We start from the raw sequence: 56,232 nt of genomic DNA on the forward strand, positions 1-56,232 counted from the left end.
CGCCCCCCCGGCGCGCCCCGGCCCGCCCCCACCCCGCCCGGCCGGCCCCGGCCGCCCCCCCCCCCCCCTCCGGCGCACCCCCGCCGTCGGTACCGTGGCCCCATGACCATCCGGGCGGTCCTCTGGGACATCGACGACACGATCTTCGACTACGCCACCGCCGACACGGCCGGGATGCGCGGCCACCTCGCGGCCGAGGGGCTCCTCGACGGGTTCGGCACGGTGGAGGCGGCCCTCGACCGGTGGCGGGAGCTCACCGTCCTCCACTGGCGCCGCTTCGAGAGGGAGGGCGGCGACTTCCTGGACCAGCGGCGCGACCGGGTCCGCGACTTCCTCGGCCGGCCGGAGCTCACCTCCGCCGAGGCCGACGCCTGGTTCGACCGGTACGTCGTCCACTACGAGGCGGCCTGGGCGCTCTTCCCCGACACCGTGCCCGTGCTCGACCTGCTCGCCCGTGACTACCGTCACGCGGTCCTGTCGAACTCCAGCATCCGCAACCAGGAGCGCAAGCTCCGCGTCCTGGGCATCCGGGACCGCTTCGAGGCCGTCCTGTGCGCCGCCGAGCTCGGCGTGGCCAAGCCCGCCCCGGAGGCCTTCCACGCCGCCTGCACCGCCCTCGGCCTGCCCCCGCACCAGGTGGCGTACGTCGGGGACCAGCCGGACATCGACGCCCGGGGCGCGGTGGAGGCGGGGCTCATGGGCGTCTGGCTGGACCGCGCGGACACCGGCGGCCGGCCCGAGCTGGAGCGGATCACGGAGCTGAGCCAGCTCCCCGACCTGCTGCGCTCGGATACCCGTTTTGGAGCGCGGTCCACCTTCGGGTAATGTTCTTCCTGCGCCGAGGAGAAAAGCCGAAAGGCAAGAGCCCGAAAGCGCAAGCCGAGCAAGATCCCCCTGGCGGGGAAGTTGCCCCGGTGGCCTATGGTGTAATTGGCAGCACGACGGTTTCTGGTTCCGTTAGTCTTGGTTCGAGTCCAGGTAGGCCAGCTCGCAGAGCTCATCTGTAACGTACGCGGATCTCATCCGCAAGGCCCCCGTTGTGTAGCGGCCTAGCACGCCGCCCTCTCAAGGCGGTAGCGCCGGTTCGAATCCGGTCGGGGGTACGGTGTAACCACCATGGCCTATGGTGTAATTGGCAACACTACGGTTTCTGGTACCGTCATTCTTGGTTCGAGTCCAGGTAGGCCAGCTCGCAGAGCTCATCTGCATCGTACGCGGATCTCATCCGCAAGGCCCCCGTTGTGTAGCGGCCTAGCACGCCGCCCTCTCAAGGCGGTAGCGCCGGTTCGAATCCGGTCGGGGGTACGGTGTAACCACCATGGCCTATGGTGTAATTGGCAACACTACGGTTTCTGGTACCGTCATTCTTGGTTCGAGTCCAGGTAGGCCAGCTCGCAGAGCTCATCTGCATCGTACGCGGATCTCATCCGCAAGGCCCCCGTTGTGTAGCGGCCTAGCACGCCGCCCTCTCAAGGCGGTAGCGCCGGTTCGAATCCGGTCGGGGGTACGCACAGAAGAAGCCCTTCCCTTCGGGGAAGGGCTTCTTCGCTGTTCCCCGCCGTACGGCTCCGGACACAACTCCGGCCCACCGCTGCGGCGTTGGAGCGGTGGGCCGGGACGAACGAGGAAAAGGAAAACGTCAGCCGTTGCGGCGGAGCGCCTCGGAGAGGCGGGCGGCGGCGTCGATGACCGCCTGGGCGTGCATGCGGCCCGGGTGGCGCGTCAGGCGCTCGATGGGGCCCGAGACCGACACGGCGGCCACCACGCGGTTCGAGGGGCCGCGCACGGGCGCGGAGACGGACGCGACGCCCGGCTCCCGCTCGCCGATCGACTGGGCCCAGCCGCGGCGCCGCACGCCCGACAGGGCCGTCGCCGTGAAGCGGGCGCCCTGGAGGCCGCGGTGCAGCCGCTCGGGCTCCTCCCAGGCCATCAGGATCTGCGCCGACGAGCCGGCCTTCATGGTCAGCGTCGAGCCGACCGGGACCGTGTCCCGCAGGCCCGAGAGCCGCTCGGCCGCCGCCACGCAGATGCGCATGTCGCCCTGGCGCCGGTAGAGCTGGGCGCTCTCGCCGGTGACGTCGCGCAGATGCGTGAGCACCGGGCCCGCGGTCGCGAGGAGGCGGTCCTCGCCGGCCGCGGCGGCGAGCTCCGCCAGGCGCGGGCCGAGGATGAAACGGCCCTGCATGTCGCGCGCCACCATCCGGTGGTGTTCCAGTGCCACGGCGAGACGATGTGCCGTGGGTCGTGCGAGTCCCGTCGCCGCGACCAGTCCTGCGAGGGTGGCCGGACCGGACTCCAGGGCGCTCAGGACAAGGGCTGCCTTGTCGAGAACGCCTACGCCGCTAGAGTTGTCCATGCAACGATATTCGCGTCTCACTCTGTGAAACGCAAGTTCAATTTCCCGGGGAACTTGTCACTCTGGTGAGGCGGCCGCACAACGGCCCGCGAAACGGGTCTCTAGTTGTGCCGGCGTAGACGTCGGCCGGAGGGAAAGCGATGGGTAGGACACTCGCGGAGAAGGTCTGGGACGACCACGTCGTCCGGCGCGCCGAGGGCGAGCCCGACCTCCTCTTCATCGATCTGCACCTGCTGCACGAGGTGACCAGCCCGCAGGCCTTCGACGGCCTCCGCCAGAACGGCCGGCAGGTGCGGCGCCTCGACCTCACCATCGCCACCGAGGACCACAACACCCCGACCCTCGACATCGACAAGCCGATCGCCGACCCTGTCTCCCGCGCGCAGCTGGAGACCCTCCGCAAGAACTGTGCCGAGTTCGGCGTCCGCCTGCACCCGCTGGGCGACGTCGAGCAGGGCGTCGTCCACGTCGTGGGTCCCCAGCTGGGCCTGACCCAGCCCGGCACCACGGTCGTCTGCGGCGACTCCCACACCTCCACGCACGGCGCCTTCGGCGCGCTGGCGTTCGGCATCGGCACCAGCCAGGTCGAGCACGTCCTCGCCACCCAGACCCTGCCGCTCGCCCGCCCGAAGACCATGGCCATCACGGTCGACGGCGAGCTGCCCGAGGACGTCACCGCCAAGGACCTGATCCTGGCGATCATCGCCAAGATCGGCACCGGCGGCGGCCAGGGCTACATCCTGGAGTACCGCGGCTCCGCCGTCGAGAAGCTCTCGATGGAGGCCCGGATGACCGTCTGCAACATGTCGATCGAGGCCGGCGCCCGCGCGGGCATGATCGCCCCCGACGAGACGACCTTCGCCTATCTGAAGGGCCGCGCCCACGCCCCCGAGGGCGCGGACTGGGACGCCGCCGTCGCGTACTGGAAGACGCTGAAGTCCGACGAGGACGCCGTCTTCGACGCCGAGGTCGTCATCGACGCCGCCTCCCTGGCGCCGTTCGTCACCTGGGGCACCAACCCCGGCCAGGGCGCACCGCTTTCGGCGAACGTCCCCGACCCGGCTTCGTACGAAGACGCTTCGGAGCGCCTCGCCGCCGAAAAGGCCCTGGAGTACATGGGGTTGACCGCCGGGCAGCCGCTGCGCGACATCAAGGTCGACACCGTCTTCGTAGGCTCCTGCACCAACGGCCGCATCGAGGACCTGCGCAACGCCGCCGACCTCCTCCAGGGCCGCAGGGTCGCCGACGGCGTCCGGATGCTGGTCGTCCCCGGCTCCGTCCGGGTCGCCCTCCAGGCCGTCGAGGAGGGACTGGACAAGGTCTTCAAGGAGGCCGGCGCCGAATGGCGGCACGCGGGCTGCTCGATGTGCCTGGGCATGAACCCCGACCAACTGGCCCCCGGCGAGCGCTCCGCCTCCACCTCCAACCGCAACTTCGAGGGCCGGCAGGGCAAGGGCGGCCGGACCCACCTGGTCTCGCCCCAGGTCGCCGCCGCCACCGCCGTACTGGGCCATCTGGCCTCCCCGGCCGACCTGTCCGACGCCGTCACCACCGCGGGGGTCTGAGGAACCATGGAAGCTTTCACCACGCACACCGGCCGGGCCGTCCCGCTGCGCCGCAGCAACGTCGACACCGACCAGATCATCCCCGCGCACTGGCTGAAGAAGGTCACCCGCGACGGCTTCGAGGACGGCCTCTTCGAGGCCTGGCGCAAGGACTCCGAGTTCGTCCTCAACCGCCCCGAGCGGCAGGGCGCCACGGTCCTGGTCGCCGGCCCCGACTTCGGCACCGGCTCCTCCCGCGAGCACGCCGTCTGGGCGCTCCAGAACTACGGCTTCCAGACCGTGATCTCCTCCCGCTTCGCCGACATCTTCCGCGGCAACTCGCTGAAGAACGGCCTGCTGACCGTCGTCCTCCCGCAGGAGACGGTGGACGCGCTCTGGGAGCTGACCGAGGCCGACCCGACTGCCGAGGTCACCGTCGACCTGGAGCGCCGCAAGGTCCTGGCCGCCGGGATCGACGCCGACTTCGAACTCGACGAGAACGCCCGCTGGCGTCTCCTGAACGGACTCGACGACATCAGCCTCACCCTTCAGAACGAAGCCGACATCGCGGCCTACGAGGCAGCCAGGCCCTCCTTCAAACCCCGTACAATTACGGTCTGAGCAGCGCTTTTCCAAGACTGCGCCCCCCACCTTCCGGTGGGGGGCGCAGTCGCTTGTTGGGCCCCTGTCGGGCGACAACTCGCCCTAGATGGCACAATCGGTGCATGGAACGCGACAGCCAACTCGAGCTCTACGAGGCAGTCGCCGCCCGATTGAAGGAAGCGCACACAAGGGTGCGCTCACTGCAAGTCCCGGAGGGCGTAAGGATGGCGCTGTCCCGGAAGCTGCTGGTCGTGACGGCCGCGGCGAAGCACGATCTCAAGGACGCGGCGATGCGTCTGGACCGGTTGATGAAGGACCTCGACGAGGGCCGATTCCCAGAGGACGACTGACACCAGGAACTCCGCAACGGCTCTTCCGCGTTGCGGCACTAGGGTGATTAGCCCGTTTCGTGTTTGATTTGCGGTATATACATGCCTAACGTGCGAAAAAGCTTGAACACTTTCGTTCTGGCAATGTCTCCGAAGGGGAAGACGTGAACAAGGCGCAGCTCGTAGAAGCGATTGCCGACAAGATGGGCGGTCGCCAGCAGGCCGCCGAAGCCGTCGACCACGTGCTCGACGCCATCGTGCGTGCCGTGGTCGGCGGCGACCGGGTCTCCGTCACGGGTTTCGGCTCGTTCGAGAAGGTCGACCGGCCGGCCCGCTACGCCCGCAACCCGCAGACGGGTGAGCGGGTGCGCGTGAAGAAGACCTCCGTCCCCCGCTTCCGCGCCGGTCAGGGCTTCAAGGACCTGGTCAGCGGCTCGAAGAAGCTCCCCAAGGGCGGCGAGGTCTCCGTCAAGAAGGCCCCCAAGGGCAGCCTCACCGGCGGTGCCTCCGCGACGGTGAAGAAGGCCGCCGCCAAGAAGGCCACCACCGCGAAGAAGGCCGCCGCGAAGAAGGCGACCCCGGTGAAGAAGACCACCACGGCCGCCGTCAAGAAGACGACCCCCGCGAAGAAGACCACCACGGCGGCCGCCAAGAAGGCGACCCCCGCCAAGAAGACCGCGACCACCGCCGCCGCGAAGAAGACCTCGGCGGCCGCGAAGAAGACCACCACGGCCGCCGCCAAGAAGACGACGGTCAAGAAGACCGCGCCGGCCGCGAAGAAGGCCACGGCGACGAAGGCGCCCGCCAAGAAGACGACGGCGCGCAAGACCACCGCCAAGAAGACCGCCGCCAAGAAGTAGGACGTGCGGGAACGATCCGCCGGGCCGGGCTCCCTCCGAGGAGCCCGGCCCGCGGCGCGTCCGAAGGCCCGGGCGGGACCGGGAGATCCCGTGCGGCCCGTGCGGCCCGGAGGCCCGGAGACCTGAGGACCCGAAGACCTAAGGACCCGGAGACCTAAGGACCCGGAGACCTAAGGACCCGAAGACCTGAAGACCCGGAGACCTAGGGACCCGGAGACCCGGAGGACCTAGAAGGTCTGGAGCGTCACCAGCGTGATCCGCGGGCCGCCCCCCGGGCCGCCCGGCTCCGTCTCGATCCGCACCCGCTGGCCCGGCCGCAGCAACAGCAGCCCGCCCGCCGCGAAGGCCTCCGCCCCGAACTCCACCGGGGTGCCGTCGTCGAGCAGCACGCTGCCGCTGCGGGTCTCGGGGTCGTACGTGTACGCGGTCGCCTGCATGGACCGCAGCCTATCCGGCCGCCGGCAGCCACTGGGCGGCCGTCCGCGGGCCGAGCCCCAGCTCCCCGGCCGCCGCCAGGTCCTCCCCGGTGTCCACGTCCCGGCGTACGGAATCCACCCCCGCGAGCCGGATTTCCACCGCCCCCGACGACAAATGCCGCAGCCTCGACGCACCCCCGAATGCCGGTGCCAATTCCACTCCCGGAGCAGCCGAGAGGAATGTCGTACCGATTTCGGCGGCGTCCGCGAGAAATGCCCTCGGAAATGCCCGGGCCGCGTCCAGGACCCGGGACAGCTCCGCCGGGCGCAGCGCCGGGAGGTCCGCGTTGAGCGCCGCCACGCGCGCGTGCGGACGCCGGGCCCGCACGGCCCGCGCCCCGTGCGCGAGCGCCGCGTTGAGCCCCGCCGCCGGCGCGTCCGGCACGATCCGCGCCCCCAGCGCCGCGAGGACCCCGCCGGCCGCGGGGTCGTCGGTGACCACCACCGCCTCCCGCACCCGCGCGCAGTCCAGCACCGCTCCCACGGTGTCCTCGGCGAACGCGAGCGCGAGCCGGGGGCGCAGCCGCGCGCCCGCCGCCGCGGCCAGCCTGCTCTTCGCCAGGGCAAGGGGCTTCAGGGGTACGACGAGGGACCAGCCGTCGTCCGCATCGGTGTTCATCGCGGACCATTCTGTCCCGCCCGTGCGGCCCGCCGGAGGGGCCGGGGCGTACGGTGTCACTCGACAGCGCAGGAGCATGGGGCGACACTGACCCCCTGCCAGCCCGTCCCGGAGAAAGGTGTCCGCGTGCCCCGCCGCAGAATCGGCTTCTGGTACCGCCTCGCGGCGGTCATCGCCAAACCCCCCCTGGTGGTTCTGTTCAAGCGGGACTGGCGCGGCATGGAGCACATTCCGGCCGACGGCGGATTCATCACCGCGGTGAACCACAACTCCTACCTGGACCCGCTCTCCTACGCGCACTACCAGTACAACACCGGCCGCGTCCCGCGCTTCCTCGCCAAGGCCGCCCTCTTCAAGGGCTCCTTCGTCGGCACGATGCTGCGCGGCACCGGGCAGATCCCCGTCTACCGCGAGACGACCGACGCGCTCGACGCCTTCCGCGCCGCCGTCGACGCCATCGAGCGCGGCGAGTGCGTCGCCTTCTACCCCGAGGGCACCCTGACCCGCGACCCCGAGATGTGGCCCATGGCCGGCAAGACCGGCGCCGCCCGCGTCGCGCTGCTCACCAAGGCCCCCGTCATCCCGGTGGCCCAGTGGGGCGCGAACCTCGCGGTGCCGCCGTACGCCAAGCAGGACAAGGTCCGGCTCTTCCCCCGCAAGACGCTGATCGTGCAGGCCGGACCGCCGGTCGACCTCTCCCGCTTCCACGGGCTCGAACCCACGCCCGAGGTGCTGCGCGAGGCCACCGAGACCATCATGGCCGCCATCACCGCCCTCCTGGAGGAGGTCCGCGGCGAGCGGGCGCCCGCCGAACCGTACGACCACCGCAGGGCCCGCCTGGAACAACGGCGCAAGGCCGCCGAAGGGGGCACCAAGTGACCAAGGCAGCCGTCTTCGGCAACGGATCCTGGGGCACCGCCTTCGCCATGGTGCTCGCCGACGCGGGCTGCGAGGTGAGCCTCTGGGGCCGCCGCGCCGAGATCGCGAAGGAGATCAACACCACCCGCACCAACCCGGACTACCTGCCGGGAGTCGAACTCCCCGAAGCGGTCACGGCCACCGCCGACCCGGCCGAGGCCGCCGCGGACGCCGACTTCACCGTCCTGGTCGTCCCCTCCCAGACCCTCCGCGGCAACCTCGCCGCCTGGACGCCGCTCCTCGCCTCCGACACCGTCCTCGTCTCCCTCATGAAGGGCGTCGAACTCGGCACCGCCAAGCGGATGAGCGAGGTGATCACCGAGGTCGCGGACGTCCCCGCCGAGCGCGTCGCCGTCCTCACCGGACCCAACCTGGCCAAGGAGATCGCCGCCCGGCAGCCCGCCGCCGCCGTCGCCGCCTGCGTCGACGAGACGGTCGCCCAGCGGCTCCAGACCGCCTGCCTGACCCCGTACTTCCGCCCGTACACCAACACCGACGTGGTGGGCTGCGAGCTCGGCGGCGCCGTCAAGAACGTCATCGGCCTCGCCGTCGGCATCACGGACGGCATGGGTCTCGGCGACAACTCCAAGGCCACGCTCATCACCCGCGGCCTCGCCGAGACCACCCGCCTCGGCCTCGCCATGGGCGCCGACCCGCTCACCTTCTCCGGCCTCGCGGGCCTCGGCGACCTCGTCGCCACCTGCTCCTCGCCGCTCTCCCGGAACCACACCTTCGGCACCAACCTCGGCCGCGGGATGACCCTCCAGGAGACCATCGCGGCCACCAAGCAGACCGCCGAGGGCGTCAAGTCCTGCGAGTCGGTGCTCGATCTGGGCCGCCGCCACGGCGTCGACATGCCCATCACCGAGACCGTCGTCTCCATCGTCCACGAGGGCAAGCCGCCGGTCGTCGCCCTCAAGGAGCTCATGTCGCGCTCGGCGAAGCCCGAACGCCGCTGAGCCGGGGCCCGGGCGGGTCCGGGTGAGCACGGACGACTCGGACGCGCGCGCGGCGGGGCGCTCAGGAGTTCGGGAACCGCAAGGTACCCTCATCGCGATATGAGCGAGAACACCCAGAGCCCCCGCAAGCCGCGCGTGGCCGTCGTCTTCGGCGGACGCAGCTCCGAGCACGCCATCTCCGTCGTCACGGCCGGCGCCGTCCTGAGCGCCATCGACCGGGACAAGTACGACGTGCTGCCCATCGGCATCACGACGGACGGGCGCTGGGCGCTCACCGCCGACGCCCCGGAGCGGATGGCCATCACCGACCGCGCGCTGCCGAACGTCGCCGACCTGGCCGAGTCCGAGCAGGGCGGCGTCGTCCTCTCCGTCGACCCCGCCAACCGCGAGGTCGTCCTCGCCGAGCCCGGCGCCGTGCCGCGCGCCCTCGGCGAGGTCGACGTGGTCTTCCCCGTCCTCCACGGCCCGTACGGCGAGGACGGCACCCTCCAGGGCCTCCTGGAACTCTCCGGCGTCCCCTACGTCGGCGCGGGCGTCCTCGCCTCCGCCGTCGGCCAGGACAAGGAGTACATGAAGCGGGTCTTCGTCTCCTTCGGCCTCCCGGTCGGCCCCTACGAGGTCGTCCGGCCGCGCGAGTGGGAGCAGAACCCGGCCGCCGCCCGCAAGAAGATCGTCGAGTTCGCCGCCGACCACGGCTGGCCGCTCTTCGTGAAGCCCGCCCGCGGCGGCTCGTCCGTCGGCATCACCAAGGTCGACGACCTCTCCGGCCTCGACGAGGCGATCGAGGAGGCCCGCCGCCACGACCCCAAGATCATCGTGGAGGCGCTGGTCCGCGGCCGCGAGATCGAGTGTGGCGTCCTGGAGTTCGAGGACGGCCCGCGCGCCAGCGTGCCGGCCGAGATCCCGCCCGTCACCGACCACGACTTCTACGACTTCGAGGCGAAGTACATCGACTCCGCCTCCGGCATCGTGCCCGCCCCCATCGGGGACGGGGCGACCGCCGAGATCCAGCGCCTGGCCGTCGCCGCCTACGAGGCCGTCTCCTGCGAGGGCCTGGTCCGCGCCGACTTCTTCCTCACCGAGGACGGCGACTTCGTCATCAACGAGATCAACACCATGCCGGGCTTCACGCCCATCTCCATGTACCCGCGCATGTGGCAGGAGAGCGGCGTGAACTACCCCGAGCTGGTCGACCGCCTCCTCCAGGCCGCGCTGACCCGCTCCACGGGCCTGCGCTAGCGGACCGCGACCGGGAGCCGGCCGCGCACGCGCGGCCGGCTCCCCGGGCACGTCCGGACGGCGTCAGGAGCACTCCGGTTCGAGCGCGCACGGGACCGACTCCGCCACGGGGGCGGCGAGATCGGCGAGCGGCCCGGCGTCGTGCTCGTACCGCGCGTCGAGGCTCACCTCGACGTACGTCTCCCGGTACACCGAGGTGAACCGGGGGCCGGAGCCCTCCGGCCGCTCCAGCATCCAGCGCACGCCGTTCGCGGAGACGCCCTGCGCCTTCGCGTCGCTCATCTTTTCGGGCCGGGGGACCCCGCAGCGCAGTACGATCGCACCGTCACCCCACCCGGCGGTCAACTCGGAGCCGGGCTCCGGGTCACTCCGCTCCAGCCCCGCCACGGTGTCGGGCAGCTCCTTCGCCAGCGCCTGGCAGAGAGCGGCCTCCTCCGCCGGAGGGCTGGGGACCGCGACGGACGCCGAGGCGCCCGACGGGGAGCAGCCCGCGGACGCCAGCAGCAGCACGGCGGCCGCGACGGCGGCGGGCAGGCCGAAGGGCCGGTGGGAAGACATCACCGGCCAAGCGTAGACGGGGGCTACAGATGAACGACCGGGCAGGTGAGGGTGCGCGTGATGCCGTCCACTTGCTGGACCTTGGCGACCACCATGCGGCCCAGCTCGTCGACCGTGTCCGCCTGCGCGCGCACGATCACGTCGTACGGACCGGTCACGTCCTCGGCCTGGATCACCCCCGGGATCTTGGAGATGGTGTCGGCGACGGTCGACGCCTTGCCCACCTCGGTCTGAATAAGGATGTACGCCTGTACCACGGAACCTCCAGGGCGGCCACGAGGATCTTGTGGGAGAAAGGGACGCCACGGTACCGCGTCGCCGCGGGCCGCGGGGAGACCCGCGTGTCCCGGGGCATCCGGGGCGTGGCGTACGCAGGACAGAAGTTGACGGCCTACTTGACGGTACCCAGCACGGTGACGGCCCGCGACCCGCGGCGCGCCCAGACGCGCCCCCGCCCGCCGGCCGGCACGAAGACACGAGGTGAGACGCGGTGAAGGGCACAGTCGGAGAGCTGGGCGAGTTCGGGCTCATCAGAGAGCTCACGTCCCGGCTCACCTCCACCCCGGCGGTACGGATCGGGCCCGGCGACGACGCCGCGGTCGTCTCCGCCCCCGACCGGCGCGTGGTGGCCAGCACGGACATCCTGCTCGAAGGACGTCACTTCCGCCGCGACTGGTCGACGGCGTACGACGTCGGCCGCAAGGCCGCCGCGCAGAACCTCGCCGACATCGCCGCCATGGGCGCGGTCCCCACCGCGCTCCTCCTCGGCCTCGTCGTCCCCGCCGAACTCCCCGTTACCTGGCCCACCGAACTCATGGACGGCCTGCGCGACGAATGTCAGGTCGCGGGCGCCGCCGTGGTCGGCGGCGACGTCGTGCGCGGCGACACGATCATGGTCTCCATCACCGCCCTCGGCGACCTGCGCAACCACGACCCGGTCACCCGGGGCGGCGCCCAGCCCGGCGACGTCGTCGCCTACACCGGCTGGCTCGGCTGGTCCGCCGCCGGATACGCGGTCCTCTCGCGCGGCTTCCGCTCCCCGCGCGCCTTCGTCGAGGCCCACCGCAGGCCCGAACCGCCGTACCACGCGGGCCCGGCCGCCGCCGGCCTCGGCGCCACCGCCATGTGCGACGTCAGCGACGGCCTCATCGCGGACCTCGGCCACATCGCGGAGGCCAGCAAGGTCCGCATCGACCTGCGCTCCGGGCTCATCGACATCCCCACCCAGATGCACGACATCGGCCAGGCCGTCGGCGTCGACCCCATGCAGTGGGTGCTCACCGGGGGAGAGGACCACGCCATCGTCGCCACCTTCCCGCCGGACGTGAAGCTCCCCGCCCGCTGGAAGGTCATCGGCGAGGTCCTCAACCCCTCGGCGCTGCCCCAGGTCACCGTGGACGGCGCGCCCTGGCACGCGGCCGGCGGCTGGGACCACTTCGGGGAGACGGAGTGAAGCCCCCGCTGGTCCTGACCGTCGCCGGGTCCGACTCCGGCGGCGGCGCGGGCGTCCAGGCCGACCTGAAGACGATGCTGGCGCTCGGCGTCCACGGCATGAGCGTCCTCACCGCCGTCACCGCGCAGAACTCCCGGGGCGTCCAGGGCGTCTGGGAACTGCCCGTGGAGGCCGTGCGCGCCCAGTACCGGTCCGTCGTCGACGACATCGGCGTCCAGGCCGTGAAGACCGGCATGCTGGCCACCGCCCCGCTCGTGGAGACCGTCGCGGAACTCCTCGCGGACACCGCCGCGCCCGTCGTCGTCGACCCGGTCGGGGTCTCCAAGCACGGCGACCCGCTCCTCGCCGCGTCCGCGCTCGACGCCGTCCGCACGAAGCTGCTGCCCCTCGCGACCGTCGCCACGCCCAACCTGGACGAGGTGACGCAGCTCGTCGACGTGCACGTCGTGTACGAGAGCGACATGAGGAACGCCGCCGAGGGCATCCTGTCGTACGGACCGGAGTGGGTCCTGATCAAGGGCGGGCACCTGCCCACGGGCCGGGAGGCGGTGGACCTGCTCACGGACGGCGAGGAGGAGCACTGGTTCCGCGCCCCGCGCCTCGACAACCGGCACACCCACGGGACGGGCTGCACGCTCGCCTCGGCGATCGCCTCCGGGCTCGCCAAGGGGCGCACGGTGCCGGAGGCGGTACGGGAGGCCAAGGAGTACGTGACCGGGGCCATCGGCGCGGGATTCGCCCTGGGCACGGGCATAGGCCCGGTCGACCACGGCTGGCGGTTCAGGGACTGAGCCGGTTCGGGGGCCGAGTCGGTCCGGGAGTGTCACACGCCCCCGGACCCGATCCCGCTTCCGGGCATGGCAAGAGGCCGGTCCACCGAGGTGGACCGGCCTCTCAAGGCAACCGCAGGGGCTGCGCTACGACGGAACGTCGCGGTTAGCGCGAGACCTTGCCGGCCTTGATGCACGAGGTGCAGACGTTGAGCCGCTTCGGCGTCCGACCGACCACGGCACGCACGCGCTGGATGTTCGGGTTCCAGCGACGGGACGTACGGCGGTGCGAGTGCGAAATGTTGTTGCCGAAGCCCGGCCCCTTGCCGCAGACGTCGCAGTTGGCAGCCACGGGTCACTCCAAAGACTTCAGAATTACAGTGAAATCCGGCGCACCGGAATCAGGAGTCTGAAGTGGCTTGCCGGGGAACGGCCCGGATTGAACCGGGCAACCGAAGCAGCATACAACGACTGCCTCGGTGGAACGAAACTACCATGTTCCCCGCCGGCCCCGCCCCGGGCCCCGGTCACGCCCGGGACACCTCCGGTCTACCCTGCGGTGAGCTCACCGCCGAAGGAGGACCCCCCGTTGTCGCGAGCCCTTCAGCCTGACGAGGAGCTCGTCGAGCTCGACGCCGAAGCGGTCCGGACCTGGTGCGCGAGGGCCCTCGACGCCCTCGGGCGGGAGCGCGAGGAGATCGACGCGATCAACGTCTACCCGGTCGCGGACGGGGACACCGGCACCAACCTCTACCTGACGGCGGAAGCCGCCCACCGGGCCGTCGAAGCGGTCTCCGCCGCCTCCGGCCCGGACACGGCCGAGACCGTACGGGCCATGGCCCGCGGCGCCCTCCTCGGCGCCCGCGGCAACTCCGGGACCATCCTCTCCCAGCTCCTGCGCGGCATGGCGACCGTCCTCGCCGGCGGATGTGACGGTGATCACCTCGCCCGCGCCCTCGCCGAGGCCGCGCGCGAGGCCCGGCAGGCCGTCGCCCGCCCCGTGGAGGGCACCATCCTCACCGTGGCGAGCGCCGCCGCCGAGGCCTGCGCGGCGGGCGGCACGCTCGCGGAGGTGGCCCGCGCCGCCCACGAGGGGGCCGCGACCGCCCTGGCGGCCACCTCCGGCCAGCTCGACGTGCTCGCACGCGCCGGGGTCGTGGACGCGGGCGGCCGGGGCCTGGTGGCCGTCCTCGGCGCCCTCCTGGAGACCGTCACCGGCCGGACCCCGGACCGCCCCCGGACCGCGCCGCTCCCGCCGGCCGCCCCCCGCGAGGACTGCGCCGGCGAGGACGGCCCCGCCTACGAGGTGATCTACCTCCTGGAGGCCGACGGGCCGGCCGTCGAACTGCTGCGCTCCCGCCTCGACGCGCTGGGGGAGTCCCTGGTCGTCGTCGGCGGCGACGGGCTCTGGAACGTCCACGTGCACGTGGACGACGCGGGCGCCGCCGTCGAGGCCGGCGTCGAGGCCGGCCGGCCCCACCGGATCCGCATCACCCACTTCGCGTCCGCCGCGCCGCCCGCGCCGGGGCGCGGCGCCGCGCAGGGGGCCGGGAGCGGGGCCGACGACCGGTACGGGACCGACGGCGCCCACGGGGACCGGTACGGGACCGGCGACGGGTACGCGCACGCGTGCGGGACCGGGGGCGACGGGTACGCGCACGCGTGCGGCACCGAGGACGACGCCGCACGCGGGGAACGCGTCCCGCGCGCGATCGTCGCCGTCGTCCCCGGCGAGGGCCTCGCCGGGCTCTGCGCCGAGGCCGGCGCGACCACCGTGCGGACCCGCCCCGGCGAACCCCCCGCCGAGGACGAGCTCGTCGAGGCCGTCCGGCGGGCGCACGCGCGCGAGGTCGTCCTCCTGCCCAACGACACCGACCTGCGCGAGACCGCCGCCGCGGCCGCCGAACGCGTCAGGGCCGAGGGCGTCCGCGTCGCCCTCGTCCCCACCCGGTCCGCCGTCCAGGGCATCGCCGCCCTCGCCGTCCACGAACCCGGCCGGCGCTTCGACGAGGACGTCGTCGCCATGACGGCCGCCGCCGGAGCCACCCGCTACGCCGAACTCGCCGTCGCCGAACACCGGTCCTTCACCTCGGCCGGCGTCTGCCAGGCCGGCGACGTCCTCGGCCTCATCGAGGGCGACGTCGCCGTCATCGGCAAGGACCTCACCGAGACCGCCCGCACCGTCCTGGACCGGATGCTCTCGGCGGGCGGCGAACTCGTCACCCTCGTCGTCGCCGACGACACCCCGCCCGGCCTCGCCGCCGACCTCGAACGCCACGTCCGCCGCGGCTACCTGGCCGTCGACACCACCACGTACCACGCGGGCGCGGAGGCCCCGCCGCTGCTCATCGGGGTGGAATAGGCGCCGATCCCCGGGGTCGTCCACAGCCCTCGCCCCGACTGTCGGTCCCGTGGTGTGCAATGGAACGCGTGCCCGCGCTCGACGAACCACTCAAGAAGTCCCTCGGCCCCGCCACCGCCAAGGTCATGGCCGAGGCGCTCGACCTGCACACGGTCGGGGACCTGCTGCACCACTACCCCCGCCGGTACGCCGAGCGCGGGGAGCTGACCACCCTCTCCGACCTGCCGCTCGACGAGCACGTCACGGTGGTCGCGCAGGTCGCCGACGCCCGCGTGCTGACCTTCAACGGCTCCAAGGGGCGCGGCCAGCGCCTCGAAGTGACCATCACCGACGGCAGCGGCCGCCTCCAGCTGGTCTTCTTCGGCAAGGGCGTGCACAAGCCGCACAAGGACCTGCTGCCCGGCACCCGCGCGATGTTCGCCGGCAAGGTCTCGCTCTTCAACCGGCGCCTCCAGCTCGCCCACCCGTCGTACGAACTCCTGCGCGGCGACCGCGAGGAGGCCGTGGACGTCTGGGCCGGGGCCCTCATCCCGATCTACCCGGCCACCACCAAGCTGGAGTCCTGGAAGATCGCCAAGGCCGTCGACGCGGTCCTGCCGGGCACCGTCGACGCAGTCGACCCGCTCCCGGACGCCCTGCGCGAGGGCCGCGGCCTCGCCGAACTGCCCGACGCCCTGCGGATGATCCACCGGCCCCGCACCAAGGCCGACATCGCCGCCGCCCGGGAGCGGCTCAAGTGGGACGAGGCCTTCGTCCTCCAGGTCGCCCTCGCCCGCCGCCGGCACGCCGACACCCAACTGCCCGCCGTCCCCCGGCGACCCGCCCCCGACGGCATCCTCGACGCCTTCGACGCCAAGCTCCCCTTCACCCTCACCGACGGCCAGCGGAAGGTCTCGAAGGAGATCTTCGACGACCTCGCCACCGACCACCCCATGCACCGCCTCCTCCAGGGCGAGGTCGGCAGCGGGAAGACGATGGTGGCCCTGCGCGCCATGCTCGCCGTCGTCGACTCCGGGGGACAGGCCGCGATGCTCGCGCCCACCGAGGTCCTCGCCCAGCAGCACCACCGCTCCGTCACCGAGATGATGGGCGAGCTCGCCGAGGGAGGGATGCTCGGCGGCGCGGACCGCGCCACCAAGGTCGTCCTGCTCACCGGCTCCATGGGCGCCGCCGCCCGCCGCCACGCCCTCCTGGACCTGGTCACCGGCGAGGCCGGGATCGTCATCGGCACGCACGCCCTGATCGAGGACAAGGTTCAGTTCCACGACCTGGGTCTGGTCGTCGTCGACGAGCAGCACCGCTTCGGCGTCGAACAGCGCGACGCCCTGCGCGGCAAGGGCAAGCAGCCCCCGCACCTCCTCGTCATGACCGCGACGCCCATCCCGCGCACGGTCGCCATGACCGTCTTCGGCGACCTGGAGACCTCCGTCCTCGACCAGCTGCCCGCCGGCCGCTCCCCGATCGCCAGCCACGTCGTCCCCGCCGCCGACAAGCCGCACTTCCTCGCGCGCGCCTGGGAACGGGTCCGCGAGGAGGTCGAGAACGGGCACCAGGCGTACGTGGTCTGCCCTCGCATCGGCGACGAGGAGGACCAGAAGAAGAAGCCCAAGGCGTCCGAGGGGGACGACGCCGAGAAGCGGCCCCCGCTCGCCGTCCTCGACGTCGCCGAGAAGCTCCGCACCGGCCCCCTCGCCGGCCTGCGGATCGCCGTCCTGCACGGCCGCATGCACCCCGACGACAAGGACGACGTCATGCGCCGCTTCGCCGCCGGCGACCTCGACGTCCTCGTCGCCACCACCGTCATCGAGGTCGGCGTCAACGTCCCCAACGCCACCGCCATGGTGATCATGGACGCGGACCGCTTCGGCGTCTCCCAGCTCCACCAGCTCCGCGGCCGCGTCGGCCGCGGCTCCGCCCCCGGCCTCTGCCTCCTCGTCACCGAGATGCCCGAGGCGAGCCCCGCCCGCCAGCGCCTCGGCGCCGTCGCCTCCACCCTCGACGGCTTCGAGCTCTCCCGCATCGACCTCGAACAGCGGCGCGAGGGCGACGTCCTCGGCCAGGCCCAGTCCGGCGTCCGCTCCTCCCTGCGGGTCCTCACCGTCATCGACGACGAGGAGGTCATCGCCGCCGCCCGCGAGGAGGCCACCGCCCTCGTCCTCGCCGACCCGGACCTCACCACCCAGCCGGGCCTGCGCACCGCCCTCGACGCCCTCCTCGACAAGGACCGGGAGGAGTACCTGGAGAAGGGCTGACCGCCCACCGGTCCCCCCGCGGCCATATCCTGAGACGTACGCACTGGACGTACGCACTGGACGACGCAGGACGAGGACACCGATGACCCGCGTGATCGCCGGTACGGCCGGCGGCCGGCGCCTGGCCGTGCCGCCCGGCAACGGCACCCGCCCCACCTCCGACCGGGCGCGCGAGGGCCTCTTCTCCACCTGGGAGGCGCTCCACGGCACCCTCGACGGGACCAGGGTCGCCGACCTGTACGCGGGCTCCGGCGCCGTCGGCCTGGAGGCGCTCTCCCGGGGCGCCGCCCACGCCCTCCTCGTCGAGGCCGACCCCCGCGCGGCCAGGACCATCCGGGACAACGTCCGGGCGATCGGCCTGCCGGGCGCGGAGCTCCGCACCGGCAAGGCCGAGCAGGTCGTCACCGGACCGGCCCCCGCCGACCCGTACGACCTGGTCTTCCTCGACCCGCCGTACGCCGTCGGGGACGCGGACCTCCGGGAGATTCTCCTCACACTGCGCGCGGAGGGCTGGCTGAGCGAGGATGCCCTCGTCACCGTGGAGCGCAGCACCCGAGGCGGGGAGTTCGGCTGGCCGGCCGGTTTCGAGCCACTGCGGGCCCGTCGTTACGGCGAGGGAACGTTTTGGTACGGTCGCGCCGCCTCTACGTGCGAAGACGCACGATGACCGGACCGGAGAGCGAGGGACCCAAGTTGCGCCGCGCCGTCTGTCCGGGGTCATTCGACCCCATCACCAACGGACACCTCGACATCATCGCCCGCGCCTCCAAGCTGTACGACGTCGTACACGTGGCCGTGATGATCAACCAGTCGAAGAAAGGTCTCTTCACGGTCGACGAGCGGATCGAACTGATCCGCGAGGTCACCGCCGACTTCGGCAACGTCGAGGTGGAGTCCTTCCACGGCCTGCTCGTCGACTTCTGCAAGCAGCGCGACATCCCCGCCATCGTCAAGGGCCTGCGCGCGGTCAGCGACTTCGACTACGAGCTGCAGATGGCCCAGATGAACAACGGCCTCTCGGGCGTGGAGACCCTCTTCGTCCCCACCAACCCGACGTACAGCTTCCTCTCCTCCTCCCTGGTCAAGGAGGTGGCGGCCTGGGGCGGCGACGTCTCCCACCTGGTCCCGCCGCTGGTCCTCGGGCAGCTGACCGAGCGGCTCGCACAGAAGTGACGCGCGGCCACCGCCGCTGACGCTCCGTCACCTGGTGTCGGACGGGCACCGACTGCCCTTACAGTCGTCCCGTCCTTCTCCAACCGGCTGTAGAGAGTGGCGAGCACCAGGTGGACGTGCAGAAGAAGCTCGACGAGATCGTGGCGACCGTGCAGGGCGCCCGCTCCATGCCCATGTCGGCATCCTGCGTGGTCAACCGCGCCGAGCTGCTCGCCCTGCTGGAAGAGGTGCGGGAGGCCCTGCCCGGCTCCCTCGCCCAGGCCCGGGAGCTGATCGGCGGCCGCGAGCAGATGGTCGAGCAGGCCCGCCAGGAGGCCGATCGGATCATCGAGGCCGCCCACGCCGAGCGCGGCTCGATCGTCTCCGACTCCCAGGTCGCCCGGGAGTCGCAGGAGGAGGCCGACCGGATCCTCTCCGAGGCCCGCCGCGAGGCCGAGGAGGTCCGCGCCGAGGCCGACGACTACGTCGACTCCAAGCTCGCCAACTTCGAGGTCGTCCTCAACAAGACCATCGGCTCCGTCGACCGGGGCCGCGAGAAGCTCCTCGGCCGCGGCCCGGGGCTCGGGCCGGACGGTTACGCCGACGAGGACGCCCCCGAGTACAGCGCCGACCCGCAGACGCTGATCCACCGGGCGGACGATTACGTGGACGCCAAGCTGGGCGCCTTCGAGGCGGTCCTCAGCAAGACCCTGGAGGCCGTCGGGCGGGGCCGGCAGAAGCTGCACGGCCGGATCGCCAGCGACGCCCTCGGCGAGCACATGGCCGCCCAGGAGGGGCTCGGCGGCACGGTCCACACCAGCGACGCCGACTACCTGGCCGGCCTCGCGGAGCTCTCCGACCCCGAGCCGGCGCAGCCGCCCGCCCCCCAGATCCCTGCGCAGGCCCAGGCGCAGGTCCCGGCCCCGCCGCAGCATCAGCCCGACCCGTACGGGTACCAGCAGCAGGACCCCTACGCGTACCAGCAGGTCCAGCAGCAGCCGGACCCCTACGCCTACCAGCAGCAGGCCGACCCGTACGCCTACCAGCAGCAGGACCCCTACGCGTACCAGCAGCCCGCCCCGCCGGCCCACCAGCCCCAGCAGGCCGCCGCGCTCGACGAGACCAGCTTCTTCGACACGAGCATGATCGACCTGGACCAGCTGCGCCGGTACGAGCAGCAGTACGACCAGGGGCAGCAGCAGTAGGGGAACGGGTGAAGGGCCCGGATTGGGCCCTGGGCGAAGCGTCCAGTATCCTGGCTCTTCGGTCACGCGTATGCCCGTGACCCGTGCTGCCCACGGTCGGCAGCCCACGAACCTTCCCCGACGCAGAACGATCCGAAAGCAGGAAGAGCCCTGAGCACGCGCCTCGACCACCGCAACCCCCTCGTGTTCGACACGCACGAGCTGGGGCGGCGTCCTGGTGCCCTGCAGCGGCTCTCGCGATCGGTCGAGGCCCCCGCGGCCATGGGCGTCGAAGGAGTGATCGGAGTGCCCGAGGGCGCCCCGGTCGACATCGATCTCCGTCTTGAGTCGGTCATGGAAGGGGTGCTTGTCACAGGCACCGCCCGTGCGTCGGCCGAGGGGGAGTGCGTAAGGTGTCTGGAGCCCGTCGAGCTGGAACTCGACGTGGACTTCCAGGAGATGTTCTCGTACCCCGACTCCGACGACCGGGGCCGCTCCAGGGCGGCCGCGGACGACGAAGCCGAGGGTGAAGAGGACATGATCCCCCTCGAGGACGGCATGTTCGACCTCGAACCCGTGCTGCGCGATGCGGTGGTGCTCGCACTGCCGATGCAGCCGGTGTGCCGGGAGGATTGTGCGGGTCTGTGTTCCGAATGCGGGACCAACCTGAACGAGAACCCGGACCACCACCACGACGCCGTCGACATCCGTTGGGCGGCACTGCAGGGACTCGCCGGTTCGCTGGGAACCGATGAGAAGGACAACATGAGCGGCAAAGCCTCTGACGGGGACGTCCGAAGCGCCGCCGAGAAGCAGGAGAAGTAGCCGTGGCTGTTCCGAAGCGGAAGATGTCGCGCAGCAACACGCGCCACCGCCGGTCGCAGTGGAAGGCTGCGGTCCCCACCCTGGTTTCGTGTGAGCGTTGCCAGGAGCCGAAGCTGCAGCACATCGCGTGCCCGAGCTGCGGCACCTACAACAAGCGCCAGGTCCTCTCGGTCTGATTGGGCTGGTGAGAGGCGCAATGTCTGAGTCCCGCAAGACGGACGACAAGACGGACCATGCCTCGTCCCACACGCTTCTGGAAGGGCGGCTCGGCTACCAGCTCGAGTCCGCCCTTCTGGTGCGTGCGCTGACCCACCGTTCGTACGCGTACGAGAACGGCGGTCTGCCCACCAACGAGCGTCTGGAGTTCCTCGGGGACTCCGTGCTCGGCCTGGTGGTCACCGACACGCTGTACCGCACCCACCCCGACCTGCCCGAGGGCCAGCTGGCCAAGCTGCGGGCCGCGGTGGTCAACTCTCGTGCGCTGGCGGACGTGGGCCGCGGACTCGAACTCGGCTCCTTCATCCGGCTCGGCCGGGGCGAAGAGGGCACGGGCGGACGGGACAAGGCGTCCATCCTCGCCGACACCCTCGAAGCGGTGATCGGCGCGGTCTATCTCGACCAGGGCCTCGACGCGGCGTCCGAGCTGGTGCACCGGCTCTTCGACCCGCTGATCGAGAAGTCCTCGAACCTCGGTGCCGGCCTGGACTGGAAGACCAGCCTCCAGGAGCTCACCGCGGCCGAGGGCCTGGGCGTCCCGGAGTACCTCGTCTCCGAGGAGGGCCCGGACCACGAGAAGACCTTCACCGCTGCCGCCCGCGTCGGTGGTGTCTCGTACGGCACCGGCACCGGCCGCAGCAAGAAGGAAGCGGAACAGCAGGCGGCGGAGTCCGCGTGGCGCGCGATCCGCGCGGCCGCGGACGAGCGCGTGGCGGCGGCGAAGGCCGCAGTCGAGGCGGGAGCGGTCGCCGACCCCTCTCCTGCCAAGGACCGGGCCTCGGCCTGATCCTTCGTCCCGCTCGCCTTCCGAGCCTTCAGGGAACCCCGCCCCAGGGCGGGGTTCCCGTCTTTTCCGCACCCCGTCCGGACGGCAGTAGGGTGGATCCGGCCGCCCAAGAAGCCGTGAGACGGCGAAGAATTCCGGAGGAACACCGTGCCCGAGCTGCCCGAGGTCGAGGTCGTACGGCGCGGTCTGGAGCGCTGGGTCGCCGGCCGGACCGTGACCGGGGTCGAGGTCCTGCACCCCAGGGCCGTGCGCCGCCACCCGGCCGGCGGCGAGGACTTCGCGGCCCGGCTGAAGGGGCAGCGGGTCGAGGGCGCGCGGCGGCGCGGCAAGTACCTCTGGCTGCCGCTGGCCGACACCGGGACGGCCGTGCTCGGACACCTCGGCATGAGCGGGCAGCTCCTCGTCCAGCCGCACGACGCCCCCGACGAGAAGCACCTGCGGATCCGGGTCCGCTTCGACGACACGGCCGGCACCGAACTCCGCTTCGTCGACCAGCGCACCTTCGGCGGGCTCTCGCTCCACGACCAGAGCCCCGACGGCCTCCCGGACGTCATCGCGCACATCGCCCGCGACCCGCTGGACCCGGAGTTCGACGACGCCGCCTTCCAGAGCGCGCTGCGCCTGCGCCGTACGACGATCAAGCGGGCCCTCCTGGACCAGTCGCTGATCAGCGGCGTCGGCAACATCTACGCGGACGAGGCGCTCTGGCGCTCGCGGCTGCACTACGACCGGCCGACCGCCACCCTGACCCGGCCGCGCTCGGCCGAACTCCTCGGACACGTCCGGGACGTGATGAACGCGGCCCTCGCCGTCGGCGGCACCAGCTTCGACAGCCTGTACGTGAACGTCAACGGCGAGTCCGGCTACTTCGACCGCTCCCTCGACGCCTACGGCCGCGAGGACGAACCCTGCCGCCGCTGCGGCACCCCGATGCGCCGCCGCGCCTGGATGAACCGCTCCAGCTACTTCTGCCCGCGCTGCCAGCGCCCGCCGCGCGTCGTCGCGGTGTGAGCGGGTCGCGCGGGGCCGAAGCCGGTGGCCCGGTTCAGTAGCCGAAGTCCTGGGTCCACCAGGGGCCGCCGGCGCCGAAGTGCACGCCCACGCCCATCGTCTTGAAGTCGCAGTTCAGGATGTTGGCGCGGTGGCCGTCGCTGTTCATCCAGGACTTCATCACGGCCGCCGCGTCCGCCTGGCCGCGGGCTATGTTCTCGCCGGCCAGGGTGGAGACGCCCGCCTGCTGGGCGCGCGCCCACGGGGTGTCCCCGTCGGGGTCCGTGTGGTCGAAGAAGCCGCGGGCAGCCATGTCCGCGCTGAACGCGCCCGCCAGCGACGCGAGCCGCGCGTCGGCGCTCACCGGGGTGCAGCCCACCGTGGCGCGCTCGGCGTTGACCAGGCGCAGGACCTCCGCCTCGGCGGCGCTGTCCCGGTTCGCGGTGGGGGCGGCGGCCTTCCGGGTCGGTGCCGGGGCGGTCGGCTTCGGCTTCGGTTTCGGCTTCGACACGGGCGCCTCGGCGGTGGGCGCGGCCGAGGTCTTCGGGGCGGCGGTCTTCGGGGCGGCGGGCTTCGCGCTCGCCGCCTTCGTGGGCCGGGGGGCCGCCGTCTTCGCGGCCTTCGGCTTCGCCCCGGACGACGGGGTCGCGCTCGGCTTCGGCTTCGCGCTGGGGGAGGCGGTGGTCTTCGAGGGCTTCGGGCTCGGCTTGGCGCCCGGTTTCGTGCTCGGCTTCGGCGCCGTGGAGGACGGCTTCCCGCCACTCTCGCTCTCGTCCGAGCCCGGGCCCGAGCCCGTACCCGCGCTCGTGCCCGTGGTCGCCGGGCCCGTCGCCCCGCCCTGCGTCGTCAGCTGCGGGGCCTGCCGGGACGCCGACTGGTGCCCGGCCGTGTCGGTGCCGCCGACCGTGAGCGTGTCCCCGCCGGGCAGGAGGCCCGAGGCGACCAGGGCCGCGCCGACCGCGACCGCGGCGGAGGCACCGAGCAGACCGGTGCGCACGGACCGCCTGCGGCGGTCACCCCGGTGCCGGCGGTCCGTACCGGCCGCGTAGTCTTCTGCGGCGGGTGCGGCGCCGGAGCGACGGTGGCGTCCCATTGCTCTGCCCTCCTGCTGGTCTTTCCTGCTGACCTTTGCTGATCTTTGCGGTCGGTACCGTCGAGGTCCGACAGCCGAACGGTGCGCGCCCGAACGGGTGGGACGCGTTCGTCGGGACTGTACGCGAGTGGGAAGCGGGGGGCGATGTGCTCGTCGGACGGGATGCCCGTTAGCGTGCAGCCATGAGCGACGACGTACGGATGACCGCCTGGGTGCGCGGCCGGGTACAGGGAGTGGGCTTCCGCTGGTTCACCAGGGCAAACGCTTTGGAGATCGGCGGCCTGACGGGCTTCGCCCTCAACCTCGACGACGGCCGGGTGCAGGTCGTGGCCGAAGGAGCGCGTGAGAATTGCCACCGTCTGCTCGACTGGCTCCACTCCGACGACACACCCGGACGCGTGGACGGAGTCACTGAGATCTGGGACACCCCGCGCGGCGGCTACAACGGATTCGCCATCCGCTGACGATCACTCTCCGAGACCCCTCCCGGTGACCCGGAGGGGCCTCGCGCGAACGCGCCGTAACGGGCGTGTGAAGGGGAAACCCCCTGGTGGTTGCCAAGGATCGCCCGCCGTGGAAGGCTGCCCGATGAGATCGAGCGCGACGCCCCGAAGCGCCGGGTCGAGAGGCGCGCCCGCCCCCTGAGCGGCCGTGGACTCCCCGGTCGTCCCTTCGGACGGGGCGTGATCGTGTTGACCGTCAAACTTTTTGGTGAGACTCTGGAAGCCCCGCGCACCTTAGCTGTGGGGCAGTGGAACCGGCACAACAAGTCACTGCCGAACACCGCGGGTGCGAATCCCTCACGACCCACACCGCTTCGGTCGGTCACTCATTGTGGAGGACCATCCATCATGGCAAAGGCGCTTCTCGGTTACGTCGGCGGCTCCGACCCGCGACTCCTCGCCGAGATGCGACGGCTCCAGCAGCGCGTCCAGGACCTCGAATCCGAGCTGGTACGGATCCAGTCCGAGAACGACGCGCTCGCCGCTGCCGCCGCTCATCACCAGGGAGAGTCGCTGCTCGACAGCATCGACCTCGACGTACCCCAGGCGGAGCCTGCGCTCACCTGACAACCCAGCCCCGAGGGGCCAGGTGGGAAACACACAGGTCGGCGCGGCCGACCGCCACACAGCCGCATATGGAGCTCGACGCATGTCGGCTGAACACGCAAGGGGCGCTTCGGCGTCCCTTCTTGCTTTCACCCGTTGTTTCCCCGGAGTCCCCCATGCCTCCCCCTTCCTCATCCGAGGATCTGCCCTGCACGTTCGCGGGTGAAACGCGCGGGCCCCGGTAGAGTCCCCGACGTGCACCTCAAGGCCCTGACGCTCCGCGGATTCAAGTCGTTCGCCTCGGCCACCACACTGAGGTTCGAGCCGGGAATCACCTGCGTCGTGGGCCCCAACGGCTCGGGCAAGTCCAACGTCGTGGACGCCCTCTCCTGGGTCATGGGCGAACAGGGCGCCAAGTCGCTGCGCGGCGGCAAGATGGAGGACGTCATCTTCGCCGGCACGACCGGGCGCCCCCCGCTCGGCCGCGCCGAGGTCTCGCTGACCATCGACAACTCCGACGGCGCCCTGCCCATCGACTACGCCGAGGTCACCCTCACCCGGATCATGTTCCGCGGCGGCAGCAGCGAGTACCAGATCAACGGCGACACCTGCCGCCTGCTCGACTTCCAGGACCTGCTCTCCGACTCCGGCATCGGACGCGAGATGCACGTCATCGTCGGACAGGGGCAGCTCGACTCCGTGCTGCACGCCGACCCGATGGGCCGCCGCGCCTTCATCGAGGAGGCCGCCGGCGTCCTCAAGCACCGCAAGCGGAAAGAGAAGGCGCTGCGGAAGCTCGACGCGATGCAGGCCAACCTCGCGCGCGTGCAGGACCTCACCGACGAACTGCGCCGGCAGCTCAAGCCGCTCGGCCGGCAGGCCGCCGTCGCCCGCCGGGCCGTCGTCATCCAGGCCGACCTGCGCGACGCGCGCCTCCGCCTCCTCGCCGACGACCTCGTCCACCTCGGGGCGGCGCTCACCGCCGAGGTCGCCGACGAAGCGGCCCTCCTCGCCCGCAAGGAGGCCACCGAGGCCGAGCTCGAAGCCGCCCTCGCCCGGGAGGCCGCCCTGGAGGCGGAGGCACGCGCGCTCGTGCCCCGCCTGGAACGCGCCCAGCAGACCTGGTACGACCTCTCCCGGCTCGCCGAACGCGTCCGGGGCACCGTCTCCCTGGCCGACGCGCGCGTGAAGAGCGCCACCACCGCGCCCCCCGATGAGCGGCGCGGCCGCGACCCCGAGGACCTGGAGCGCGAGGCGGCCCGCGTCCGCGAGCAGGAGGCCGAGCTCGAAGCCGCCCTGGAGGCGGCCGAACGCGCCCTGGAGGACGCCGTCGCCCACCGCTCCGACCTGGAGCGCGCCCTGACCGACGAGGAGCGCCGCCTCAAGGACGCGGCCCGCGCCCTCGCCGACCGGCGCGAGGGCCTCGCCCGCCTCCACGGCCGGGTCGACGCGGCCCGCTCGCGCGCCTCCGCCGCCGGGGCCGAGATCGACCGGCTCGCCGCCGCCCGGGACGAGGCCGCCGAACGGGCCGCCGCCGCCCAGGAGGAGTACGAACGGCTCAAGGACGAGGTCGACGGCCTCGACGCGGAGGACACCGAGCACGCCGAACGGCACGAGGCCGCCCGCCGCGGGCTCGCCGAGGCCGAAGCCGCCCTGGGCGCCGCCCGCGAGGCCCTCGACACCGCCGAGCGCCGCCGCGCCGCGACCCGTGCCCGCCACGACACCCTCGCCCTCGGACTGCGCCGCAAGGACGGCACCGGCGCCCTGCTCGCCGCCGGACTCGCCGGCCTCCTCGGCCCGGCGGCCGACCTCCTCACGATCACCCCCGGCTACGAGGTCCCCGTCGCCGCCGCCCTCGGCGCGGCCGCCGACGCGGTCGCCGCCGGACCCTCCGCCGCCGTCGAGGCCCTCCGCCTGCTGCGCAAGCAGGACGCGGGCCGCGCCTCCCTGCTCCTCACCGGGGCCCAGGAGCCGGAGCAGGACCACGACCGGGACCCGGGCCGGGGGCCCGGCCCGGTGGGTCCCGCGCCCGGCGGGCACCCGTACGCCGCCGACCTCGTCCGGGGCCCCGCCGAACTCATGGGCGCCGTCCGCCGGCTCCTCGCCGGCGTCGTCGTGGTCGACGACCTGGACGAGGCCGCGGACCTGGTCAGGACCCGGCCCGCGCTGACCGCCGTCACCACCGAGGGGGACCTGCTCGGCGCGCACGTCGCGCACGGCGGCTCCGCCGGCGCCCCCAGCCTCCTCGAAGTCCAGGCCTCCGTCACCGAGGCCGCCGCCGAGCTCGACGAACTGGGCGCGCGGTGCGAGGAGTCGGCCGCCGCCCGGGAGGAGGCCGACGAGCGGCGCCGCACCGCCGCCGCGCTCGTCGAGGAGCTCGACGCCCGCCGCCGTACCGCCGAGCGCGAGAAGTCCGCCGTCGCCCAGCGGCTCGGCCGGCTCGCCGGGCAGGCCAGGGGAGCGGTGGGGGAGGCCGAGCGCGCCGCCGTGGCCGCCGCCCGCGCCCAGGAGGCCCTGGAGCGGGCCGCCGCCGACGCCGAGGAGCTGGCCGAACGGCTCCTGGTGGCCGAGGAGGCCGCCGCCGACGAGGGCGGGGACGAGGAGCCCGACACCTCCGCGCGCGACCGGCTCGCGGCCGACGGCTCCCGGGCGCGCCAGACCGAGATGGAGGCCCGGCTCCAGGTCCGTACCCATGAGGAGCGGGTCAGGGGGCTCGCCGGACGGGCCGACTCCCTCGACCGGGCCGCCCGCGCGGAACGGGAGGCACGCGCGCGTGCCGAGCGGCGCCGGGTCCGGCTCCGCCACGAGGCGGAGGTCGCCGGCGCGGTCGCCGCCGGGGCCCGCACACTCCTGGCCCACGTCGAGGTCTCGCTCTCCCGTGCCGAGCGGGAGCGGGCGGTCTCCGAGGCGGCCAGGGCCGACCGGGAGCGGGGGCTCACGGCGGCCAGGGCCCGGGGCCGGGACCTCAAGGCCGAGCTGGACAAGCTGACCGACTCCGTCCACCGGGGCGAGGTCCTCGGCGCCGAGAAGCGGCTGCGGATCGAGCAGCTGGAGACGAAGGCCCTGGAGGAGTTCGGCGTCGGAGCGGCCGCCCTGGTCGCCGAGTACGGCCCCGACCAGCCCGTTCCCCCGCCGCCCGCGGTCGAGGGGGAGGAGGGCGGGGAGCCCGGCGCGCCCCGGCCGTTCGTCCGTTCGGAGCAGGAGAAGCGGCTGAAGGCCGCCGAGCGGGCCCACCACCAGCTCGGCAAGGTGAACCCGCTGGCCCTGGAGGAGTTCGCCGCCCTGGAGGAGCGGCACAAGTTCCTCTCGGAGCAGCTGGAGGACCTGCGGAAGACCCGGACCGACCTGCTTCAGGTCGTGAAGGAGGTCGACCTGCGCGTCGAGCAGGTCTTCACCGAGGCGTACCGGGACACGGCCCGCGAGTTCGAGGGCGTCTTCTCGCGCCTCTTCCCGGGCGGCGAGGGCCGTCTCGTCCTCACCGACCCGGACGACATGCTCACCACCGGCGTCGAGGTGGAGGCCCGCCCGCCGGGCAAGAAGGTCAAGCGGCTCTCGCTGCTCTCCGGCGGCGAGCGCTCGCTGACGGCCGTGGCGCTGCTCGTCTCCATCTTCAAGGCCAGGCCAAGCCCGTTCTACGTGATGGACGAGGTCGAGGCGGCGCTCGACGACACCAACCTCCAGCGGCTGATCCGGATCATGCAGGAGCTCCAGGAGTCCTCGCAGCTGATCGTGATCACGCACCAGAAGCGGACCATGGAGGTCGCGGACGCGCTGTACGGCGTTTCCATGCAGGGCGACGGGGTATCCAAGGTCATCAGCCAAAGGCTGCGTTAGCGGATCCGCGCCCGACCATCGTCGAGCCGCCTTCAAGAGTTGAACTTAATGGGTATGGCCCTGCCCCCAAATTCACAGGAGGGGAACCCTTGACTTCGAAACTTGAACGCATAGTCTCTGCAACGTTGCTTTTACCTTCAAGTGGTGGGCGGCGTGAAGTTGTGCGCCACTGGAAGGGCTCGCCCCCCACGCCCCGACAACGCTGCCGGAGCATCCAGGAGTCCATGTGACCAGCACTGAGTCGGCGTCCACGCCGCCCCCCTCCGAAGGCCGCGCCGCCCACCCGGACCACCTCGGTCACGTCATCTTCATCACGGCCTCCGCCGCGATGGGCGGCTTCCTCTTCGGCTACGACAGCTCCGTCATCAACGGCGCCGTGGAAGCGATCCGCGACCGGTACGACATCGGCTCCGGCACCCTCGCCCAGGTCATCGCCATCGCCCTGATCGGCTGCGCCATCGGCGCCGCCACCGCCGGCCGGATCGCCGACCGCATCGGCCGCATCCGCTGCATGCAGATCGCCGCCGTCCTCTTCACCGTCAGCGCCGTCGGCTCGGCCCTGCCCTTCGCCCTTTGGGACCTCGCCTTCTGGCGGATCATCGGCGGCTTCGCCATCGGCATGGCCTCCGTCATCGGCCCCGCCTACATCGCCGAGGTCGCCCCCGCCGCGTACCGCGGCAGGCTCGGCTCCTTCCAGCAGGCCGCCATCGTCATCGGCATCGCCATCTCCCAGCTGGTCAACTACGGCATCCTCCAGCTCGCCGACGGCGACCAGCGCGGCAAGATCGGCGGCCTGGAGGCCTGGCAGTGGATGCTCGGCGTGATGGTCGTCCCCGCCCTCCTCTACGGCCTGCTCTCCTTCGCGATCCCCGAGTCCCCCCGCTTCCTGATCTCCGTCGGCAAGATCGACAAGGCCAAGGAGGTCCTCGCCGAGGTCGAGGGCAAGGACGTGAACCTGGACCACCGGGTGACCGAGATCCAGCAGGCCATGCGCCGCGAACACAAGTCCACCTTCTGGGACCTGTTCGTCACCGGCAGCCGCTTCAAGCTGCTGCCCATCGTCTGGGTCGGCATCGGACTCTCGGTCTTCCAGCAGCTCGTCGGCATCAACGTCGCGTTCTACTACTCCGCGACCCTCTGGCAGTCCGTCGGCATCGACCCGTCCAGCTCGTTCTTCTACTCGTTCACCACGTCGATCATCAACATCATCGGCACCGTGATCGCGATGGTCCTGGTCGACCGGGTCGGCCGCAGGCCGCTCGCCCTCGTCGGCTCCGTCGGCATGGCGATCGCCCTCGCCTTCGAGGCCTGGGCCTTCTCCGCCGACCTCGTCGACGGCAAGCTGCCCGAGACCCAGGGCGTCGTCGCCCTCGTCGCCGCCCACGTCTTCGTGCTCTTCTTCGCCCTCTCGTGGGGCGTGGTGGTCTGGGTCTTCCTCGGCGAGATGTTCCCCAACCGGATCCGCGCCGCCGCCCTCGGCGTCGCCGCCTCCGCCCAGTGGATCGCCAACTGGGCCATCACCGCCAGCTTCCCGTCCCTCGCGGACTGGAACCTCTCCGGCACCTACATCATCTACACGGTCTTCGCCGTGCTCTCGATCCCCTTCGTGCTCCGGTACGTCAAGGAGACCAAGGGCAAGGCGCTGGAGGAGATGGGCTAGGGGCCTGTGCGGCGGATCAGGGTCGGAAAGGCCCCACCCCCGCTGTCCCTCTCCCCACCCACGGAGACCGCCCCGGTCCGAGGCCCCGCGCCCCGGACCGGGGCGGTTCCCGTGCGCGGCACCGCCGAACGGCGGACCGGCCCGTACGCGGGGGCGTGCCCCACGGGGAGTACGGGGGACGGGCGCGGGGTGACGCCATACTGGACCCGTTATGGAACTCATCCTTGCTGTAGTCATCGCTCTGGTCGTCGCGGTCGCCGTGACGAGCGGGCTCGTGGTCAGCGGCCGCAAGAAGAAGCAGCTGCCCCCGGCCGAGCCGCCGTCCACCCCGCCGACCATCACCGCTCCGCCCGCCGAACCGCGCGTCGGCGAGGAGGCGGAGACACCGCGGGAGGAACCACGCCGCACGGTCGAGGAGGTCGAGCTCCCCACGGCCGAGGAGGCCACCGGGACGCCGACCGCCGTCGAGGACCCGGTCGTCGCCGAGCCCCCGGCCCCCGTGATCGAGGTCCCCGAGCCCACCGCCGGCCGTCTCGTACGGCTCCGGGCCCGCCTCGCCCGCTCCCAGAACACGCTCGGCAAGGGGCTGCTCACGCTCCTGTCCCGCGAGCACCTCGACGAGGACACCTGGGAGGAGATCGAGGAGACCCTCCTCACCGCCGACGTCGGCGTCGCCCCCACCCAGGAGCTCGTCGAGCGGCTGCGCGAGCGCGTGAAGGTGCTCGGCACCCGCACCCCCGACGAGCTGCGCGGTCTGCTCCGCGAGGAGCTGATCACCCTCCTCGGCCCCGACCTCGACCGCACGGTGAAGACCGAGAGCCCCGCGGACGTCCCCGGCGTCGTCATGGTCGTCGGCGTCAACGGCACCGGCAAGACCACCACCACCGGCAAGCTGGCCCGCGTCCTCGTCGCCGACGGCAAGTCCGTCGTCCTCGGCGCCGCCGACACCTTCCGCGCCGCCGCCGCCGACCAGCTCCAGACCTGGGGCGAGCGCGTCGGCGCCCGCACCATCCGCGGCCCGGAGGGCGGCGACCCGGCGTCGATCGCCTTCGACGCGGTCAAGGAGGGCATCGCGGAGGGCGCCGACGTCGTCCTCATCGACACCGCCGGCCGCCTCCACACCAAGACCGGCCTCATGGACGAGCTCGGCAAGGTCAAGCGCGTCGTAGAGAAGCACGGCCCGCTCGACGAGGTCCTCCTCGTCCTCGACGCCACCACCGGCCAGAACGGCCTGATCCAGGCCCGCGTCTTCGCCGAGGTCGTCGACATCACCGGCATCGTCCTGACCAAGCTCGACGGCACCGCCAAGGGCGGCATCGTCATCGCCGTCCAGCGCGAGCTGGGCGTCCCGGTCAAGCTCATCGGCCTGGGCGAGGGCCCGGACGACCTGGCCCCCTTCGAGCCGGGCGCCTTCGTCGACGCCCTGATCGGCGACTGACCGCGCGTCCACGCGCACGCGTGAAGGGGCCCCGCCGGAAGAACCGGCGGGGCCCCTTCACGCGTGCGGACGGACCGGCGGCGGTCAGAAGTGCGTGCGGTGGCAGATGTACGCCAGGGTGCCGAGCAGCAGCCGCGCCTGCGGCGGCGCGCCCGCCGTGTCCAGGGTCGGGGGCCGCAGCCAGCGCACCGGCCCGAGGCCGCCCAGGTCCGACGGGGGAGCGGTCACGTACGAGCCGGGGCCCAGACAGTGCAGGTCCAGATCGGCGTCGTCCCAGCCCATCCGGTACAGGAGCCGCGGCAGCTCGGCCGCCGCCCCCGGCGCCACGAAGAACCGCGCCCGGCCGGTCGGGGTCGCGCACACCGGGCCGAGCGGAAGGCCCATGCGCTCCAGGCGGACCAGGGCCCGCCGGCCCGCCGCCTCCGCCACCTCGATCACGTCGAAGGACCGGCCCACCGGGAGCAGCAGTGCCGCGCCCGGGTACTCCGACCACGCCTTGACGGCGTCGTCGAGCCCGGCGCCCGCCGGGACCGGCTCAGCGAAGGACAGCGGGTGCGCCCCGGGGGCCGCGCACACCGGATCACCGCAGGAGCACCGACCGGAGACGGCCCGCGCCCCGGGGACCACGTCCCAGCCCCACAGCCCCGTGTACTCCGCCACCGCTGTGCACTCCGTGGCGCGCACGCGGCGGCGTGCGCCGGACCGCATCTCACGAATGCCGCCGATCGTGAAACCCATGTCCCCTCCAACGGGTCGAGCGCGCCGGTGGTTACGACCGGGAGCACTGCCGTCACGCCCCGTCACGCTCCGTCGCCGAGGGTGGCGCACGGTCGTGCGGGGGGTGGCGCGGAACGGGACACGCGCCTCTCCGCGCACCCGTCCGCCGACTCCGGTTCGTCGCATGTCAAGTCAAGCGCGTTCCACGGGTGGTGGGTTCATTCGAAGGGGTGGCGAATGGTGGCGTTTCTTGTATCCCCCTCGTAGAGGGGTGATCGTAGGGTTACTTTCGGTACTCGAACCGTGGGACGCACTGCACGCGTGGGTATGCCGGTGGCAACCCGGTTTCCAGTTCGAAGGAGCGCGAACGCCGGACGGATGCCGCGAGAGGCGGCATTCTGATAAGGGTTCGCACGACAGGCAATCAGGTGGATGGGGGCGTTCCAGTGGGCGGCAACGGCGCAGACGGTACGACTGCCGGCAAGCGCCCGAACGAGCGGCTGGGCTCGTGGTTCGTGCGCAGCGGCTGGTCCAAGGGCGAACTGGCGCGCCAGGTGAACCGCAGGGCGCGCCAGATGGGCGCGCACCACATCTCCACCGACACCTCGCGCGTGCGCCGCTGGCTCGACGGCGAGCAGCCCCGCGAGCCCATCCCGCGGATCCTCTCCGAGCTCTTCTCCGAGCGCTTCGGATCCGTCGTCGCCGTCGAGGACCTCGGCCTGCGCGCCGCCCACCAGTCGCCCTCCGTCTCCGGGGTCGACCTCCCCTGGGCCGGTCCCCAGACCGTCGCCCTGCTCAGCGAGTTCTCCCGCAGCGACCTCATGCTCGCCCGCCGGGGCTTCCTCGGCTCCTCCCTCTCCCTCGCCGCGGGACCCGCCCTCATCGAACCGATGCAGCGCTGGCTCGTCCCCACCCCGGCCGGCGAGGCCGAGCGGCCCGTCCCCCTCGCCGACGCCCGTCGCCCCCAACGGCTCTCCGAGGTCGAGCTCAACCTCCTGGAGTCCACCACCGCCATGTTCCGCAAGTGGGACGCCCAGTGCGGCGGCGGACTGCGCCGCAAGGCCGTCGTCGGACAGCTCCACGAGGTCACCGACCTCCTCCAGGAGCCCCACCCCGCCGACGTCTCCAAGCGCCTCTTCACCTGCGCCGCCGAACTCGCCGAACTCGCCGGCTGGATGAGCTACGACGTCGGCCTCCAGCCCACCGCCCAGAAGTACTTCGTGCTCGCCCTGCACGCCGCCAAGGAAGCCGGCGACAAGCCCCTCGGCTCGTACATCCTGTCGTCCATGAGCCGCCAGATGATCCACCTCGGCCGGCCCGACGACGCCCTCGAACTGATCCACCTCGCCCAGTACGGCAGCCGGGACTGCGCCACCGCCCGCACCCAGGCCATGCTGTATGCGATGGAGGCCCGCGCCTACGCCAACATGGGCCAGCCCTCCAAGTGCAAGCGGGCCGTCCGGATGGCCGAGGACACCTTCTCCGACGTCGGCCTGGAGGGCGAGCCCGAGCCCGACTGGATCAGGTTCTTCTCCGAGGCCGAGCTCAACGGCGAGAACTCCCACTCCTACCGCGACCTCGCCTACGTCGCCGGACGCTCCCCGACCTACGCCTCCCTCGCCGAACCCCTCATGGAGCGGGCCGTCGAGCTCTTCGAGAAGGACGCCGACCACCAGCGGTCGTACGCCCTCAACCTGATCGGCCTCGCCACCGTCCACCTCCTCAAGCGCGAGCCCGAGCAGTCCGTCGTCCTCGCCGAGAAGGCCTTCGGCGTCGCCCGCAGCATCCGCTCCGAGCGGGTCAACACCCGGCTCCGCAAGACCGTCGACCACGCCGCCCGCGGCTTCGGCGACGTCGCCGAGGTCGTCCAGCTCACCGACCGGCTCGCCCAGCTCCTCCCCGAGGCCGCCGAAGCCGTCTGACCCCTCCCGCCCGGGCCCCCAGGGCCCGCCAGGACCCCGGCCGCGCCGGACGTCCCGTACTGCCCGACTCGGCTCCCCCGCCGCAAGGACACACGGACGCCGGCGCGGCCGGTTCGCGTCCCCCGCCCCGTACCGGACGCCCGCCCGGCGCCGTACGCGCGGAGGGTACGCCGTTACCTGCCCGTGACCCGCGTGTTCACGGTCACGTAACACGCCCCACCCCTTCGTCACGGCTCCGAAACATCGAGCGGCACCGCCGGAAACCGTGCTGCGCGAATCTCTGGCCCATAACCGGCCATCCCTCACGGCCGGCCGCTCTCCGGCCCCGCCCCGCACAGGCCGTACCGACGACGAGGAGACGCCGATGGCACCAGCCATCACGACCCTGGCCGCAGACGCCCCCGCGCTGTCCGCCGCCAACACCGGGTTCATGCTCATCTGCTCCGCCCTGGTCATGCTGATGACCCCGGGACTCGCCTTCTTCTACGGAGGCATGGTCCGCGTCAAGTCCACCCTCAACATGCTGATGATGAGCTTCGTCAGCCTCGGGATCGTCACGATCCTGTGGGTGCTCTACGGCTTCAGCATCGCCTTCGGCACCGACGTCGGCTCGATCGTCGGCTGGTCCTCCGACTACGTCGGCCTCAGCGGCATCGGCATCACCGAACTGTGGGACGGCTACACCATCCCCGTCTACGTCTTCGCCGTCTTCCAGCTGATGTTCGCGATCATCACCCCCGCCCTCATCAGCGGCGCCCTCGCCGACCGCGTCAAGTTCACCGCCTGGACCCTCTTCATCACCCTCTGGGTCACGGTCGTGTACTTCCCCGTCGCCCACTGGGTCTGGGGCTCCGGCGGCTGGCTCTTCGAGATGGGCGTCATCGACTTCGCCGGCGGCACGGCCGTCCACATCAACGCCGGCGCCGCCGCCCTCGGCGTCATCCTCGTCATCGGCAAGCGCGTCGGCTTCAAGAAGGACCCGATGCGCCCGCACAGCCTCCCGCTGGTCATGCTGGGCGCCGCCCTCCTCTGGTTCGGCTGGTTCGGCTTCAACGCCGGCTCCTGGCTCGGCAACGACGACGGCGTCGGCGCCGTGATGTTCGTCAACACCCAGGTCGCCACCGCCGCCGCCATGCTCGCCTGGCTCGCCTACGAGAAGATCCGCCACGGCTCCTTCACCACCCTCGGCGCCGCCTCCGGCGCGGTCGCCGGCCTCGTCGCCATCACCCCCGCCGGCGGCTCCGTCAGCCCCCTCGGCGCCATCGCCGTCGGCGCGATCGCCGGCCTCCTCTGCGCCATGGCCGTCGGACTCAAGTACAAGTTCGGCTACGACGACTCCCTCGACGTCGTCGGCGTCCACCTCGTCGGCGGTGTCGTCGGCTCCCTCCTCGTCGGTTTCTTCGCCACCGGCGGCGTCCAGTCCGACGCCAAGGGCCTCTTCTACGGCGGCGGCCTGGAGCAGCTCGGCAAGCAGGCCGTCGGCGTCTTCGCGGTCCTCGCCTACTCTCTGATCGTCTCCGCGATCCTCGCCCTGGCCGTCGACAAGACGATCGGGATGCGGGTCAGCGAGGACGACGAGGTCTCCGGCATCGACCAGGTCGAGCACGCCGAGACCGCGTACGACTTCAGCGGCGCCGGCGGCGGCACCTCCTCCCGCTCCACCGCCGCCGCCCCCGCCCCGGCCGTCACGCAGAACAAGAAGGTGGACGCATGAAGCTCATCACCGCGGTCGTGAAGCCGCACCGGCTCGACGAGATCAAGGAGGCCCTCCAGGCGTTCGGCGTCCACGGCCTCACCGTCACCGAGGCCAGCGGCTACGGCCGCCAGCGCGGCCACACCGAGGTCTACCGGGGCGCCGAGTACACCGTCGACCTGGTCCCCAAGATCCGCATCGAGGTCCTCGTCGAGGACGAGGACGCCGAACAGCTCGTCGACGTCGTCGTCAAGGCCGCCCGAACCGGCAAGATCGGAGACGGCAAGGTGTGGAGCGTGCCGGTCGAGACCGCCGTAAGGGTCCGCACCGGCGAGCGCGGTCCGGACGCACTGTAGGAACACGTGAGGAGCCGCCGGGTGACGAGCCTCGAAGTCAGCGCACAGAACGAAGATTCGGGACCCGGCGGTTACGCGGCGGCCCGGCTGCTCCTCCTCCACGAGAAGGAGCGGTCCGGGCCGCCGCGCCGTACCGCCCTCGCCCGCCTCACCGACGACTGGCTGGCCGGCCTCTTCGCCGCCGCCGCGCCGCCCCGCGGCACCGCCCTCGTCGCCGTCGGCGGCTACGGCCGCTCCGAACTCTCCCCCCGCAGCGACCTCGACCTCGTCCTGCTCCACGACGGCACCGCCGACAAGGCCGCGATCGCCGCCCTCGCCGACCGCATCTGGTACCCCGTCTGGGACCTCGGCCTCGCCCTCGACCACTCCGTCCGCACCCCCGCCGAGGCCCGCACCACCGCCGCCGAGGACCTCAAGGTCCACCTCGGCCTCCTCGACGCCCGGCCCCTCGCCGGAGACGCCGGACTCGTCGCCGCCCTGCGCACCACCGTCCTCGCCGACTGGCGCAACCAGGCCCCCAAACGCCTCCCCGAACTCGACGAACTCTGCCGGGAGCGCGCCGAACGCATGGGCGAGCTCCAGTTCCTCCTGGAACCCGACCTCAAGGAGGCCCGCGGCGGACTGCGCGACGCCCAGGCCCTCCGCGCCGTCGCCGCCTCCTGGCTCGCCGACGCGCCCCGCGAAGGCCTCGACCGCGCCCGCCGCGTCCTCCTCGACGCCCGCGACGCCCTCCACCTGGCCACCGGCCGCGCCACCGACCGGCTCGCCCTCCAGGAACAGGACGCCGTCGCCGCCGAACTCGGCCTCCTCGACGCCGACACCCTGCTCCGCGAGGTGTACGAGGCCGCCCGGACCATCTCGTACGCCACCGACGTCACCTGGCGCGAGGTCAACCGCGTCCTCAAGGCCCGCTCGGCCCGCCCCCGGCTCCGGTCCCTCCTCGGCCGCTCCGGCGGCAAGCCCCCCGTCGAGCGCACCCCGCTGGCCGAGGGCGTCGTCGAGATGGACGGCGAGGTCGTCCTCGCCCGCACCGCCAGGCCCGAGCGCGACCCCGTCCTGCCCCTGCGCGCCGCCGCCGCGGCCGCCCAGTCCGGCCTGCCCCTCTCCCCGCACGCCGTACGCCGGCTCGCCGCCACCGCCAAACCCCTCCCGGTGCCCTGGCCCGCCGAGGCGCGCGAGGAACTCGTCACCCTCCTCGGCGCCGGCGAGGCCACCGTCCCCGTCTGGGAGGCCCTGGAGGCCGAGGGGATCGTCACCCGGCTGCTCCCCGACTGGGAACGCGTCCGCTGCCGCCCCCAGCGCAACCCCGTCCACACCTGGACCGTCGACCGCCACCTCGTCGAGACCGCCGTCCGCGCCGCCTCGCTCACCCGCCGCGTCGGCCGCCCCGACCTCCTCCTCGTCGCCGCCCTCCTCCACGACATCGGCAAGGGCTGGCCCGGCGACCACTCCGTCGCCGGCGAGACCATCGCCCGCGACCTCGCCGCCCGCGTCGGCTTCGACCGCACCGACACCGCCACCGTCGCCACCGCCGTCCGCCACCACCTCCTCCTCGTCGAGACCGCCACCCGGCGCGACCTCGACGACCCCGCCACCGTCCAGTCCGTCGCCGCCGCCGTCGGCACCCTCGGCACCCTGGAGCTCCTGCACGCCCTCACCGAGGCCGACGCCCTCGCCACCGGCCCCGCCGCCTGGTCCTCCTGGCGCGCCTCGTTGGTCGCCGACCTGGTCAAACGGGTCGCGGGCGTCCTCGCCGGCGAACCCCTGCCCGACCCCGAGGCCGCCGCACCCAGCGCCGAACAGGAACGCCTCGCCATGGAGGCCCTGCGCACCGGCGAACCCGTCCTCGCCCTCCACACCCAGGCCGAGCGGCGGACGGAGGGCGACGAGGACGACACGGCCCCCGAGCCCGTCGGCGTCGAACTCGTCATCGCCCTGCCCGACCAGCCCGGCGTCCTGCCCGCCGTCGCCGGCGTCCTCGCCCTGCACCGCCTCACCGTCCGCGCCGCCGACCTGCGGGCCGTCGACCTCCCCACCGGCCTCGGCACCGGCTCCGTCCTCGTCCTCGACTGGCGCGTCGCCGCCGAGTACGGCTCCCTGCCCGAGGCCGCCCGGCTCCGCGCCGACCTCGGCCGCGCCCTCGACGGCTCCCTCGACATCCCCGCCCGCCTCGCCGAACGCGAGGCGGCCTACCCCCGGCGCCGGGGCCTCACCGCCCCGCCGCCCCGCGTCACCGTCGCCGCCGCCGACTCCCGCCTCGCCACCGTCATCGAGGTCCGCGCCCAGGACGCCCCCGGCCTCCTCCACCGCATCGGCCGCGCCCTGGAGGGAGCGGCGGTACGGGTCAGGAGCGCGCACGTCTCCACCCTGGGCGCCAACGCCGTCGACACCCTGTACGTAACTCGCCCGGACGGCTCCCTGCTGCCTCCGGAGGAGGCGGTGGACCTGGCGAGGACGCTGGAGACGGCGCTGGGGTGACGTCCCGGCCGCCGGCCCGTCCCGGCCGCCCCCGCGCGCCGTATATCGGCGGGCGGGGGCACACACTTCGACCAGCCCGATACTCTGGAGGGCAATCCGCACGCCCCCGACACCCGAGGATCCGCGACCGCCGTGTTCGATACCCTCTCCGACCGCCTTGCAGCGACCTTCAAGAACCTCCGTGGCAAGGGCCGTCTGTCCGAGGCGGACATCGACGCCACCGCCCGTGAGATCCGCATCGCCCTGCTCGAGGCGGACGTCGCCCTGCCGGTCGTCCGGTCCTTCATCAAGCAGGTCAAGGAGCGCGCCACCGGCTCCGAGGTCTCCCAGGCCCTGAACCCGGCCCAGCAGGTCATCAAGATCGTCAACGACGAACTCGTCTCGATCCTGGGCGGCGAGACCCGCCGCCTCCGGTTCGCCAAGACCGCGCCCACCGTGATCATGCTCGCCGGTCTCCAGGGCGCCGGCAAGACCACCCTCGCCGGAAAGCTCGGCCTCTGGCTCAAGGGCCAGGGCCACTCCCCGCTGCTCGTCGCCTGCGACCTCCAGCGCCCCAACGCCGTCAACCAGCTCTCCGTCGTCGCCGACCGCGCGGGCGTGGCCTTCTACGGCCCCCAGCCGGGCAACGGCGTCGGCGACCCGGTCCAGGTCGCCAAGGACTCCGTCGAGTACGCGCGCACCAAGCTCTACGACGTCGTCATCGTCGACACCGCCGGCCGCCTCGGCATCGACCAGGAGCTGATGCGGCAGGCCGCGGACATCCGCGACGCCGTCAGCCCCGACGAGATCCTCTTCGTCGTCGACGCCATGATCGGCCAGGACGCGGTCAACACCGCCGAGGCCTTCCGCGACGGCGTCGGCTTCGACGGCGTCGTGCTCTCCAAGCTCGACGGCGACGCCCGAGGCGGTGCCGCGCTCTCCATCGCGCACGTCACCGGCAAGCAGATCATGTTCGCCTCCAACGGCGAGAAGCTGGACGAGTTCGACGCGTTCCACCCGGACCGCATGGCGTCCCGCATCCTCGGCATGGGCGACATGCTCTCCCTCATCGAGAAGGCCCAGCAGACCTTCGACGAGGAAGAGGCCGCCAAGATGGCCTCGAAGCTCGCCTCGAAGAAGGGCCAGGAATTCACGCTCGACGACTTCCTGGCGCAGATGGAGCAGGTCCGCAAGATGGGCTCCATCAGCAAGCTCCTCGGGATGCTGCCCGGCATGGCCCAGATGAAGGAGCAGATCAACAACATCGACGAGAAGGACGTCGACCGCACGGCCGCCATCATCAAGTCGATGACCCCGGGCGAGCGCCAGGACCCGACGATCATCAACGGCTCCCGCCGCGCCCGTATCGCCAAGGGCTCCGGCGTCGAGGTCAGCGCGGTCAAGGGTCTGGTCGAGCGGTTCTTCGAGGCCCGCAAGATGATGTCCCGCATGGCCCAGGGCGGCGGCCTGCCGGGCATGCCCGGCATCCCCGGCATGGGCGGCGGCCCCGGCCGGCAGAAGAAGCAGGTCAAGCAGGCCAAGGGCAAGCGCAAGAGCGGCAACCCGATGAAGCGGAAGGCCGAGGAGCAGGCCGCCGCCGAGCGCCGCGAGCAGGCGCAGCAGGGCGGCGCCTTCGGTCTGCCCGGGGCGGGCCAGACCCCGAAGGACTTCGAGCTGCCGGACGAGTTCAAGAAGTTCATGGGCTGACAGCCCGTACGAGAAGGGGCCCGGGGCGGCGCGAAACCGCCCCGGGCCCCTTTCTCGTCCCTTCATCCCTCCGGACCGCCCGCGATGCCCGGTTCCTCCCGCTCTTCGATACTGGGGCCACTGCCGCCCCGAGGAGAGTCACGTGGCCGACCCCGCACCCCCGCGCGACCGGACCGACCAGCCCTGGCGCTCGGAAGGGGCCCCGCCGCCCCCGTCGCCGAAGAAGCGGATGCCGGGCGGCTGGGGCGGACTGATCCTCACCGCCCTCGTCGTGTACCTGATCACCAACATCGTCCTGTCGTTCTTCAACGACGGCGACGGCCCGACGATCTCGTACACCGAGTTCGACAAGCAGGTCGCCGCCGGGAACGTCACCAAGATCTACTCCAAGGGCGACGCGATCCAGGGGCAGCTGAAGAACAAGCAGCCCGTCCCCGACGGCGAGGGCGACTACACCAAGTTCACCACCCAGCGGCCCGCCTTCGCCGACGACGACCTGTGGGCGCAGCTGACCAGGCAGAACGTCGTGGTCACCGCCGAGCCGGTCGTCCAGGAGCGCAGCTTCCTCGCCAATCTGCTCCTCTCGCTCGCCCCGATGCTGCTGCTCGTCCTGCTCTGGGTGTTCATCGCCCGCCGGATGAGCGCGGGCATGGGCGGCGCCGGCGGCATGCTGGGCCGCAAACAGCCGCCCAAGCCGGTGGAGCTGGAGACCGGGAAGCGCACCACCTTCGCCGACGTGGCCGGCATCGACGAGGTCGAGGGCGAGCTCAACGACGTCGTCGACTTCCTCAAGAACCCGGACGCCTACCGTGCGATGGGCGCCAAGATGCCCCGCGGCGTGCTCCTCGCCGGGCCTCCCGGCACCGGCAAGACGCTCCTCGCGCGGGCCGTCGCGGGCGAGGCCGGGGTGCCGTTCTTCTCGGCCTCCGCCTCCGGGTTCATCGAGATGATCGTGGGCGTGGGCGCCTCCCGGGTGCGGGAGCTGTTCGCCGAGGCCCGCAAGGTCGCCCCGGCGATCATCTTCATCGACGAGATCGACACCATCGGCCGGGCCCGGGGCGGCGGCTCCGGGATGGGCGGCCACGACGAGCGCGAGCAGACCCTCAACCAGATCCTCACCGAGATGGACGGCTTCACCGGCTCCGAGGGGGTCGTCGTCCTCGCCGCCACCAACCGCGCCGACGTCCTGGACCCCGCCCTCACCCGGCCCGGCCGCTTCGACCGGATCGTCCACGTCAACCCGCCGGACCGGGGCGGCCGCGAGGCCATCCTGCGCATCCACACCCGGGAGATCCCGCTCGCCAAGGACGTCGACCTGGAGCGGGTGGCCCGCACGACCCCCGGCATGACCGGTGCCGAGCTCGCCAACCTCGCCAACGAGGCCGCGCTCCTGGCGGTCAAGCGCGACCAGAAGGCCGTCACGCAGTCCGACCTGTCCGACGCCCTGGAGAAGGTCCAGCTCGGCGCGGAACGGCCCCTCGTGATGCCGGAGGAGGAACGGCGGCGGACCGCGTACCACGAGAGCGGCCACGCCCTGCTCGGCATGCTCCAGCCCGGCGCCGACCCGGTCCGGAAGGTCACCATCGTGCCGCGCGGCCGCGCCCTGGGCGTCACCCTGTCGACCCCCGACGCCGACAAGTACGCCTACACCGAGGAGTACCTGCGCGGCCGGATCGTCGGGGCCCTCGGCGGGATGGCGGCCGAGCAGATCGTCTTCGGGGTGATCACCACCGGTGCCGAGAGCGACCTGGAGCAGGTCACCAACATCGCCCGGGGCATGGCGGGCCGCTGGGGCATGAGCGAGAGCGTCGGCCGCCTCACCGCCATCCCGAGCGACGCCCAGCAGGCGTACGGCCTGTCGGCGGCCCCCGCGACCCTGGACACCGTCGACCGGGAGATGCGACGGATCGTCGACGAGTGCTACGAGGTCGCGCTGCGGCAGCTCGACGACCACCGGGACAGGCTGGACGCCCTGGCCGAGGCCCTCCTGGCGAACGAGACCCTGGACGAGGACGCGGCCTACCGCGCGGCGGGCATCGCCCGCCCGTCCCCGGGCCCCGAGCCGGGCGTGGGCCCGAACCCGGAGCGGCCGGGGGCGTGACGGGAGCGGCGCGTGCGGGTCTCAGGGCGTGCGGGCGATCACGTACCGGAAGACGTTCGGCATCCACACCGTCCCGTCCGGGCGGACGTACGGGGCGAGCGCCTCCTCGATCTCCTTCTCCACCTGGGAGGGGTCGGTCGCCAGGACCGCCTCGTCGAAGGCGCCCGTCGACAGGAGGCCCCGCACCGCGCTGCCCTCGTCGGCGTACCCGAAGGGGCAGGCCACCCGGCCCGAACCGGCCGGACGCAGCCCCGCCGCGGTCGCGAGCGCGTCCAGGTCGGGCCCCAGGCCCGAGGCGGGGCGGCGGTCGGCGAGCCGGGCCGCGACCCGGAGGACCGGCTCCGTGGCGCACCGCTCGGGCGGCCCCCAGCCGGCGAGGACGACGGTCGTGCCCGGTTGGGCCGTACGGGTGACCGCCGCCAGCTCCGGGAGCAGGGCGTCCGTCGCGTGGAAGGCGGTGACCACGTCGTACGGGGCGCACTCCGGCGGCCCTTCGGTGACGACGACGTCCTCCGGGAGCCGCTCCCTGGCCAGCTCCACGCGCGCGTGGTCCCGGTCCGCGCCGGCCACCCGGGCGCCCCGCGCGGCCGCCATGAGGAGGGCCAGGCCCGAGCCGCAGCCCAGGCCCAGGACCCGGGAGTTCCCGCCCACGCCGAGGCGGTCGTACACCGCGTCGTAGAGGGGGACGAGCATCCGTTCCTGGATCTCGGCCCAGTCGCGCGCGGGGTGGTGCGGGACGAGCGTAGGTGTCATGGATAAGCGCCCCAATCAGTGCTCGGACGACAGCCCCCCGTAGTCAGGGAACTGCGCATCGGGGGCCGCGTCCAGTGGTCGGGGCCGACCGATTCGTCCGGGGGAGGGGCGGTGTGCGCTCGCGCACGCGCACCCGGTAATGTCCCCGCAACACTTCGCATCCGCTCCGGACCTCCGGACGGAGGGGGCGCACGCGCCCGGTTCCTTCGAACGGGAGAGGGTGCACGCGCGCGGACCCTTCGAACGAAGGAGGGCCCGCGTGCCGGGGCCCTTCAGGCGAGGGGCGTGCGCGATCGGCCTACGCGCCGGGGCGTATGCGCCACTACGTACGGGCTTGGCGCCTCCCGCGCGGCTTCTCCGCAGTTCGGCGCACTGGCCCTCGTCGGGACGCATCAATCGCAAACTGACTGGTAAGTGCAAAATATTTGGGATGCCCCGGAATGGAACCCGGGGGCACTCCGGCTCGTTGTACCCGACGTGAGCACGACACCACCTGTTCTCGCCGCAGAGCTGGCACAGGCGTGGGCCGACATTCAGCGGCACCACCCCGAGCTGCCCGACCTTGCCGCGCCCGAATCCCTCATCGGAGAGTCCTCGTCCGCCTGCGGCGCCGAGCTCTCCTTCGAACGACTCCTCCACGAGGCAGTCCACGGCATCGCCGCCGCCAGAGGTGTCCGCGACACCTCCCGCGCCGGCCGCTACCACAACCGCCGCTTCCTCGCGATCGCCGAGGAGATGGGCCTCGACCACCCCGAGGAGCCGCACGCCAGCAGCGGCTTCTCCCTGGTCACGCTCAACGCGGAGGCCAGGCGGCGCTACCGGCCCACCATCGAACGGCTCCAGCGCGCCCTCAAGGCCCACACGGTCGCCACGGCCGCCGACACCAAGCGCTCCTTCCGCGGACCGGCCGCCCGGCACGGATCCTCGGGCGGCGGCGTGCGGGTCAAGGCCGTCTGCGACTGCGGGCGCAACGTGCGCGTGGTCCCGTCGGTCCTCGCCCAGGCCCCGATCGTCTGCGGCGGTTGCGGCAAGCCCTTCCGCATCCCGGAGACGGTGGGCGCCGCCAACTGACCCCGCGGCGTGTGGCACAATGGCTAGCTGTACTCGACAGTCGCACAGGACCCCTCTCTCCTCCGGCTGACGCGTCCATCGGGCATCCGAGTACCGCAACCCCACGTGGCATCTCAAGTGCCCAACCACGTCAAGACCAGGAGACACCACTCCAGTGGCAGTCAAGATCAAGCTCAAGCGCCTCGGCAAGATCCGCCAGCCGCACTACCGCATCGTCGTCGCCGACTCCCGCACCCGTCGTGACGGTCGCGCGATCGAGGAGATCGGCCTCTACCACCCGACGTACAACCCGTCGCGTATCGAGGTCGACTCCGAGCGTGCGCAGTACTGGCTGTCCGTCGGCGCCCAGCCGACCGAGCCGGTCCTCGCCATCCTGAAGCTCACCGGCGACTGGCAGAAGGCCAAGGGCCTCCCGGCCCCCGAGAAGGCCCTGCTCGTCCCCGCCACGAAGGAGGCGAAGCGCGCCTCGTTCGACGAGTTCGCGAAGACCCTCGAGGGCGGCGACGACAAGGGTGAGGCCATCACCCCGAAGGCCAAGAAGGCCGACAAGAAGGCGGACGAGGCCGAGGCCGAGTCCACCGAGTCGACCGAGGCCTGATCATGCTCGAGGAGGCTCTCGAGCACCTCGTGAAGGGCATCGTCGACAACCCCGACGAGGTGCAGGTCGCCTCGCGCAACCTGCGCCGGGGCCGCGTGCTGGAGGTCCGGGTCCACCCCGACGACCTCGGCAAGGTGATCGGCCGCAACGGCCGCACCGCGCGTGCGCTGCGCACCGTCGTGGGGGCCATCGGCGGCCGTGGGATCCGGGTCGACCTCGTCGACGTGGACCAGGTCCGCTGAGAAGGTCGGCAGCATCACCTTGAGTTGTGCCGGCACGGGCCGGGGAGGGCTTACGAGCCCGCCCCGGCCCGTTGTCGTACGAGCTGTGTGACAGGAGAGAGTGAAGCAGTGCAGTTGGTAGTCGCGCGGATCGGGCGCGCCCACGGCATCAAGGGCGAGGTCACCGTCGAGGTGCGCACGGACGAGCCCGAGCTCAGGCTCGGCCCCGGCGCCGTCCTGCTCACCGACCCGGCCTCCACCGGGCCGCTGACCATCGAGACCGGCCGCGTCCACAGCGGCCGCCTGTTGCTGCGCTTCGAGGGCGTCCGCGACCGCACCGCCGCCGAGGCCCTGCGCAACACCCTCCTCATCGCCGAGGTCGACCCCACGGAGATGCCCGAGGAGGAAGACGAGTACTACGACCACCAGCTCATCGACCTCGACGTGGTCCTCGCCGACGGCACCGAGATCGGGCGCATCACCGAGATCTCCCACCTGCCGTCCCAGGACCTCTTCATCGTCGAACGCCCCGACGGCACCGAGCTGATGATCCCCTTCGTCGGGGAGATCGTCACCGAGATCGACCTGGAGGAGCAGCGGGCCGTGATCGACCCGCCGCCCGGCCTGATCGACGACCGCGCCGAGATCGCCTCCTCCCGCGAGGACGAGGCCGGTTCCTCCGAGGAGTCCGGCGAGGAGCGGGCATGAGGCTCGACGTCGTCACGATCTTCCCCGAGTACCTCGAACCGCTGAACGTCTCCCTCGTCGGCAAGGCACGCGCGCGCGGACAGCTCGACGTCCACGTCCACGACCTGCGCGCGTGGACGTACGACCGGCACAACACGGTCGACGACACCCCGTACGGCGGCGGCCCCGGCATGGTCATGAAGACCGGCCCCTGGGGCGACGCGCTCGACCAGACCCTCGCCGACGGCTACGAGGGCGGCGCCCACGGCCCCGTCCTCGTCGTCCCCACCCCCAGCGGCCGCCCCTTCACCCAGGAACTGGCCGTCGAACTCTCCGAGCGGCCCTGGCTGATCTTCACCCCGGCCCGCTACGAGGGCATCGACCGCCGCGTCATGGACGAGTACGCGACCCGGATGCCGGTCTACGAGGTCTCCATCGGCGACTACGTCCTGGCCGGCGGAGAGGCCGCCGTCCTCGTCGTCACCGAGGCCGTCGCCCGCCTCCTGCCCGGCGTCCTCGGCAACGCCGAGTCCCACCGGGACGACTCCTTCGCCCCCGGGGCCATGGCCAACCTCCTGGAGGGCCCCGTCTACACCAAGCCCCCCGAGTGGCGCGGCCGCGGCATCCCCGACGTCCTCCTCAGCGGCCACCACGGGAAGATCTCCCGCTGGCGGCGCGACGAGGCCTTCCGCCGTACCGCCGCCCACCGGCCCGACCTCATCGAGCGCTGCGACCCGGCGGCCTTCGACAAGAAGGACCGGGAGATCCTCTCCATGATGGGGTGGGCCCCCGAGCCCGGCGGCCGATTTTGGCGCAGGGTCGAGGGCGTGGAAGAATAGGCCGCTGCCGTCCGTCCGGCGTGCGCCCCTGCCACAGGGGGAACGACGCCGCCAGGAGCGGACGGCCCTTGAAACCACTTCGAACGTACCGCTGATGACCTGTGGCATCAGCGAGGAAAGAGACCTCCATGGCCTCCCTGCTCGACCAGGTCAACGCGGCTTCGCTCCGCTCCGACCTCCCCGCCTTCCGCCCGGGCGACACCGTCAACGTCCACGTGCGCGTCATCGAGGGCAACCGCTCCCGCATCCAGCAGTTCAAGGGCGTCGTCATCCGCCGCCAGGGCTCGGGCGTCAGCGAGACCTTCACGGTCCGCAAGGTCTCGTTCTCCGTCGGCGTCGAGCGCACCTTCCCGGTCAACAGCCCGATCTTCGAGAAGATCGAGCTCGTGACCCGCGGTGACGTGCGTCGTGCCAAGCTCTACTACCTCCGCGAGCTGCGCGGCAAGGCCGCCAAGATCAAGGAGAAGCGCGACCGCTGAGCCCCGGCTCCCGGCACGCACCGCGCTTCCGGTTCCCCTCACAGACAGGCCCGATAGGCTTGTCCGGCGATGGACACCGAAGCACAGCACACGGAGCGCGGCCCTTCCCCCGACGCGGAACCCGACAGGGTTTCCGGTACGGAGGAGGGGCCGCGCTCCGCGCGCGTTTCCGGAGCCCCCGGGGCTTCGGAGGACCCCGAGCCCTCCGAGCCCTCCGGGGACCCCGAGCCTTCCGAACACTCCGAGGACTCCGACGGCGCGCCCTCCTGGCGGCGCACGGCGCTCGTGGGCGGCGCCTGCGTGGTCTTCCTGCTGCTCCTGAGCCACTTCGTGGCGCAGCCGTTCCTGATCCCCAGCCGCTCCATGGAGCCGACGCTCCGGGTCGACGACCGGATCCTGGTGAACAAGCTGGCGTACCGCTTCGGGGACGAACCGCGCCGCGGCGACGTCGTCGTCTTCGACGGCACCGGCTCCTTCGTGCGGGAGGAGCCCGAGGGCGACCCCGTCACCGGCCTGCTGCGCGACGGGGCGTCCGCCCTCGGACTCGCCGAGCCCGCCGAGACCGACTTCGTGAAGCGGGTCGTCGGCACCGGCGGCGACCGGGTCGTCTGCTGCGACAAGGACGGCCGGCTCACCGTCAACGGCACCGTCGTCGTGGAGCGTTACCTCATGCCCGGCGACCAGCCCTCGAGCGTGCCCTTCGACATCGTCGTCCCCCCGGACCGGCTCTGGGTCATGGGCGACCACCGCAGTCAGTCCAGCGACTCCCGGGACCACCTGGGCAGCCCCGGCGGCGGCATGGTGCCCGTCGACAAGGTCGTCGGACGCGCCGACTGGATCGCCTGGCCCTTCGGCCGCTGGAGCGGCGTGGCGGGCACGGACGCCTTCGACGCCGTACCGGCGTCACCGGCCGGCGGACACCCGACGGGGCCGGCGGCCCCGGGGACGGGGAACCGTGGGTAGCCGGGGCCGGCCGGCGGGCAGGGCCGGTCACGCGCCCGAGCAGGGATCCGCACTGCCCGGACGGGCCGAGCGGCGCAAGCTCGCCCGCAAGGTCAAGCGGCGCCGGCAGCGCTCCGCGATCCGGGAGATCCCGATCCTGGTCACGGTCGCCGTACTCATCGCCCTCGTCCTCAAGACCTTCCTCGTCCAGGCGTTCGTCATCCCCTCCGGCTCCATGGAGCAGACGATCCGGATCCAGGACCGGGTCCTCGTCGACAAGCTCACCCCCTGGTTCGGCTCCCGCCCGCAGCGCGGCGACGTCGTCGTCTTCAAGGACCCCGGCAACTGGCTCCACCAGGACCCCGTGCCGCCCGCCGACGACCCCGTCGGCGTCAAACAGGCCAAGCAGGCCCTGACCTTCATCGGACTGCTGCCCTCCGCCGACGAGCAGGACCTCATCAAGCGGGTCGTGGCCGTCGGCGGCGACACCGTCCGCTGCTGCGGCGAGGACGGGCGGCTCACCGTCAACGGCGTACCGCTGGACGAGCCGTACCTGCATCCGGGGAACGCGCCGTCCACCATCCCCTTCGAGGTGAAGGTCCCCGAGGGCCGGATCTTCGTCCTCGGCGACCACCGCTCGGACTCGGCCGACTCCCGCTTCCACCTCGACGAGAAGGACCACGGCACCGTCGCGGAGGAGCAGGTCGTGGGGCGTGCCGTGGTGATCGCCTGGCCCATCGGCCACTGGCGGGGCCTGGAGGAGCGGGACGCCTTCGCCGGAGTTCCGGACGCCCGTGCGGGTTCCGGTGAGGCGTCCGGTCCGTCGCATAGTGTGTCCCAGCGGAATCTGAACGGATTGCCCGGGCTCCCGACCCCTGCGGAACTTCTGCTCGTTATGGGAGTGGTGGGCCCGTCCCTGTTCCGGGGCGGGCGTTCGCACGGACTTGAGGAGTGGATGTGGGGGATTTGGCCGTCGGCGCACGATCCGGACACGATGAGCCCGAGAAGAGGGCCGACGAGGCCAGGGGCGACGACGTGACGGGTGACGACGTGACGGGTGACAGGGTGCCGCACGGCGACGGCGCGCCGCGCGACGACGAGGCGGGCGGGTCCGGCAGGGCCCCCAAGAAGCAGCGCTCCTTCTGGAAGGAGCTGCCCCTCCTCGTCGGCATCGCGCTGGTGCTCGCGCTGCTGATCAAGACCTTCCTGGTGCAGGCGTTCTCGATCCCCTCGGAATCGATGATGAACGCCCTCAAGAAGGGCGACCGGGTCCTCGTCGACAAGCTGACGCCGTGGTTCGGCTCCGAGCCCGAGCGCGGCGAGGTCGTCGTCTTCCACGACCCGGGCGGCTGGCTGGAGACCGCGGAGACGCCCAAGCCGAACGTCGTGCAGAAGTTCCTCAGCTTCATCGGCCTCATGCCGTCCGCCGAGGAGAAGGACCTCATCAAGCGGGTCATCGCGGTCGGCGGCGACACCGTCTCCTGCAAGGAGGGCGGCAAGGTCGTCCTCAACGGGGTGCCGCTCGACGAGACCTCGTACCTCTACCCCGGTTCCGTGCCCTGCCAGGACTCCTTCGGTCCGATCAAGGTCCCCGAGGGCCGCATCTGGGTCATGGGCGACAACCGCCAGAACTCCCTGGACTCCCGCTTCCACCAGGAGCTCCCCGGCGGCGGCACCGTCGCCGAGGACCTGGTCGTGGGCCGCGCCGTCGTCGTCGCCTGGCCGGTCACCCGCTGGGCCACGCTCCCCGTGCCCGGCATCTTCGACAACCCCGCCCTGAACAAGGCGGCGGCCGCCGCCCCGCTCGGCGCGGCGAGCGTCGCCGGAGCGCTCCCGCTGGTGCTGTGGCGCCGGAAGAAGCAGCTCGCGCGGCATACCGCCGAGTAACGACCCGCGGGTAGTGTGCCGTCCCGGACCGTCGACAGACCTCTGGGGTGCACATGAGCGGAACCATAGGGACCAAGGACGGCCACGGCCGCCTCGGCAGCGTGCTGTCGGGGCTGGCCGTGGCCGTCGGCTGTGCGCTCTTCCTCGGCGGGTTCGTCTGGGGAGCCCTGGTCTACCGGCCGTACACCGTCCCCACCGACTCCATGACCCCCACCCTCGACGTCAACTCCCGCGTGCTCGCCGAGCGGGTCGACGGGACCGAGGTGAAGCGCGGCGACGTCGTCGTCTTCAACGACCCCCTGTGGGGCTCCTCGCCCATGGTCAAGCGCGTCGTCGCCGTCGGCGGCGACACCGTCGCCTGCTGCGACGGGGACGGGCGGCTCACCGTCAACGGCAGGGCCGTCGACGAGCCGTACCTCGGGCCGGGCATGGACGGCCGGAGGACCGCCTCCGACAAGGAGTTCTCCGTGACGGTCCCCGGGGACAGCCTCTTCCTCCTCGGGGACGACCGGCACACCTCCCTCGACTCCCGCACCCACCTCGAAGAGGCCGGCCAGGGTTCGGTGCCCCGCTCCACGGTCGTCGCCCGGGTCGACGCCGTCGTCTGGCCCGCCAAGGGCCTCCTGGACCGGCCGGCCGGCTTCGCCGACCTCCCGGGCGGCCTGTCGGCGCCGGGACCGTTCACGACCCTCCTCGCGGTGATCACGGCCGGCGGCATACTGGTCTTCGCGGGGGCCGCGTACGGGCCGGTGGCACGGCTCCTGGGTCGGCGGCCGGGCGGACGGCGGGTCGGGGCCGGTGCCGGTGCCGGTGCAGGGGCCGGTCCCGGGGAGAGGACAGGGGCATGACGGAGCGGGGACGGGGCGCGGGGGCGGGCCCGGACGGGGACGCGGACGTGGACGGGGAGACCGTGGGGCGGGTGGACGTGGACGGGGAGACCGTGGGGCGGGTGGACGTGGACGGGGAGGCCGTAGGGCGGGTGGACGTGGGCACGGGCGTGGAGAGCGTGGTGCGGAAGGTCGCGCGGGTCGTCCTGCTCGACCCCGACGACCGCGTCCTGCTGCTGCACGGACACGAGCCCGACGACCCCGGCCTCTCCTGGTGGTTCACCCCCGGCGGGGGCCTGGAGGGCGACGAGACCCGGGAGAAGGCGGCACTGCGCGAGCTCGCGGAGGAGACCGGCATCACCGACGTCGACCTCGGACCCGTCCTCTGGACCCGGCACTGCTCCTTCCCCTTCGACGGACGCCGCTGGGACCAGGACGAGTGGTACTACCTCGCCCGCACCCGCAGGACCGATGCCGCGCCCGGTCCGCAGACCCTCACAGAGCTGGAGACCCGCAGCCTCTCGGGCCTGAGATGGTGGACCTCCGCCGAACTGTCGGCCGCCCGTGAGACGGTGTACCCGACCAGACTCGCCGAGCTGCTGCGCACGCTGCTCGACGAGGGACCTCCGCCCGCACCGGTCGTCCTCGCCCCGGAAATCGTCTAGGGACGCGTACGACTGGCGCACAATGGGGGGACGCACGGCTGAAGGGGAACATGCCATGAGCGCCGAGGACCTCGAGAAGTACGAGACCGAGATGGAGCTGAAGCTCTACCGGGAGTACCGCGACGTCGTCGGCCTGTTCAAATACGTGATCGAGACCGAGCGACGCTTCTACCTCACCAACGACTACGAGATGCAGGTGCACTCGGTTCAGGGCGAGGTCTTCTTCGAGGTCAGCATGGCCGACGCCTGGGTCTGGGACATGTACAGGCCGGCCAGGTTCGTCAAGCAGGTCCGCGTCCTCACGTTCAAGGACGTGAACATCGAGGAGCTCAACAAGAGCGACCTCGAACTCCCCGGCAGCTGAGGACGGCGGCAGGAGCGCCGCAGAAAGATCACCTCCACGGGTCGCTTTTACGGGTCACCCCCACGGGTGAGGGAGTTCTCCACAGCCTCTCGCCCGTCCACAGCGCCGCACACGGAACGCGCCGCCCCGTCACAGTCGGTGACGGAGGTGGTCCGTATGAACGCGACCGGCACGACTGACACGACTGATACCGCCGATACGACCGGCAGCACGACCGGTACAACCGGTATGGCTGGCAAGGCCGGCACGACCGACACGGTTGGCAAGACCAGCGCCACCCGCGCGCTCGGACGGTACGGAGAGGAGCTGGCGGCCCGCCGGCTCACCGCGACCGGCATGCACGTCCTCGCCCGCAACTGGCGCTGCGGCCGGACCGGCGAGATCGACATCGTCGCCCGCGACGGCGACACCCTCGTCATCTGCGAGGTCAAGACCCGGCGCCACGGCGCCTACGAACACCCGATGGCCGCCGTCACGCCCCGCAAGGCCGAACGGCTCCGCCGCCTCGCCGACTGCTGGCTCGACCGCAGCGGCACCCCGGCACCCGCCGGCGGCGTCCGCATCGACCTCGTCGGCGTCGTCCTGCCCCGCCGGGGAGCCCCCGCACTCACCCACGCCCAGGGGGTGGCCTGAGATGGGATTCGCCCGCACCTGCTCCGTCGCCCTCGTCGGCGTCGAGGGCGTCGTCGTCGAAGTACAGGCCGACCTCGAACCCGGCGTCGCCGCCTTCGCCCTCGTCGGCCTCCCCGACAAGAGCCTCACCGAGAGCCGCGACCGCGTCCGCGCCGCCGTCGTCAACTCCGGCGCCGAATGGCCCCAGAAGAAACTCACCGTCGGCCTCAGCCCTGCCTCCGTCCCGAAGGGCGGCAGCGGCTTCGACCTGGCCGTCGCCGCCGCCGTCCTCGGCGCCGCCGAGCGCATCGACCCGCGCACCATCGCCGACCTCGTCCTCATCGGCGAACTCGGACTCGACGGCCGCGTCCGCCCCGTCCGCGGCATCCTGCCCGCCGTCCTCGCCGCCGCCGACGCCGGATACCGGCAGGTCGTCGTCCCCGAACAGACCGCCGGCGAGGCCTCGCTCGTCCCCGGCGTCTCCGTCCTCGGCGTCCGCAGCCTCCGCCAGCTGATCGCCGTCCTCACCGACGAACCCGTCCCCGACGAGGAACCCACCGAGGAGGGACGGCCCGACGCCATGCTCGCCGGCCTCCTCGTCCCCGGCGCCGGCATCGGCACCGGACTCGCCGCCGACCCCGCCGAAGGCCCCGACCTCGCCGACGTCGCCGGCCAGCACCACGCCCGCCGCGCCCTGGAGATCTCCGCCGCCGGCAGCCACCACCTCCTGCTCTCCGGACCACCCGGAGCGGGAAAGACCATGCTGGCCGAACGCCTCCCCGGCATCCTCCCGCCCCTCAGCCGACAGGAGTCCCTGGAAGTCACCGCCGTCCACTCCGTCGCCGGCATCCTCCCGCCCGGCGAACCCCTCGTCCGCCGCGCCCCCTACTGCGCGCCCCACCACTCCGCCACCATGCAGTCCCTCGTCGGCGGCGGAAACGGCCTCCCCAGGCCCGGCGCCGTCTCCCTCGCCCACCGCGGCATCCTCTTTCTGGACGAAGCCCCCGAGTTCTCGGGCAAGGCGCTCGACGCGCTCCGCCAGCCCCTCGAATCCGGGCACGTCGTCATCGCCCGTGCCGCCGGCGTCGTCCGCCTCCCCGCCCGCTTCCTCCTCGCCCTCGCCGCCAACCCCTGCCCCTGCGGACGGCACACCCTGCACGGCGCCGGCTGCGAATGCCCGCCCGCGCTCGTCCGCCGCTACCAGGCGCGCCTCTCCGGGCCCCTGCTCGACCGGGTCGACCTCCGCGTCGAGGCCGAGCCCGTCACCCGCGCCGACCTCCTCGGGCAGGGCGGCAGGGGAGAGACCACCGCCGCGGTCGCCGCGCGCGTCCGCGAGGCCCGCGACCGGGCCGCCACCCGTCTCGCCGACACCCCCTGGAGGGTCAACAGCGAGATCCCCGGTCACGAGCTCCGCACCCGCTACCACGCCGCGCCCGGAGCCCTCGCCGCAGCCGAACGCGACATCGAACGCGGACTCCTCACCGCCCGCGGCCTCGACCGCGTCCTGCGCGTCGCCTGGACCGTCGCCGACCTGGCCGGACACGACCGGCCCGACGTCCGGGACGTCGCCCTCGCCCTGGAGATGCGCACCGGCGTCGCCCGCGGCGTGCCCGTCGGAACGGGGGACCGCGCATGATCCCCACCGCACCCGCCGCCCCGCCCTCCGCCTCCACCGCACCCATGGACGAACGGCTCGCCCGTGCCGTTCTCACCCGCGCCGTCGAACCCGGCGACGAACACGCCGGCCGCTGGATCCGCCGATACGGAGCCGTCGGCTTCCTCGAACGGCTCCTCCGGTACGACGACATCCGTACTAACGACGACATCCGTACCGAAGACGGCACCCGCCCCGATGACGGCACCCACCTCGAAGACGACACCCACCCCGCCGACGGCGCCCGCCCCGACGGCATTCGCCCCGGAGGCGCCCGACCTGGCGGGGACCCCTTCCCCGGCACCGGCCGCAAACGCGTCGCCTCCTGGCGCCTGCGCGCCACCGCCGCCGAACCCGCCCGCGACCTCGACACCGTCCACGCCCTCGGCGGCCGCTTCCTCGTTCCCGGTGACACCGAATGGCCCCGGCAACTCGACGACCTCGGCGACGCCCGCCCCGTCGGCCTCTGGCTCCGAGGCCCCGCCGACCTGCGCACCTGGGCCCTGCGCTCCGTCGCCCTCGTCGGCGCCCGCGCCTGCACCCCCTACGGCGCCCACACCGCCACCGACCTCGCCACCGGCCTCGCGAGAAAGGGCTGGGTCGTCGTCTCCGGGGCCGCCTACGGCATCGACGGCGCCGCCCACCGGGGAGCCCTCGCCGCCGACGGCGCCACCGTCGCCGTCCTCGCCTGCGGCGTCGACGTCCCCTACCCCCGGGGCCACGACCGGCTCATCCGGCGCATCACCGAACAGGGCCTCGTCGTCGGAGAGTTGCCGCCCGAAAGCCACCCGACCCCCAGCCGCTTCATCCTCCGCAACCGCGTCATCGCCGCCCTCACCCGCGGAACCGTCGTCGTCGAGGCGCAGCACCGCAGCGGCTCCCTCTCCACCGCCCGCGCCGCCGCCCGGCTCGGCCGCCACACCATGGGCGTGCCCGGACCGGTCACCAGCGCGCTCTCCGCGGGCGTCCACGAACTCCTGCGCGGCGACGCCACCCTCGTCACCGACGCCGAGGAGATCGTCGAACTCGTCGGGGACATGGGCCAGCTCGCCCCGGCGCGCCGAGGACCCGTCCTTCCCCGGGACCTCCTCGCCCCCGCCACGGCGCACGTCCTGGAGGCCGTGCCCGCCCGCGGCCCCACCTCCACCACCGCCATCGCCCGCCGCGCCGGCACCCACCCCGACGAGACCCTCGCCAAGCTGTACGAACTCCACTCCCTCGGCTTCGTCGAACGGTACGGAGACGGATGGCGGTTGACGAACACCGCCACACAAGCGTCGAACGCGCGGCGAGGCGGTACTTGACCCGGAGCATTCGGGTGAAAAGGTGAAGGCGATGAACGACCGAGCCCTCTCGGCCGCACCCGAGGGGCCGACCCGCGCCACGGCCCCCGTTCGAAGATGCGGTCGACGGCGTCCACCCGGAGCGGCGCGATCCACCGGTGTTCGCTCACCGCGACGGCACACTCACGCTACGCTCACCGGGATTCCCTCCACGACACCCACACCCGCCCCGACACACCCGACAGCAGAACGGCTCAAGGCAACGCATGCCCCAGCACACCTCCGGGTCTGACCGCGCTGCGGTGCCCCCAGCAGCCCGGGGCACCGTGCGACCGCCCGCACCGACCTCCCTCGACGAGCTGTGGCGGTCGTACAAGGACACGGGCGACGAGCGGCTGCGGGAGCAGCTGATCCTGCACTACTCGCCCCTCGTCAAGTACGTCGCGGGACGGGTCAGCGTCGGGCTGCCGTCCAACGTGGAACAGGCCGACTTCGTCTCCTCCGGCGTCTTCGGCCTCATCGACGCCATCGAGAAGTTCGACGTCGAGCGCGCCATCAAGTTCGAGACGTACGCCATCACCCGCATCCGCGGCGCCATGATCGACGAGCTCCGCGCCCTCGACTGGATCCCGCGCTCCGTCCGCCAGAAGGCGCGCAACGTCGAACGCGCCTACGCCACCCTGGAGGCCCAGCTCCGCCGCACCCCCTCCGAGAGCGAGGTCGCCGCGGAGATGGACATCACACTGGAGGAACTGCACTCGGTTTTCAGCCAGTTGTCCCTGGCCAACGTGGTCGCCCTGGAGGAGCTGCTGCACGTCGGCGGCGAGGGCGGCGACCGGCTCTCCCTGATGGACACGCTGGAGGACACGGC

54 protein-coding genes, 6 tRNA genes and 1 pseudogene (1 of these 61 only partly in view) are annotated in these 56,232 nt (G+C 72.4%); 52 read left to right on the forward strand and 9 right to left on the reverse strand.

The features are described from left to right. Positions 1-102: 102 nt before the first annotated feature. From ACWGSR_RS20920 to ACWGSR_RS20950, 7 genes are all read left to right on the forward strand, one after another. Positions 103-825, forward strand: a complete 723-nt coding sequence (locus ACWGSR_RS20920) for an HAD family hydrolase (RefSeq protein ID WP_376246810.1) — start codon at positions 103-105, stop codon at positions 823-825. Positions 826-915: 90 nt separating this feature from the next. Further along, a tRNA-Gln gene (locus ACWGSR_RS20925) sits at positions 916-987 on the forward strand. Positions 988-1,030: 43 nt separating this feature from the next. Next, a tRNA-Glu gene (locus ACWGSR_RS20930) sits at positions 1,031-1,103 on the forward strand. Between the two features lie 14 nt (positions 1,104-1,117). Next, a tRNA-Gln gene (locus ACWGSR_RS20935) sits at positions 1,118-1,189 on the forward strand. 43 nt (positions 1,190-1,232) lie between these two features. Then, positions 1,233-1,305 (forward strand) — tRNA-Glu (locus tag ACWGSR_RS20940). 14 nt (positions 1,306-1,319) lie between these two features. Beyond that, a tRNA-Gln gene (locus tag ACWGSR_RS20945) sits at positions 1,320-1,391 on the forward strand. Positions 1,392-1,434: 43 nt separating this feature from the next. Beyond that, positions 1,435-1,507, forward strand: a tRNA-Glu gene (locus ACWGSR_RS20950). A gap of 132 nt (positions 1,508-1,639) precedes the next feature. On the opposite strand, the gene ndgR is transcribed toward ACWGSR_RS20950, so the two are convergent. Next, positions 1,640-2,356: an IclR family transcriptional regulator NdgR gene (gene ndgR / locus ACWGSR_RS20955; protein WP_005311436.1), complete on the reverse strand. Its 717-nt coding sequence runs from the start codon at positions 2,354-2,356 to the stop codon at positions 1,640-1,642. Positions 2,357-2,496: 140 nt separating this feature from the next. Between ndgR and leuC the strand changes: the two genes are divergently transcribed. The 4 genes from leuC to ACWGSR_RS20975 all read left to right on the forward strand — a co-directional run bounded on the left by leuC (position 2,497) and on the right by ACWGSR_RS20975 (position 5,692). Beyond that, positions 2,497-3,921: a 3-isopropylmalate dehydratase large subunit gene (gene leuC / locus ACWGSR_RS20960; RefSeq protein WP_453568109.1), complete on the forward strand. Its 1,425-nt coding sequence runs from the start codon at positions 2,497-2,499 to the stop codon at positions 3,919-3,921. A 6-nt stretch (positions 3,922-3,927) separates the two neighbouring features. Next, positions 3,928-4,521 carry a 3-isopropylmalate dehydratase small subunit gene (leuD, locus tag ACWGSR_RS20965; RefSeq protein WP_376246805.1) on the forward strand — a complete coding sequence of 198 codons (594 nt, stop codon included), beginning with the start codon at positions 3,928-3,930 and terminating at the stop codon, positions 4,519-4,521. Positions 4,522-4,625: 104 nt separating this feature from the next. After that, the gene (locus ACWGSR_RS20970) at positions 4,626-4,853 is read left to right on the forward strand and encodes an SCO5555 family protein (protein WP_376246802.1); all 228 of its coding nucleotides are present in this window, start codon (positions 4,626-4,628) and stop codon (positions 4,851-4,853) included. Between the two features lie 143 nt (positions 4,854-4,996). After that, the gene (locus ACWGSR_RS20975) at positions 4,997-5,692 is read left to right on the forward strand and encodes an HU family DNA-binding protein (RefSeq protein WP_376246799.1); all 696 of its coding nucleotides are present in this window, start codon (positions 4,997-4,999) and stop codon (positions 5,690-5,692) included. Between the two features lie 227 nt (positions 5,693-5,919). Here the strand turns inward: ACWGSR_RS20975 and ACWGSR_RS20980 are convergent, their stop codons facing one another. Then, positions 5,920-6,129, reverse strand: a complete 210-nt coding sequence (locus ACWGSR_RS20980) for a hypothetical protein (RefSeq protein WP_376246796.1) — start codon at positions 6,127-6,129, stop codon at positions 5,920-5,922. 10 nt (positions 6,130-6,139) lie between these two features. After that, entirely contained in the window at positions 6,140-6,787 is a 648-nt protein-coding gene (cofC, locus tag ACWGSR_RS20985) for a 2-phospho-L-lactate guanylyltransferase (RefSeq protein ID WP_376246793.1), read from the reverse strand. A 126-nt stretch (positions 6,788-6,913) separates the two neighbouring features. On the opposite strand from cofC, the gene ACWGSR_RS20990 reads away from it, so the two are divergent. The 3 genes from ACWGSR_RS20990 (at position 6,914) to ACWGSR_RS21000 (ending at position 9,903) form a co-directional block, all read left to right on the forward strand. After that, the gene (locus ACWGSR_RS20990; protein ID WP_453568113.1) at positions 6,914-7,666 is read left to right on the forward strand and encodes a lysophospholipid acyltransferase family protein; all 753 of its coding nucleotides are present in this window, start codon (positions 6,914-6,916) and stop codon (positions 7,664-7,666) included. Then, complete coding sequence (locus ACWGSR_RS20995) at positions 7,663-8,664, forward strand: NAD(P)H-dependent glycerol-3-phosphate dehydrogenase (protein ID WP_453568115.1); 1,002 nt, start codon at positions 7,663-7,665, stop codon at positions 8,662-8,664. Before ACWGSR_RS20990 ends, ACWGSR_RS20995 begins: the two co-directional genes overlap by 4 nt. A 99-nt stretch (positions 8,665-8,763) precedes the next feature. Continuing rightward, positions 8,764-9,903, forward strand: coding sequence for a D-alanine--D-alanine ligase family protein (locus ACWGSR_RS21000; protein ID WP_376246784.1), 1,140 nt, complete (start codon positions 8,764-8,766; stop codon positions 9,901-9,903). 63 nt (positions 9,904-9,966) lie between these two features. On the opposite strand, the gene ACWGSR_RS21005 is transcribed toward ACWGSR_RS21000, so the two are convergent. Further along, positions 9,967-10,461, reverse strand: a complete 495-nt coding sequence (locus tag ACWGSR_RS21005) for a DUF3515 domain-containing protein (protein ID WP_366372355.1) — start codon at positions 10,459-10,461, stop codon at positions 9,967-9,969. A 23-nt stretch (positions 10,462-10,484) separates the two neighbouring features. Beyond that, on the reverse strand, positions 10,485-10,718 hold the full coding sequence (locus ACWGSR_RS21010) for an Lrp/AsnC family transcriptional regulator (protein ID WP_017947604.1): 234 nt from the start codon (positions 10,716-10,718) through the stop codon (positions 10,485-10,487). 233 nt (positions 10,719-10,951) lie between these two features. Here ACWGSR_RS21010 and ACWGSR_RS21015 point away from each other — a divergent pair, with 233 nt between their 5' ends. After that, entirely contained in the window at positions 10,952-11,914 is a 963-nt protein-coding gene (locus tag ACWGSR_RS21015; protein WP_062752039.1) for a thiamine-phosphate kinase, read from the forward strand. Beyond that, positions 11,911-12,705, forward strand: coding sequence for a bifunctional hydroxymethylpyrimidine kinase/phosphomethylpyrimidine kinase (gene thiD, locus ACWGSR_RS21020; RefSeq protein ID WP_376233318.1), 795 nt, complete (start codon positions 11,911-11,913; stop codon positions 12,703-12,705). The genes ACWGSR_RS21015 and thiD overlap by 4 nt, the downstream gene beginning before the upstream one ends. Positions 12,706-12,850: 145 nt before the next feature. Here the strand turns inward: thiD and rpmB are convergent, their stop codons facing one another. Continuing rightward, on the reverse strand, positions 12,851-13,036 hold the full coding sequence (gene rpmB, locus ACWGSR_RS21025; protein ID WP_003957616.1) for a 50S ribosomal protein L28: 186 nt from the start codon (positions 13,034-13,036) through the stop codon (positions 12,851-12,853). A 237-nt stretch (positions 13,037-13,273) separates the two neighbouring features. Here rpmB and ACWGSR_RS21030 point away from each other — a divergent pair, with 237 nt between their 5' ends. The 9 genes from ACWGSR_RS21030 (at position 13,274) to mutM (ending at position 22,473) form a co-directional block, all read left to right on the forward strand. Beyond that, positions 13,274-15,046, forward strand: a complete 1,773-nt coding sequence (locus ACWGSR_RS21030; RefSeq protein ID WP_453568119.1) for a DAK2 domain-containing protein — start codon at positions 13,274-13,276, stop codon at positions 15,044-15,046. A 59-nt stretch (positions 15,047-15,105) separates the two neighbouring features. Then, complete coding sequence (gene recG, locus ACWGSR_RS21035; RefSeq protein WP_453568122.1) at positions 15,106-17,298, forward strand: ATP-dependent DNA helicase RecG; 2,193 nt, start codon at positions 15,106-15,108, stop codon at positions 17,296-17,298. An 82-nt stretch (positions 17,299-17,380) separates the two neighbouring features. Next, the gene (gene rsmD, locus ACWGSR_RS21040) at positions 17,381-17,965 is read left to right on the forward strand and encodes a 16S rRNA (guanine(966)-N(2))-methyltransferase RsmD (protein ID WP_376233328.1); all 585 of its coding nucleotides are present in this window, start codon (positions 17,381-17,383) and stop codon (positions 17,963-17,965) included. Positions 17,966-17,991: 26 nt separating this feature from the next. Next, positions 17,992-18,471 carry a pantetheine-phosphate adenylyltransferase gene (gene coaD, locus ACWGSR_RS21045; RefSeq protein ID WP_376233522.1) on the forward strand — a complete coding sequence of 160 codons (480 nt, stop codon included), beginning with the start codon at positions 17,992-17,994 and terminating at the stop codon, positions 18,469-18,471. A gap of 110 nt (positions 18,472-18,581) precedes the next feature. After that, complete coding sequence (locus tag ACWGSR_RS21050; protein ID WP_376233331.1) at positions 18,582-19,655, forward strand: cell division initiation protein; 1,074 nt, start codon at positions 18,582-18,584, stop codon at positions 19,653-19,655. A 150-nt stretch (positions 19,656-19,805) separates the two neighbouring features. Beyond that, on the forward strand, positions 19,806-20,459 hold the full coding sequence (locus ACWGSR_RS21055; protein WP_453568256.1) for a YceD family protein: 654 nt from the start codon (positions 19,806-19,808) through the stop codon (positions 20,457-20,459). 2 nt (positions 20,460-20,461) lie between these two features. Then, entirely contained in the window at positions 20,462-20,635 is a 174-nt protein-coding gene (rpmF, locus tag ACWGSR_RS21060; protein ID WP_015036448.1) for a 50S ribosomal protein L32, read from the forward strand. Positions 20,636-20,655: 20 nt separating this feature from the next. Beyond that, positions 20,656-21,462: a ribonuclease III gene (gene rnc, locus ACWGSR_RS21065; RefSeq protein ID WP_376233334.1), complete on the forward strand. Its 807-nt coding sequence runs from the start codon at positions 20,656-20,658 to the stop codon at positions 21,460-21,462. 147 nt (positions 21,463-21,609) lie between these two features. Continuing rightward, entirely contained in the window at positions 21,610-22,473 is an 864-nt protein-coding gene (mutM, locus tag ACWGSR_RS21070) for a bifunctional DNA-formamidopyrimidine glycosylase/DNA-(apurinic or apyrimidinic site) lyase (RefSeq protein WP_376233337.1), read from the forward strand. 34 nt (positions 22,474-22,507) lie between these two features. On the opposite strand, the gene ACWGSR_RS21075 is transcribed toward mutM, so the two are convergent. Then, positions 22,508-23,545, reverse strand: coding sequence for a CAP domain-containing protein (locus ACWGSR_RS21075; protein ID WP_453568125.1), 1,038 nt, complete (start codon positions 23,543-23,545; stop codon positions 22,508-22,510). A 182-nt stretch (positions 23,546-23,727) separates the two neighbouring features. On the opposite strand from ACWGSR_RS21075, the gene ACWGSR_RS21080 reads away from it, so the two are divergent. The 5 genes from ACWGSR_RS21080 (at position 23,728) to ftsY (ending at position 31,526) form a co-directional block, all read left to right on the forward strand. Continuing rightward, complete coding sequence (locus ACWGSR_RS21080) at positions 23,728-24,009, forward strand: acylphosphatase (RefSeq protein WP_376233341.1); 282 nt, start codon at positions 23,728-23,730, stop codon at positions 24,007-24,009. A gap of 387 nt (positions 24,010-24,396) precedes the next feature. Then, entirely contained in the window at positions 24,397-24,615 is a 219-nt protein-coding gene (locus tag ACWGSR_RS21085; protein WP_053644539.1) for a hypothetical protein, read from the forward strand. Between the two features lie 234 nt (positions 24,616-24,849). Further along, the gene (smc, locus tag ACWGSR_RS21090) at positions 24,850-28,428 is read left to right on the forward strand and encodes a chromosome segregation protein SMC (RefSeq protein ID WP_453568128.1); all 3,579 of its coding nucleotides are present in this window, start codon (positions 24,850-24,852) and stop codon (positions 28,426-28,428) included. Between the two features lie 226 nt (positions 28,429-28,654). Further along, positions 28,655-30,088 (forward strand): sugar porter family MFS transporter, encoded by a 1,434-nt coding sequence (locus tag ACWGSR_RS21095; RefSeq protein WP_453568130.1) that lies wholly within the window; start codon positions 28,655-28,657, stop codon positions 30,086-30,088. A gap of 211 nt (positions 30,089-30,299) precedes the next feature. Then, the gene (gene ftsY, locus ACWGSR_RS21100) at positions 30,300-31,526 is read left to right on the forward strand and encodes a signal recognition particle-docking protein FtsY (protein ID WP_376233350.1); all 1,227 of its coding nucleotides are present in this window, start codon (positions 30,300-30,302) and stop codon (positions 31,524-31,526) included. A gap of 84 nt (positions 31,527-31,610) precedes the next feature. Here ftsY and ACWGSR_RS21105 read toward each other — a convergent pair whose 3' ends face one another. Beyond that, the gene (locus tag ACWGSR_RS21105; protein ID WP_376233352.1) at positions 31,611-32,264 is read right to left on the reverse strand and encodes a bifunctional DNA primase/polymerase; all 654 of its coding nucleotides are present in this window, start codon (positions 32,262-32,264) and stop codon (positions 31,611-31,613) included. A gap of 425 nt (positions 32,265-32,689) precedes the next feature. Between ACWGSR_RS21105 and nsdA the strand changes: the two genes are divergently transcribed. From nsdA to ftsH, 6 genes are all read left to right on the forward strand, one after another. Continuing rightward, complete coding sequence (nsdA, locus tag ACWGSR_RS21110; protein ID WP_453568132.1) at positions 32,690-34,165, forward strand: transcriptional repressor NsdA; 1,476 nt, start codon at positions 32,690-32,692, stop codon at positions 34,163-34,165. A gap of 364 nt (positions 34,166-34,529) precedes the next feature. Then, a complete protein-coding gene (locus tag ACWGSR_RS21115) occupies positions 34,530-35,879 on the forward strand; it encodes an ammonium transporter (RefSeq protein ID WP_376233357.1) in 1,350 nt (449 codons plus the stop codon). Beyond that, positions 35,876-36,214, forward strand: coding sequence for a P-II family nitrogen regulator (locus tag ACWGSR_RS21120; protein ID WP_053644524.1), 339 nt, complete (start codon positions 35,876-35,878; stop codon positions 36,212-36,214). Before ACWGSR_RS21115 ends, ACWGSR_RS21120 begins: the two co-directional genes overlap by 4 nt. 21 nt (positions 36,215-36,235) lie before the next feature. Continuing rightward, positions 36,236-38,692 carry a [protein-PII] uridylyltransferase gene (locus ACWGSR_RS21125; RefSeq protein WP_453568135.1) on the forward strand — a complete coding sequence of 819 codons (2,457 nt, stop codon included), beginning with the start codon at positions 36,236-36,238 and terminating at the stop codon, positions 38,690-38,692. Between the two features lie 132 nt (positions 38,693-38,824). After that, positions 38,825-40,378: a signal recognition particle protein gene (gene ffh / locus ACWGSR_RS21130; RefSeq protein WP_376233363.1), complete on the forward strand. Its 1,554-nt coding sequence runs from the start codon at positions 38,825-38,827 to the stop codon at positions 40,376-40,378. A gap of 142 nt (positions 40,379-40,520) precedes the next feature. After that, entirely contained in the window at positions 40,521-42,479 is a 1,959-nt protein-coding gene (ftsH, locus tag ACWGSR_RS21135; protein ID WP_376233366.1) for an ATP-dependent zinc metalloprotease FtsH, read from the forward strand. A gap of 21 nt (positions 42,480-42,500) precedes the next feature. Here the strand turns inward: ftsH and ACWGSR_RS21140 are convergent, their stop codons facing one another. Next, the gene (locus tag ACWGSR_RS21140; RefSeq protein WP_376233368.1) at positions 42,501-43,232 is read right to left on the reverse strand and encodes a class I SAM-dependent methyltransferase; all 732 of its coding nucleotides are present in this window, start codon (positions 43,230-43,232) and stop codon (positions 42,501-42,503) included. 477 nt (positions 43,233-43,709) lie between these two features. On the opposite strand from ACWGSR_RS21140, the gene ACWGSR_RS21145 reads away from it, so the two are divergent. From ACWGSR_RS21145 to whiG, 16 genes and pseudogenes are all read left to right on the forward strand, one after another. Beyond that, positions 43,710-44,303 carry a hypothetical protein gene (locus ACWGSR_RS21145; RefSeq protein WP_030223094.1) on the forward strand — a complete coding sequence of 198 codons (594 nt, stop codon included), beginning with the start codon at positions 43,710-43,712 and terminating at the stop codon, positions 44,301-44,303. 154 nt (positions 44,304-44,457) lie between these two features. Further along, positions 44,458-44,901 (forward strand): 30S ribosomal protein S16, encoded by a 444-nt coding sequence (rpsP, locus tag ACWGSR_RS21150; protein ID WP_366372224.1) that lies wholly within the window; start codon positions 44,458-44,460, stop codon positions 44,899-44,901. A 2-nt stretch (positions 44,902-44,903) separates the two neighbouring features. Continuing rightward, positions 44,904-45,143, forward strand: a complete 240-nt coding sequence (locus ACWGSR_RS21155) for an RNA-binding protein (protein WP_020868149.1) — start codon at positions 44,904-44,906, stop codon at positions 45,141-45,143. A gap of 108 nt (positions 45,144-45,251) precedes the next feature. After that, positions 45,252-45,830 (forward strand): ribosome maturation factor RimM, encoded by a 579-nt coding sequence (gene rimM, locus ACWGSR_RS21160; RefSeq protein WP_376233372.1) that lies wholly within the window; start codon positions 45,252-45,254, stop codon positions 45,828-45,830. Next, positions 45,827-46,648 carry a tRNA (guanosine(37)-N1)-methyltransferase TrmD gene (gene trmD / locus ACWGSR_RS21165; protein ID WP_376233375.1) on the forward strand — a complete coding sequence of 274 codons (822 nt, stop codon included), beginning with the start codon at positions 45,827-45,829 and terminating at the stop codon, positions 46,646-46,648. The genes rimM and trmD overlap by 4 nt, the downstream gene beginning before the upstream one ends. Positions 46,649-46,776: 128 nt before the next feature. Next, positions 46,777-47,127, forward strand: coding sequence for a 50S ribosomal protein L19 (gene rplS, locus ACWGSR_RS21170; protein ID WP_030223083.1), 351 nt, complete (start codon positions 46,777-46,779; stop codon positions 47,125-47,127). A gap of 69 nt (positions 47,128-47,196) precedes the next feature. Continuing rightward, complete coding sequence (gene lepB, locus ACWGSR_RS21175) at positions 47,197-48,090, forward strand: signal peptidase I (protein WP_453568139.1); 894 nt, start codon at positions 47,197-47,199, stop codon at positions 48,088-48,090. Beyond that, a pseudogene (gene lepB / locus ACWGSR_RS21180) lies at positions 48,083-49,067 on the forward strand (signal peptidase I). Before lepB (ACWGSR_RS21175) ends, lepB (ACWGSR_RS21180) begins: the two are co-directional and overlap by 8 nt. Further along, on the forward strand, positions 49,036-49,956 hold the full coding sequence (gene lepB, locus ACWGSR_RS21185; protein ID WP_376233527.1) for a signal peptidase I: 921 nt from the start codon (positions 49,036-49,038) through the stop codon (positions 49,954-49,956). Before lepB (ACWGSR_RS21180) ends, lepB (ACWGSR_RS21185) begins: the two are co-directional and overlap by 32 nt. Before the next feature lie 53 nt (positions 49,957-50,009). Beyond that, entirely contained in the window at positions 50,010-50,804 is a 795-nt protein-coding gene (lepB, locus tag ACWGSR_RS21190; RefSeq protein ID WP_453568142.1) for a signal peptidase I, read from the forward strand. A gap of 149 nt (positions 50,805-50,953) precedes the next feature. After that, positions 50,954-51,448, forward strand: a complete 495-nt coding sequence (locus tag ACWGSR_RS21195; protein ID WP_453568258.1) for an NUDIX hydrolase — start codon at positions 50,954-50,956, stop codon at positions 51,446-51,448. A gap of 55 nt (positions 51,449-51,503) precedes the next feature. After that, positions 51,504-51,812 (forward strand): DUF2469 domain-containing protein, encoded by a 309-nt coding sequence (locus ACWGSR_RS21200; RefSeq protein WP_005311352.1) that lies wholly within the window; start codon positions 51,504-51,506, stop codon positions 51,810-51,812. A gap of 228 nt (positions 51,813-52,040) precedes the next feature. Next, complete coding sequence (locus ACWGSR_RS21205; protein WP_453568144.1) at positions 52,041-52,445, forward strand: YraN family protein; 405 nt, start codon at positions 52,041-52,043, stop codon at positions 52,443-52,445. A gap of 1 nt (position 52,446) precedes the next feature. Next, on the forward strand, positions 52,447-54,060 hold the full coding sequence (locus ACWGSR_RS21210) for a YifB family Mg chelatase-like AAA ATPase (RefSeq protein ID WP_453568146.1): 1,614 nt from the start codon (positions 52,447-52,449) through the stop codon (positions 54,058-54,060). After that, positions 54,057-55,382 carry a DNA-processing protein DprA gene (gene dprA / locus ACWGSR_RS21215; RefSeq protein WP_453568148.1) on the forward strand — a complete coding sequence of 442 codons (1,326 nt, stop codon included), beginning with the start codon at positions 54,057-54,059 and terminating at the stop codon, positions 55,380-55,382. The genes ACWGSR_RS21210 and dprA overlap by 4 nt, the downstream gene beginning before the upstream one ends. 245 nt (positions 55,383-55,627) lie before the next feature. Further along, a protein-coding gene (gene whiG / locus ACWGSR_RS21220; RefSeq protein ID WP_030223055.1) for an RNA polymerase sigma factor WhiG crosses the window boundary here: on the forward strand, positions 55,628-56,232 show its 5' portion. Its footprint extends 232 nt past the window's final position; the window shows 605 of its 837 coding nt (coding positions 1-605); it begins with the start codon at positions 55,628-55,630; its stop codon lies off the right edge, out of view.

Source organism: Streptomyces sp. NPDC055632 (assembly GCF_053618675.1).

Excerpts from the sequence above, each read along its gene's own strand:
- ACWGSR_RS20920 (WP_376246810.1), top strand. The coding sequence starts at position 103 with ATGACCATCCGGGCGGTCCTCTGGGACATCGACGACACGATCTTCGAC.
- ndgR (WP_005311436.1), bottom strand. The coding sequence starts at position 2,356 with ATGGACAACTCTAGCGGCGTAGGCGTTCTCGACAAGGCAGCCCTTGTC.
- leuC (WP_453568109.1), top strand. The coding sequence starts at position 2,497 with ATGGGTAGGACACTCGCGGAGAAGGTCTGGGACGACCACGTCGTCCGG.
- leuD (WP_376246805.1), top strand. The coding sequence starts at position 3,928 with ATGGAAGCTTTCACCACGCACACCGGCCGGGCCGTCCCGCTGCGCCGC.
- ACWGSR_RS20970 (WP_376246802.1), top strand. The coding sequence starts at position 4,626 with ATGGAACGCGACAGCCAACTCGAGCTCTACGAGGCAGTCGCCGCCCGA.
- ACWGSR_RS20980 (WP_376246796.1), bottom strand. The coding sequence starts at position 6,129 with ATGCAGGCGACCGCGTACACGTACGACCCCGAGACCCGCAGCGGCAGC.
- cofC (WP_376246793.1), bottom strand. The coding sequence starts at position 6,787 with ATGAACACCGATGCGGACGACGGCTGGTCCCTCGTCGTACCCCTGAAG.
- ACWGSR_RS21000 (WP_376246784.1), top strand. The coding sequence starts at position 8,764 with ATGAGCGAGAACACCCAGAGCCCCCGCAAGCCGCGCGTGGCCGTCGTC.
- ACWGSR_RS21005 (WP_366372355.1), bottom strand. The coding sequence starts at position 10,461 with ATGTCTTCCCACCGGCCCTTCGGCCTGCCCGCCGCCGTCGCGGCCGCC.
- recG (WP_453568122.1), top strand. The coding sequence starts at position 15,106 with ATGGAACGCGTGCCCGCGCTCGACGAACCACTCAAGAAGTCCCTCGGC.
- rsmD (WP_376233328.1), top strand. The coding sequence starts at position 17,381 with ATGACCCGCGTGATCGCCGGTACGGCCGGCGGCCGGCGCCTGGCCGTG.
- rnc (WP_376233334.1), top strand. The coding sequence starts at position 20,656 with ATGTCTGAGTCCCGCAAGACGGACGACAAGACGGACCATGCCTCGTCC.
- ACWGSR_RS21075 (WP_453568125.1), bottom strand. The coding sequence starts at position 23,545 with ATGGGACGCCACCGTCGCTCCGGCGCCGCACCCGCCGCAGAAGACTAC.
- ACWGSR_RS21080 (WP_376233341.1), top strand. The coding sequence starts at position 23,728 with ATGAGCGACGACGTACGGATGACCGCCTGGGTGCGCGGCCGGGTACAG.
- ACWGSR_RS21085 (WP_053644539.1), top strand. The coding sequence starts at position 24,397 with ATGGCAAAGGCGCTTCTCGGTTACGTCGGCGGCTCCGACCCGCGACTC.
- ftsY (WP_376233350.1), top strand. The coding sequence starts at position 30,300 with ATGGAACTCATCCTTGCTGTAGTCATCGCTCTGGTCGTCGCGGTCGCC.
- ACWGSR_RS21105 (WP_376233352.1), bottom strand. The coding sequence starts at position 32,264 with ATGGGTTTCACGATCGGCGGCATTCGTGAGATGCGGTCCGGCGCACGC.
- ACWGSR_RS21115 (WP_376233357.1), top strand. The coding sequence starts at position 34,530 with ATGGCACCAGCCATCACGACCCTGGCCGCAGACGCCCCCGCGCTGTCC.
- ACWGSR_RS21120 (WP_053644524.1), top strand. The coding sequence starts at position 35,876 with ATGAAGCTCATCACCGCGGTCGTGAAGCCGCACCGGCTCGACGAGATC.
- ACWGSR_RS21140 (WP_376233368.1), bottom strand. The coding sequence starts at position 43,232 with ATGACACCTACGCTCGTCCCGCACCACCCCGCGCGCGACTGGGCCGAG.
- ACWGSR_RS21155 (WP_020868149.1), top strand. The coding sequence starts at position 44,904 with ATGCTCGAGGAGGCTCTCGAGCACCTCGTGAAGGGCATCGTCGACAAC.
- trmD (WP_376233375.1), top strand. The coding sequence starts at position 45,827 with ATGAGGCTCGACGTCGTCACGATCTTCCCCGAGTACCTCGAACCGCTG.
- rplS (WP_030223083.1), top strand. The coding sequence starts at position 46,777 with ATGGCCTCCCTGCTCGACCAGGTCAACGCGGCTTCGCTCCGCTCCGAC.
- lepB (WP_453568139.1), top strand. The coding sequence starts at position 47,197 with ATGGACACCGAAGCACAGCACACGGAGCGCGGCCCTTCCCCCGACGCG.
- lepB (WP_453568142.1), top strand. The coding sequence starts at position 50,010 with ATGAGCGGAACCATAGGGACCAAGGACGGCCACGGCCGCCTCGGCAGC.
- ACWGSR_RS21200 (WP_005311352.1), top strand. The coding sequence starts at position 51,504 with ATGAGCGCCGAGGACCTCGAGAAGTACGAGACCGAGATGGAGCTGAAG.
- ACWGSR_RS21205 (WP_453568144.1), top strand. The coding sequence starts at position 52,041 with ATGGCTGGCAAGGCCGGCACGACCGACACGGTTGGCAAGACCAGCGCC.
- ACWGSR_RS21210 (WP_453568146.1), top strand. The coding sequence starts at position 52,447 with ATGGGATTCGCCCGCACCTGCTCCGTCGCCCTCGTCGGCGTCGAGGGC.
- dprA (WP_453568148.1), top strand. The coding sequence starts at position 54,057 with ATGATCCCCACCGCACCCGCCGCCCCGCCCTCCGCCTCCACCGCACCC.